Raw genomic sequence first — 40,488 nt, forward strand, 5'->3', positions numbered from 1 at the left:
GTAAAATCACTTAATCAGGAAATTGGCGGCGGATTGCAGCATAATTCTGTCGCCAATTTACAAATCATGAACGGCAATAATATTGGTAAAATCCTGCAATTAAAAAACTCTATGACACGGCTTGGCCATAATGGTAACGGCGTTATTGTAATCTCAAAGAGAAAAGACGGCTATTTCGTGTCAGTACTGGAAAACAGCGGCACGATTACCGTAAATAATGAACCTTTAAACGATAAGTCGCTAAAATTAAACACGAATGATGTGCTGGTTGTCGACAACACATCCCTGCAATTCTTTTTGAATTAAACCCATGCAACCATTAGAAAGCAACGATAGCCGTCATTTCCACCGCATTCTTTACACGGCGACAGCCACTTTAAGCTGCGAAGAAAAGACTTGGAACTGTGAAATTACCGATCTGTCCTTAAAAGGCTGTTTATTAGGTTTTGAGTTCCCTTGGGAAGAAGACCCGGAAAAACTCTACACCCTTTCATTACATCTGTCCGAGCAAGCCCAAATTAAAATGGAGCTGGCCCCAATGCATGTTGTTGGCAATAAAGTAGGCTTTAAATGCGCGCACATCGATATAGACAGCATTTCCGAGCTACGCCGATTGGTTGAACTTAATCTTGGCAGCAGCGCCTTGCTGGAGCGGGATTTGTTGGCGTTAACCAGCTAATATCATCAGTTTAAAAGATTAAAGAGTCCATCCGGCGCCTTGCCTTCACATCTCAGAAAGAGTATCCAATGCCTCGGAGAGCGTAGAGACTCCGTGAATTTCCAAGCCCTCAATAGGTTTTTTAGGCGCATTCGCTTTAGGAATAACCGCCTTTTTGAAACCGTGTTTTGCTGCATCATTAAGCCGCGCATGACCGTTGGCTACCGGCCTGATTTCGCCGCTCAAGCCGATTTCGCCGAAAAAGAAAGCATCGTGCGGAATCACTTTATCCCTCAAGCTGGAAACGACTCCCACCACAATGGCTAAATCGGAACTGGTTTCCGTCACCTTTATACCGCCGACCACATTGGCATAAATCTCATCATTTGCGGTAAAAATACCGCCGTGCCGCGATAATACGGCAAGCAGCATCGCCAGACGATTTTGATCGAAGCCCACCGCCAAACGTCGCGGATTGCCGTACTGACATTCGGTCACCAGTGCCTGGATTTCCACCAGCAGCGGCCGAGTCCCCTCCCACAGCACGGTAACTACACTACCAGAAGAAGGTTTGTCCGGCCTGTTTAAAAACATCGCTGAAGGATTTTTTACCTCTTTTAGCCCGGTACTGTCCATCGCGAAAAAACCCAACTCGCCGACGCTGCCAAAGCGGTTCTTATCCGCTCTTAACACCCTGAATCGGGCATCATCGGTAGCCCCCAACATCACTTGCGTATCGACAATATGGCTTAAGGTCATAGGCCCCGCCAGCGATTGATCCTTGGTGACATGCCCCACCATAAAAATCGACACATCATGTTTTTTGGCGTATTGGGTCAAATAGCTGGCCGACTCCCTGACTTGCGAAACCGATCCCGGCGCCGATTCCGTATCCTGGGTATGCATAACCTGAATCGAGTCGATCACCAGAATTTGTGGTTTGATTTCATCCAATACATCACAGATTTGTTGCACCGAGGTTTCGGCCAACATCATGATTTTGTCCGCAGGCAGCTTGAGCCGATGCGCCCTTTCGGCAATCTGTTGCAACGACTCCTCACCGGAAACATACAGCACGCTGACCCCGCGCGCGGCAATATTGGCAATAGCTTGCAGCAACAACGTACTCTTGCCCGCTCCAGGCGCTCCACCAATTAACACCACACTACCGCAGACAATTCCGCCGCCCAGAACGCGGTCGAATTCGGAAATTCCGCTAAAAATCCTCTCCGCCTGGGAAAGATTAACATCCGATAATAATTTGACCTCGGACCGGCTTCCTGCATAACCTGCCGAACTTTTGTTACGCTCTGCCCCGCCCAGCCTGACTTCTTTGATAGTATTCCATTCGCCGCAACTGGTACATTGGCCGCCCCAGCGAGGAAAATCCGCTCCGCATTGCTCGCAGACAAATGCAATCTTACTTTTCTTACTCATACACTCTAAAAAATATCATTAACTGTTGTTAAATCATCCGGGATTATGCGCTTTTCCGGCATCAACAACCGCTGGTATTTAGCTGCGTCGGGGCGGCCCTGCAAATACGATGCGCTGGAGTCGATGATAAATCGTGCACCCATCGCAGTGCGCCCCAGCAACATACGAAAACGCATGCTGTCCCGATTGGTCAGCGTCATTTCAGCTTTTATCACCGACTGCCCCAGAACCAGCTGGGTTTCTATCACATAACGGCGTTGCTTGTGACCGCCGGAATCCGTCACTACTCGACGGTCTTTAACCGCGGCATGGCATTCAATCGCCACATCGCAACGTTTTTGTAATGGATGAATTGCAAACATCACCCAGCGTTGCCCGCCTTTTCGATAAGGCTCGATAGCGAACGCATGTAACGCAGATGATCGCGCCCCGGTATCGATTTTTGCCTTAATCTTCTCAAGATTAAGTTCAGGCAATCCTACCCACTCGCGCCAGCCCAACATCGGTTTGTGTATCATCTGTATAAAGCCTTAATCTAAAAGTTATACTTTAGGCGATCACCGGTCGCCCCTACAATGCAGGTAAAATGTACATCATTATGCTTGAATACAGTAACCGGATAAAATATTTATCAAAAAGGATAAACGATGCCTGAATCACTGAGTTACGCTTCCGAAAAATCGGGCTTACCGCCCGGCTCGCTGGTGCATGTCGGCGAAGTGCATGAACACGAACATAAAATCACCGTCATTGATTACAACAAATCGTCGCTAACCCAACACACCATCCAAACTATTGACGAACTGCTGCCCTACCAGACCACCGACACCATCACTTGGGTGATTATCGATGGCTTGAAAGACGTTTCAATTATTGATGCGATCGGGCAACATTTTAATATTCATGCGCTGATACTCGAAGATATTCTTAACACTCATCAGCGCCCGAAATTCGAGGAATTTGATGATTATTTGTATATTGTGATAAAAGCGATTTCCATAACCGCTGGTGAATTTAATGTGGAATATGAACAGGTCAGTTTATTACTGTTGGATAAATTCGTTTTCACCTTCAAAGAAAAACCGGATGGGATATTCGATCCAATCTTCAACCGGCTTAACAACGGTAAAAGCCACCTCAGGAATCTTGGCACGGACTACCTGACCTATATCATCATGGATACCATAGTCGATGAGTATTTTACTCTACAAGATACCTTCGATGAACTGATTGAAAATGTTGAAGATGAATTGCTATCCGATCCATCGGCGCAAACCTTGAACATTATCCAGAAAATCAAACGTGAATTGATTTTTTTGCGCCGAAGCGTATCTCCTATGCGGGAATTGCTCGCCTCCATTCAGCGTAGCGAATCTCCACTGCTCAATGAAAAAACCAAACGCTACTTCGGCGATATTTACGACCACGTCATTCGCGTGACTGAAGCTATGGAATCATATCGGGATTTAATCGCCGGTATGCTGGACATTTATTTATCCAGCGTCAGCAACAAAATGAACGAAACCATGAAAATATTGACCGTGTTTGCGTCCATTTTTATTCCATTAACCTTTATCGCCGGCGTCTACGGCATGAATTTCGAGTACATGCCGGAACTGAAATTGAAATGGGGCTATCCGGCATTATGGGTGGTATTTATCGGCGTATCGGTATTTCTGCTGAGATTTTTCAAGAAAAAGAACTGGCTTTAATCAGATCAATAAGGCTTATTCTGCAAATCATACTTCTCTTAAAATTTACTGCTTCAGTAAATTAAAGTAAATGCTTAAAGCTAAATGATTTTTGGATGAAATGGAATTTAAGTATCTTGCTGATCAAAAAAATACATACTATTAACTAAAATTGTAAGCTTTTTCTTATATTTCAATTGAAATTATAGTACAGCTGGTTAGAATTGATGTTTTAAACAGTATTTCATTGACGATTAAATAATGATAATCGATAGCATAACTTTTCTTCCCAAATACGATGCCACATTCGAACAAAATGCAGAATATCTCCGGCAAATACTCCCTCTCATGTCAAATAATAAAATTGCCGCCGATCCTCTTAACTTTGCAATTTTTTATGAATACATTATTGGTAGAAATATTCATTTAAACAACGAACTGGATGAACTGCTTGGAAAGCAGACTGTTTTTACGTCTGAATTAAGTATTAAACTCTTTAAAAAACATATTTGCGATAATTCGATCAATTCCCTGGAAAAAATAAACCATACCCTGTTACAGCTAATTAATAAAACAGGTGAAGCCATAGACGCTACGGGTGAAAAAGCCAGTGCGGCAACAATACATTTCCAGAACCAGAGCAAGAAACTGGAAAGTAACCAAGGCCTATCTGAAATCAAAACAGTTTTAGCCGAAATTATCGCGGAAACTCAATATCTAGCCGAAACCAGCAAGACGCTACAAGTACAGCTTGATGAAAGTAAAAGAGAAATGCAGTTTTTGCGCCAAGAGCTTGCTCAGGCACGCGAAACGGCAAAAACAGACGCTCTGACAGGTCTATTTAATCGCCGGGCTTTTGATCAAAAACTTACTGAATATATTGAAACTCATAAACAAAACAATTTTGAACTTTGCTTACTTATTCTAGACCTTGACCATTTCAAACAAGTCAATGATATGTTTGGCCACCAAGCTGGGGATAGCGTACTTCGTTATACCGCAAATCTGATTAAACAACATATTGCCGGACATCATTTTGCGGCACGCTATGGCGGTGAAGAAATGGCCGTTATCATGCCCAACACATCGTTTAACAAAGCTATGGAGATTGCCGAAGAAATAAGAAGCTCATTAGCCCGGTATCCTTTAAAACGTAAGGACAACAAAAAATCGATAGGAAAGGTAACGCTTTCCATCGGTGTCTCAGGCTATAAAATAAATGATTCGATAGAAAGCTTGATCGAGCGCGCAGACGAAGCAATGTACCGAGCTAAAAGTAATGGCAGGAACCAGATAATGGCTGAGAATTTTGGCTAAGTTCAGTTGATATTTCATCGCCATAAAATCCGGCCTGAAGGATGAAAGAATAAAAGCTGCCAGAAGCCCGTATGCACATAAACCCTGTAGTAATGTTCTGCGAGAGTAACTGAACGAAAGAGTTGGTGATTTAAGCTCGGTTTCTTGCGGTTGAATTGCAACGTCGAACTCGGGCTTGGCGAATAGAAAAGGCCCAAAGATGGGCGGCAACCAGCGCACGCCAAGGTGAAAACGGCATCAGCCATTGCTGAGCTTGTTGTTCAGTCATTTTGTCGGCATTGCCCAGCAGCGCTTGCAAGCCGTGCCGCACCGCAACATCCCCATGCAACGATCCATCCAACCAACCGAAGCCGCGCAGCAAGGCATAATTAACGGTCCACGGACCGATGCCGCGTATCTGTAACAATTGCCGGCGAATTTCCTCTATATTCGATGTGCCAATTACGTTTTCCAAAGAGAGCTCCTCGATTTCGATCATCCGGCTTACCACCAGCAAAGTTTGTGCTTTGGTTTGCGAAAATCCGGCTTGACGCAAATCGCTTTCGCTTAACAGGGCAAGCTGTTTTGCATCCGGGTAGCAAGCCAATCCGCTGGAGTGCATTACCCCTGCTGCCTGAATCAATTTACGGCGTATTGAAATTGCGGCGCTAACACTGATTTGCTGACCAGTGATTGCCCAGCTCAAGGCTTCGAAAACAGTCGCTGACGTTGGCACACGCAACCCCGGTTGCTGAGCGATCAACATGCCGAGTTGCGGATGTTGCCGGTAACTTTGCTCGAAGTCTTCTACCTGTTGAGTCAAACCCAACATGCGCCTTACCAAGTTAAACAACGCATCGGCATCGTTTGTAGTCGCTAAACCGTCGATAGCCAGTTCGACATCAGCGCTATTGTTATTGAAACGGATCGTCAGACAGGCGGCCTGATGATTCCAGAGCAAGCCTTTGCGCAAGCTATGACCATCTACAGACTCGGCGACAGCCAAAACATCGCGATTATGAAAAGCCAGAATATCGTCGGCACGGTAATGTTTCGGCAGTTCCAGCGAACAAGTCAGAACAGTATTATTTGATACGGTGTCCATCATGAACGATTTTCCCTACGCAGCAATTCCGATTTACGCTCGACGCCCCAGCGGTAACCGGACAAACTGCCGTCTGTTCTGACAACCCGATGGCAGGGTATCGCGACGGCCAAAATGTTGGTCGCGCAAGCGCCGGCCACGGCTCGGACAGCTTTAGGCGCACCGATGCGCTGCGCAATCTCGGAATAGCTGATAGTTGTACCGGCTGGAATTTCACGCAAGGCTTGCCACACCCGTTGCTGAAAAGCCGTGCCACGCACATCCAGCGGTAAATCCAGCCCCAAAGCCGGCGCCTCGATAAAGCCCACCACCTTGGCGAACATTTGCTCGAAATCATGGTCGGCGCCGATCAGTTCGGCTTGTGGGAACTTGTCTTGTAAATCTCGCACTAAACTTTCCGGATTATCGCCCAAGGCGATTGCACAAACGCCGCGTTCGCTGATCGCCACCAGAATCGAACCCAGCGAGCATTCGCCTAGCGCGAAACGGATTTGACTGGCAGAGTAGCTGGATAGCGTCATACCTACCTGTCCGGATTGCTCATAGAAACGGCTTTTTGAGTTGGAATCCGCATCGTAAATTACCTCACTGTTCGCCACGCACACGTTTAGCCTGTTGGGTGTCAGTCCGCAGCTTAGGCAATTCAAAGCTTTTAGTAAAGCTGATTAATTCAGTCTGACTGCACCTCAGGACGTCCATGAATTCGACAGCGTTTCAGCTTGCTTCATGACAAGCTCAATCGCTTCTGCGGCCTTATCCGGCGGATACTTGTATCGCTGCAAAGTCCGCCGAACCAGTATCTTGAGCTGAGCACGGACACTGTCGCGCACCTGCCAATCGACTGTCGTGGATTTACGCAGCTTTTCGGTGATTTCTACGGCTATTTTCTTTAAAGTTTCATCACCCAATTCACGCACAGCGCTTTCGTTATTCGCCAGCGCGTCATAAAAGGCCACTTCATCCGGCGTTAAGCCCAACGCGGCTTCATGCGCCAAAGCCGCCTGAAAATCCTTAGCCATTTGAATCAACTCTTCTATGACCTGCGCCGTTTCGATAGCGCGGTTGTTGTATTTGCGTAGCGTTTCTTGCAAGCGCTCGGCGTATTTTTTCTCCTGCACCACGTTATTGCGCGTTTTGGCTTTAATGCTATCGTTCAGCAGTTTTTCCAACAACTCAACGGCCAAATTACGTTGCGGCATGCGCCGGATATCCTCCAAAAACTCCTCTGAAAGCAAGCCGATATTGGGATTATCCAGGCCGCACAGCGCAAACACGTCAGCTACACCTTCGGCAATGACCGCGTTGTCCAGGATTTGCTTAAGCGCGGAATTTTTCTCTTCCTGGGTGCGCTTTCTATCAACGGTCGTGAACTTGGATATAGCCGCCTTGATCGCCGCATAAAACGCGATTTCCTTGCGCAGCTCTTTGGCTTCATCGAGCGTGCTGCACAGCGAATAAGCTTTAGTAGCAGCCAACACCAGATCGAGAAAGCGCTTCTTGCCGTCTTTCAAGCTAAGCACATAGTTGGCCGCCGGCACCAACAGCTTATGCGCCTGGGTTTCATAGCCGCTCATATCCAAACCTTCGGCTTGCGGCGTCTTGGCAAACAGGCCGCGAATCGCATCCATTTTTTCCGCCAAAACGGCATAAGCTTCTTCGGCACGCAAGGCCGGTTCGCCCTTCCCTTTGGCATCGGTATAGATTTTCAGCGCCTGTTTTAATTCATTGGCAATGCCGATGTAATCGACTACCAATCCGCCCGGTTTGTTCTTAAACACCCTGTTGACCCGAGCAATCGCCTGCATCAGGTTATGGCCTTTCATCGGCTTGTCGACATACATGGTATGACAGCACGGCGCATCAAAGCCGGTCAGCCACATATCGCGCACAATCACCAACTTCATCGGGTCGTTCGCATCCTTAAAGCGCTTTTCCAAACGCTTCTTGGTCTGCTTGTTGTAGATATGCGGCTGCAATAATGGCCTATCCGACGCCGAGCCGGTCATCACCACCTTGATGACGCCTTTTTCCGGATCGGGATCATGCCACTCGGGGCGCAGCGCAACAATTTCATTGTACAAATGCGCACAAATATCGCGGCTCATGCCCACGATCATCGCTTTGCCGTCCATGCTCTCGGTGCGGGTTTCAAAATGCGCGACCAAATCGGCAGCGACTTGTTTCAGCCTCGGCGTCGCGCCGACCAGTTTTTCCAAACGGCTCCATTCGCCCTTGGTTTTTTCGCGCGTGCCGACATCTTCGTCGTCTTCGACCAGTTCCTCGACTTGCTCGGATAGTTCGTTAATTTCGGCGTGATTCAAGTCGAGCTTCGCCAAACGGGACTCATAATAAATGGGCACGGTTGCGCCATCGTCCACCGCATCCTGAATGTCATAGACGGACACGTATTCGCCGAATACCGCGCGGGTATCCTTGTCTTCCTGCGCAATCGGCGTGCCGGTAAAGCCGATAAACGACGCATTCTTCAACGCATCGCGCATATGCTTGGCGTAACCGTATTTATACGCGCCCTCCTTGGTCAGCACGGCTTTCAAACCGTACTGGCTGCGATGCGCTTCATCGGACATCACGACAATATTATGGCGGCCATTCAGCAAGGGATGCACCGCTTCATCATCCAGCAACGCAAACTTTTGCACGGTGGTAAAAATAATGCCGCCCGATTCGCGCTCTGCCAGCAGGCGGCGCAGCTCGTCACGGTCATTGGCTTGCACCGGCGTTTGTTTTAACAGTTCCTGCGCATTGCAAAACGTCGCATACAGTTGCCCATCCAAATCGTTGCGGTCGGTTACGACCACCAGCGTGGGGTTATTCATTTCCGGTTGCTGCAATAATTTACCCGCGTAACAGCACATCGATATGCTTTTGCCTGAGCCTTGCGTATGCCAAACCACCCCGGCTTTTTTGCTGCCGGGTATTACTTCGTCGCCATAAGTAGCGCGTTTTTCAGTGATGCCTTGAATGTCCTGCGCGGCAATCACAGTGGCTTTGACCGCTTCGCGCACCGCATGAAACTGATGATAACCGGCGATTTTCTTGATGATGGTTTCACCGTCGCTTTCAAACAGGATAAAAAAGCGCAGGTAATCCAGGAATAACTCGCGCTCGAAAAAGCCGCGCACCAATGTCTCCAACTGCCACTCCAGCAGCGGCTTGTCATCTTCGTGCTTGATGGTGCGCCAGGGCAAGAAGCGCTCTTGATTGGCGGTCAGCGAACCCACGCGGGCGGTGTAGCCGTCACTGACCACCAACGCTTCATTGAACACAAACAAATCAGTGATTTCGTCTTTGTAAGTTTGCAGTTGGTTAAACGCATCCCAAATATCGGCGTTTTCATCGCTTGGGCTTTTAAGCTCCAGCACCGCGAACGGAATGCCGTTGATAAAGCAGATTACATCCGGCCTGCGCGGCTGTTTGCTGCCGGTTACGGTAAATTGGTTAACCGCTACAAAACGGTTTTGCTTCACGTTATCGAAATCCAGCAAAAACGCATGATCGTAAACTATATCCTCCCTCTCCCCGTGGGAGAGGGTCGGGGTGAGGGCTTTGTACTCAACCGAAATCCCTTGCAACAAAAAACGATGGAAACCGCGGTTATTGGTCAGTAAATCCAGGCTTTCCGGTTTGCTGAGCTTCGCCAATACCTGCTCGAAACAACCGACCGGCAAATGCGGATTGATTCGGGCAAAAGCCGCTTCCAAGTCGGCTTCCAGTAGGATTTTACGGTAGTCGCTACGCATCGGGTTATCGCTATCCGGGGCAATGTCCGGGCCGTAAACGACCTCCCAGCCATTATCCCTGAACCATTCCAGACAGAGGTTTTCCAATTGCTCTTCGTTCATTGTTTATATTCCGTTTTGTTTAATTCTCTGTGTAGCCACGCATTAGACGATGTACAGACCTTCCTGGTTTTAAAAACCTGGAAGGTCAACCAGAAACACCTCGTTCCCACGCTCCCGCGTGGGAATGCATACGGCCCTAAAGCCCGGCAATGATTTGTTAAACGCGATGAAAAATATTCTGAGTTTGCAAAGCATGTGCGGCAGACTTAGCCTCGGTCTGCATTCCCACGCGGGAGCGTGGGAACGAGGCGTGCTCTCCATGCGAATGCACGCCCATCTCACCATAACTTACAAACGTCCAGCAAGCCGTCCTCTCCTGCATAATTTCTGGCGCTGGAATAGCGCCAATGCTCAGGCTTGTCCACATATCCGCGTTTTACAGGATTTTGGTGGATATAATCGACTTTCTGACGCATCATCGGATCCGACTGAATCAGCTCAGGGTGAACACCCTCCTGCCAAAACTGATAGCCTCGGTCGATTTTATGGGCTTTTTTATAAAAAGCGAGCTGGTCAAGAATCGTCTTAACATTATTTTCACCAAGAAAAACAATCAATTGCTTGGCTGTATAGGATTTAAACCGCGCCATATCTCTGTCCAACTGAGGACTCTGTGCCACGAGATGCAAATGATTTTCAAGAATCACGTAAGCATACACTTTTAAGCCCTCTGCACTCAGGTGACGCAATGAATCGAGCACAATATTGACCGTATCCGGACGGGTAAACACGGGTATCCAATGCAGCACAGTTACCGTCATAAAATGCGGCAAACTTGGATCGGTAAATTCATAGCGGCTTCTACCCATGTATTATTCCCTTTTATGCTTTCGCCTTAAAAGCTCTGTTACTGTGTTGAATGCAGGGGCTGACTTGACGCTGGGTATGCATTCCCACGCAGAGCGTGGGAACGAGGTGCACAACTTGGGGGCTATCTTGAGGGGTGTCATGGGGGCTATTTGTCTCCTGAATACCCGCGATACATCGTTTTACTCATCCGCCTGCCCTCCGGCATTTACAATGTGCCAATAGCCGCCCTTGTCAGCGCCAACCCGTGTTAACAGACCTGCTTGCTGTAACTTCTGTAGGTGATATTTCACGCCATCCGAAGTAATGTCTCCCAGCGCTTCGGCAATATCCCGCCTCGACGCTTGGGGATTGTCTTGTATGAACTCCAGAATGGCCTGCTGCTTGGCGGCAGTTTTCTGGGTAGTTTTCCGGGCGTTGGCCTGTTCCACCCTCTCAATCCGCAACAAAGTCTGGTCGTAAGGTTCGAAAGTGTCCGTCAGCTTGACCTTAAAGCCAACATTTTCCCAGGCATCACGGATTTTCGGCAGGCTTGAACCTGCGCGTTCGCCCAAGCCCAACATTAAAAACATCTGCTGCAATGTGCGGTTGCGGCAATCGCTTAAAGCCAGCTCTGCCGGAACCTTCAACACGCAGGGGTTGCGGAACTCAGATCGCATCCGAGACATAAACAACATCCCTGCTATTATCCATGAACCAATCAGGACAGAGCTTTTCCAATTGTTTTTTGTTCATCACTCTATACCTTCCGTTTTGTTAGTTTCCACTCTCAGAATATTGTTGATAATGAAATCCCGGGCTGATTCCGGATACCCCAACTTTCTAAGTAAAACTCGAGTTTTCGCCTTGATCTCTGCTTGCAATGATTCACGTTCTTGCCAATCTACCAATTTGCCCCTGACCAATACTTTCGACAGTTCTTCGGCGATTAATGCTATACGGCCAGGTTCGACACCTTGGCTTTCGGATGGTTGTTTCAATAAGTCAGTAACAGATTGAACCGACAAAGAGTCAAGCATTGGAACAGAGGTTTCAATAATCTCGTTGTCTTTTGGTTGGTCTTCTACATGCTGCATCTGTCTTTGCGTATTTCTATACCGCTCAATTTCCGTCATAAAGATATTACAATAATCGGCAGCACCAATGAGATCAGGAAATAAACTGGCATGGTGCACGTTCATGCGACGTAAGTGCTTTAAGCACTCTTGCTGCTGTTCATTTTTGATATAAATTTTACAGATATATTTGGCGAAAATAGCGGCCTCTTCACCTTCAGTCGCATTTTCTAGCTCATCATCAGGAAACGCTTCATCGCCCAACACTTCTGCCAACTTATTCTCAATAGTCGCGTCAAAAGGCGAAAAGGTAAACAAACCCGCTTGGCTGACCAATCGACCATGGTCATCTTTTTTCGGCTCAAAAACGCGGATGTCTGGACACAACTTGTTATCAGCGACAAAACTCTTATTCAGTATATATAAGGCACGGTAAGGATTGTCTTTTTCATCTTCCTGATCCTCTTTACAGAAGGCAAAAAACAAGGCCACATAAGGTGAGTAAGTCCAATCCAGAAGCGGTGTCATCAATCCATGGTGCTGCCCAATTGACCAGAGCTCGTCATCTTCCTTTTCGTTTTCATCATCCAACAACGAATGGTCTTTAATACGTCCCCGGATGGCCTTGCGAAACATTGCTAATTGTTCACTAGCGAGCTTTTCTGTAACAATACCGGAAGACGTTAAACGCCCTAGAGTTGGTGTCATACTCCAGTCGTAGCGGCGATGACCGCGAAATATCAATTGGGTATCTACTTGATTAAAAAATGGGCTTTCTAACAAATCCGCATAATCGCGCCAATGCTCTATCCGGGTAACAGGGATACGGCCACTAAACTCATCGGCAGTAATGTCGAAACTACTTTCTGGCGATGTGCTATTCCAAAGCGGTATTTTTTGCCAATAAGAAATATCAATCATACTGTCATCTCATCTACAACCTCAACCACTTGGCTTAGGTCCATTTCACCGGAAAGGAGTTTAGGGAGGAGAGTATCGCGGAGTTCACTGAGACCAATATTTTGATTCAACCTATTTTCGATTTCTCGAAATATTGGCTGAACCCTTTTATCAAACTCTTTCAGCAACTCCACACTAGGCTTAACAATTTCTGCTCCTGAGAAAGTACTGGTATTCATATTTAACGTTGCACTTCCACCACTAGCCAGGTCATGAAACATTTTTTCTAGCGTAAGCATGTAAAAATACAGATAGGATGTATAAAATCGAAATTTGGGAATTATGCTGTTAATTTGCTGATTCGTCTGGCTTTCTTTAGTTGTAATAACTACCTTACCAACCGTGGCTATACAACTAACACAAATACTACCGCGAGGAAGCATTTTTTTAATTTGTGAAGCTGCACCGATTTCACTCAAATGCTCAGTTGGTGATACGACAAACATTGAGCTATGCATGTCAGGTATTTTTATAAAAGGTATATCTTGTCCAAACATCTCTGATTGCGTTTTAGATGGTGTTTTACCACAAACAATTTGACCAAAAGTTTTTAGCAGCTCAACACCCCACCCCACCGGTATCTCGCCCAACTCCGAATCCTGCATGGCTAAAGGGAATAAGGCGGTGGTTTGGGCAAGCTCAGCGTAGGCGTCGGGTTGTTCGGTTTGCAGTTGAGTTAACGTTGCTTCGTCTTTACCGGAAATCGCACACATGGCAGCGCGTTCGGCTTCCTCAGCGGTTCCGCCTACTTCTAACACCGCCATTTTAGCTTTGACCGGCTCAAAATCGACAAACCAGCTTTTAAAGATCGCTTGGGCAATGGCTTCTAAGGTTTGGTTGGTTTGGGTGTTGACGTCAATTTTGAGATCAAGAATTTCTAAATTATCAGCGATAGACTTTTGCACTGAAATAGGCGGCTTACAAACCTCTAAAGATTCGATCATTCCTTTAGTTAATGCATTACGCGTTGCGCCGATACTTGCAATGGACAGCAACAAGTTTTGCATCGTAGGCGAAACCAATAAATAACGCAGGTATCTTGAGTCAAACTTTTCTGGATTAGGACGTATTATTGCAACGTGCTGATTAACTCTTGCGGGTAAGTATTCATTTTTGGCTAAACAAACACGAGCTACAGAATCGCCGGTTATATTGAGCAAAATGTCATTTTCTTCAACTACGACATTTTTTAATTTATCGGCAGACTCTTGTGTTATATAGACTAAACCATTCGGTTTAAATCCATCATTATGAACATTCTGACTACGAATAAGGCAAATCTCGCCTTTTTCGAGGTAGACGTTAGCTCCTCCATTAGGTGTTGAACCACTACCGACTTTTGTACAGAAATCACCAAGTCGCACCACAGGCCAATCAGCATCCATAACCCAACCCTACCAAATTTTGCGCTAGTTCCCAAGCTCCAGCTTGGGAATTCAGTGCAGGAAGCTCCAGCTTCCCGTCTCTCCTCGTTCCCACGCGCTGCGTGGGAATGCCGTGCCGGACGCGCTGCGTCCCGTATACGCAAAATGTTGGGCATGACTCGCGGCGCAGCGCGCCTTGACTGCATTCCCACGCAGCGCGTGGGAACGAGATGAACTGACCTTTACTGCTTAACATTCGGCAGACTACATCGATGCTCATGCCGTGACCTCCCAATAGCCGCCCTTTGCCGGGCCGATACGCTTGATTCGTCCATCGACTTGCAAGCTTTTTAAATTCCGTTCAATGGTGCGCGTACTCACCTCTGCGAGCTTTGACAGTTCATCAATGGTGATATTGGGGTTGGCCTGGATAAATCGCACTATTTTCTCCGACATTCTCTCCGACATTCTCTCCGACATTCTCTCCGACATTCTCTCCGACATTCTCTCCGACATTCTCTCCGACATTCTCTCCGACATTCTCTCCGACATTTTCTCCGACATGTCTTCCGAACCTGCTACGGGTTCGGTATTGCTGATTGTAGAGCGATAAAACTCCCAATCGACAAAGTCGCCGCGTTCCTGAATCTTCGGCTCCGGATTGCCCGCTTCCCGGCACATCGCTTTAATCCGGCCAATGCCGCTGCCCCATTGTTCAATATAGCCCAGCTCTTTGAATACTCTGGCCAAGACACGGTTGCGGATTTTAGATCGGCCTTGTTGCAGGTCTGCCTGAGTCAGGCTATTGGGTAGGCCGCCGGGAGAGACGATATTCAGCATGTCGTCATAAATCCCCACTTTAATATCGCGGCCGAAATTGGTGTAATCCCGATGCAGTACGGCATTGACCAGTGCTTCGCGAATCGCGGGTACCGGTATTTCGTAGGTTTCGGTGCGTTGCAGGCCAAGAATTTCGGCTTTAAGGTGCAGGTGGTTTTTAATAAAAACTTCGGTTTGCTCAAGCTGATAAAAAAGGTCGCCTCGGTACTCTTTTTTATCGAGGAACACGACCATAGTGTTGCCCTTAAAACGGCTGCACTTGGTTTCTACATGTTCGTACTGGCCCAGTAAAATCAACAAACCATGAGTGGGGAAATCTTGGCCTTGTTCGCGCTGGATCAGGCGCAAATTCAGTAATTTGTCTTCGTCTAAGACTTTACCGGCCTGGCTAAATCGTGCTTTTAGTGGCGCGAGATCCAAGGCTGCCAATGGCTGGTTGTAATTGATCTGCTCATCGAAGCTGATGTTAAGCCGTTGTCGTTCCAGTTCCTGGATGTATTCCAAAGAAGCCTGTCTATTGGTTGCGCCTAAACGGATAAAGGTGCCTTGCTCGCGTCCTTTAGGTTTTAGGTAATAAGGCAGCAACCCACCGCGCGACACTTCGACGACCAACAGTTCTATCCCTGTCACATTTTCAATGTAAATTTCGGGCAACAGATTAGGGCTACAGAGTTCATGGACGATTGAAGCTATTTTGTCTTGCAACTCAAAGATGTCCGCATTCTGTAAGCCGACCAGTTGGCGATTGTCATCGACGCCGATGACCAGCCTACCGCCTGCGGTATTGGCAAAAGCAATCAGCGTTTTAGCCAGCTGATCGCCTTTGGGCAAAGTTGTTTTGAATTCCAGAGTTTTGCTTTCGCCTTGTAAAATTTCAGCCAGCAACGGGTGCTTAAAGCTCATACCCTAATCCTGCCAGATTCTTTTTAATCTCCGCTTCCAGACGGCTGCTTTCGGCAAACTGCGTTTTGAGCTGTGCGGTTAAGCGCGCCATTTTTTCGGCAAACGGTTCACCGTCGTCTTCTTGTTCGGCGGCTCCGACATAACGGCCTGGGGTCAGCACAGAGTCGTGCTTTTGGATGTCTTTCTGTTCGGCCGAAAAGCAGAACCCGGCTTGATCTTGGTAATTTTCACCGCGCTGCCAGGCATGAAAAGTCTCGGCAATGTTAGCGATGTCGGATTTGGTAAAGTCGCGCAGCACGCGATCTTTCATATAGCCCAGGTTGCGGGCGTCGATAAATAAAGTTTTACCTCGACGATCTGTTTTTCCGTTGCCTCCGGATTTATCCTTGGTCAGGAACCAGATACAAGCCGGGATTTGGGTGTTGGTGAACAGTTGCCCAGGCAATGCGACCATACATTCGATTAAGTCGGCTTCGATCAGGGCTTTGCGGATTTCGCCTTCGTTGTTGGTGTTGGAGCTCATCGAACCGTTCGCCAGCAATAATGCCATGCTGCCGGTAGGCGTGAGGTGATGCAGCATGTGTTGCATCCAGCCGAAGTTGGCGTTGCCTTGCGGCGGCGTGCCGTATTTCCAGCGCACATCACCTTCCAATTTGGCGTGCCACCAGTCTTTGATGTTGAACGGAGGATTAGCCATCACAAAGTCGGCGCGAAGATCGGGGTGCTGGTCGTCCAGGAAGGTGTCGGCGTTCTTTTTGCCGAAGTTAAAATCGATGCCGCGAATCGCCATGTTCATCGCCGCCAGCTTCCAGGTGGTCGGGTTGCTTTCCTGGCCGTACACCGAGATATGCTTTTTCTGCTCGGCCGGGTTGTAGTGCTTTTCTTGAGCGTGTTCTTCAATGAACTTTTCGCTGGAGACAAAGAAGCCGCCGGAACCCATGGCCGGATCGTACACTCGGCCTTTGTACGGTTCGAGCATTTCGACGATCAAGGTGACGATGCTTTTGGGGGTGTAATACTGACCGCCCTGTTTGCCTTCGGCCAATGCGAACTGACCCAGGAAATATTCATAAACATGGCCGAGAATATCCTTGCTGTGCAATTCCAATTGTTGGCCGTGGTATTCCGGGTTACGGAAGCTGGTATCGGAAAAGCTGTTAATCAGTCCAATCAGTTTGTCGTTGTCCAGTTGGTATTGGCTGATGCGGTTCAGGATGCCTTTGAGTTTGCTGTTGGCTTTTTCGATTTCATCCAGCGCGTTATCGACCAGCCATGAGATCGAACGCAACTTTACGTCCTCATTTTGCTCGTTTTGCCAAATAACCGACCCTATCGGCAAAGCTGCCGTGCTTTTTAATGTGCTCCAGCGGGCCGTTTTGGGCACCCAGAAAATGTTCTTTTCCTGGTAGTACTCCAATAGTTCAAGCTCGTCGGCGATGGCTAGTTGGTAGTCTTCGTCGGAATCGTAATCCTCGCGCGGCATGAAGTAGATGTTGTTATCGCTGTCTTTTTGGAACAGCACTTTCAACTCGTTTTGGCGTTCTTCAAAAGCGTCGGAGACGTATTTCAGGAAGATAAGACCAAGCACGATATGTTTATAGTTGGCTGCATCCAGGCTGCTGCGCAGTTTATCGGCCGCTTTCCAGAGCTTGTCTTCAAGCTCCTTCAAAAATTGCTGTTCTGAGGTATTCATGATTTTTCTTTTAGTAGGATACGCATGCGTATCCTTTTGCATTTATTTGATATTTATAAAAATACGCACGGCGTACCCTACAGTGAATTGCTAAAGCCAAACAGGCTGACTGTTCCAGAGTATACTTGTTATTTAACGCAAAACGTAGCTCTGTAGATACCGGTACCTCGTGCTATGCGTATTCCGATCTACGCTATTTGCCATGCACGCATATTTTAAGTAAATTCCCACCAAGACTCTTTTCGTCACCTCTGGAGTAGGCGCTATTGGACAGTTTGCAGGATCCACAAGAACATCTCCAAGTCATCGGAACTATCGTTGAAGTGCATGGTCCAGTGGTGATTATCGACTGCACCGAGTTACCGCCTTTGCGTCAGGCTTTGTGTACTCGTTTTGATCATGCCGTCTATCTTTTCGAGGTTCACCAGCATCTCGATGAGCGGCACGTCCGGGCGATAACTCTGCACGGCACGGCCGGATTAAGCCGGGGCATGAGCGTATACGATACCGGCGCGCCATTGCATGTGCCTGTATCGGAGCAATGTTTGGGGCGGTTATTGAACATATTCGGCGAGCCACTGGATGGACAGCCTTCTTTGCCTAAAACCGAATTCCGCAATATTCACGCTAAACCGCTGCCGTTATCCGAAGCCATCGGTATCAGCGGGATTTTGGAAACCGGCATTAAAGTCATCGACTTACTCTGCCCTTTTGTTAAAGGCGGCAAAACCGGGTTATTCGGTGGCGCGGGAGTCGGAAAAACCGTGCTGGTCATGGAATTTATCCATGCCGTTTCCGCTATCCACAAAGGCGTTTCGGTCTTTGGCGGCGTCGGCGAGCGTATCCGTGAAGCCCACGAATTATGGAGGGAAATGCAACAGGCGGGGGTCATGGACGACACGCTGATGGTGTTCGGGCAAATGGATGAATCGCCCGGCGTGCGTTTTCGCGTCGCGCTGTCGGCGCTGACTTATGCCGAATACCTTCGCGATACTCTGCATAAAGAAGTGCTGTTTGTGGTCGACAATGTGTTTCGTTTTGTCCAGGCCGGCAGTGAAATCTCCAGCCTGCTGGGCCGCATGCCCGCTACCGTGGGTTACCAGCCGACCTTAACCACGGAAGTCGCCGAATTGCAGGACCGCATTCTTTCGACGCGACAAGGCGCCATCACTTCGGTGCAGGCGGTCTATGTTCCGGCCGACGATATGACCGACCCGGCGGTCAGCGCCATTCTCAGCCATCTGGACACCACGGTTATTCTGTCCAGAGACCAAGCCAGCAAAGGCATTTATCCTGCGGTCGATCCGCTGCGCTCCAGCAGCAAACTGATGGACAAACATACTTTGGGCGAGCGCCATTATACGGTTGCCAAAGGTGTGCGCGAACATCTGGCGCGTTATCACGAACTGGAAGATATTATCGCAATGCTGGGCATGGAAGAGCTGGGCGAGGTTGACCGGAAAATTGTTATGCGCGCCCGCAAATTGCAACGCTATTTGACTCAGCCGTTTGCGGTTTTAGCCGAACATACCAAACAAACCGGCGTTTCAGTGCCGCTGGAGCAAACCTTGACCGATTGCGAAGCTTTTTTGGCCGGGCATTATGATGAGCTATCCGAGGAGCAATGCTATATGCGTGGCTCGATGCAGGAGAGTCTATGAGTTTAAAAATAGCGATTTGTCCGCGAAATACATCAGTGCATTGTATTGAGCAGGCCGTAGGGCGTGCCGCGCGCGCCAAAGGACTTAACCAACAATTTCATGCCTGGGAGAAGGCGCGCACGGCGCGCCCTACGGCTGTTCCGCTCTTCGAATATTTTTGTGCTTTTCGCGGACCAATAGGTTTTCTAAGATGAACACATTCGTACTAAACCTGTTCGATGCCAGCCATGAACAACGTTTCACCGGTGTCACTTCCTTTGTCGGCGAAGATGCTTCGGGCTCCTTCGGAATTCGAGCCAATCATGCCCGGTTTATGACCACCCTGGTTTTCGGTCTGGCGCGTTTTCGCCAGGCGACAGAAGACTGGCAATATCTGGCTCTGCCGGGCGCGGTTGTTTATTTCGTCAATAATGAATTGACTATCAGCACCCGGCATTTTTTAATCGACACCGACCTTGAACGGATCAGTACATTATTGGAACAGCAATTGATAGCCGAGGAAGAAAATCTGCATGCAACTAGGGAGAGTCTGCACAAGATGGAACAGGCCATGCTAAAACGCATGCTGACACTTAAACGTAAATCCGGTTGGCAGTTATGAACAATGAACAACAGCTCAAAAAGAAAATTGAAAACCAGGTCAAACGCATCAAAAAAGCGGAGCATGGCGATCGTTCGAATCTGCCATCCATCGGCACGCTGGGGCTGGTCATGATTTTACCGATTATCGGCGGCGTTTATTTAGGCCACTGGTTGGATGATATGGTAGAAGGTTACTCGACGCACTGGACGCTCGGTCTATTATTTGCCGGGATAGTGGTTGGAATTTTCAATGTATATTTTCTGATTAAAGACTAACGCAAAAATAACTACGTATATAACCAGAAGTTGGTAAAGCCACGCGTTGTACTCATCCTTATACACAACACGTATCTGCGGGGTGTCGTCATTCCGACAGTCCCTTACCTAGCGTTAAGCGAGAAACAGCCCGATAGGCAGACCTTCCAGGTTTTAAAAACCTGGAAGGTCTAACTGGCAACGTTCTGAACAGGCGGGATGTTTCAAACGGAGCAATATGTCCCGTCCGGCTTGATTCGAAAGTTACCGGTCCCTTCGGCTACGCCAAGGACAGGCATAGCACTGGATAACTATTTCCGGGATGGCGACTTTTGGGCAGAGTTGTATATAACAATAAGTGCGCTACGTGGGAACGAGACAAAATAAGCGGTTACACGGATTTATTTATACCTATCTAGCGTTCAAAATAATGTTCCACTAACAACATCTCATTGTTAAATGCGAGCATTAAGTAATGCGACTAACTTCTATTATTAGAATAGTATCGTTAATTCTGTTGCTGTCTTTAACAGTCTCTGATGTCATTGCAAGCGTCTCCATTACCGGGCTTAACGACGAGGCTAAAAAAAACGTCCAGCTGATGCTGTCGCTTTCGGAAGAAAAATGCGACGCACCGGAATGGAAAATACGCGGCTTGTTTAGCAAAGCCGATGAAGAGATAAATCAAGCTTTGCGGGCTTTGGGTTATTACCACCCCACTGTCAACAAATCACTCGCTTTCAATGCTAAATGCTGGCAAGCGGACTTTACTATTAACGCCGGCCCGCCGGTCATTATTGATGACGTCGATATCGCATTGACCGGCGACGCCCAGGACGATTCCGAATTTCAAAAATTACGCAATGAACTGCTAACCGAAAGCGGCAAACCTCTGCGTCACGACCGATACGAAAAAATGAAAGGCCGGATTGAATCGCTGGCAATGGATAGAGGCTATTTAAAAGGCGTCTTTTCAGAAAAAAAACTGTTAATCAATAAAGCAAACAACACGGCGCACATTCATCTGATATTCGATGCCGGTAAGCGTATGGTGTTCGGCGATGTTACCGTTGAGCAAAATATTTTGAATCCTGAGTTTGTCCGCAAATTCATTTCAATAAAAAGCGGTGACTTTTATTCGACCGAGCAGTTGGCCAAGACTCACAATGCACTGTCAAAAAGCGGCTATTTCGACAGAGTAGAGATACGCCCCGACACTGAAAACGTCCAGCAACAAGTCCCGGTCACTCTTAGTCTGCATCCTAAAAAAAGGCACCATTACGAGTTCGGTGTAGGTTTCGATACCGACATAGGCCCTCTATTGGGTGGCGCTTACGATAACTATCGTTTGAATCGTCGCGGCCATTTTCTTAATGCCAATCTTAATCTCGCTCAGGTGCTATCGACGGCTGATATTGAATACAACGTGCCGTTGGCTAATCCGATCAGCGATTTTTTCAGTTTCGGCGGCGGATTCAAGCGGGAAGACACCACCAACTATAAGTCCCTATCAACAAAAGTTTCTGCGCGGTTAAAACATGACTACGATAACGGCTGGAAGCAAACGCTTTTTATCGACTCTATCTACGAAGATTTCACCATCGGTTCCACATCGAATCGCGTACTTTTATTAGTCCCCGGCGGCAGCTGGCTGCGTTCCGTTTCCGATAACACACTCCGCCCTACCCGAGGCCACCGCCTGGAACTTAATCTGGCCGGAAGCTATAAAAACCCAATTTCCGATGTCAGTTTTGCGCAAGGCTCCGTAGCCGCCGTATGGGTGCATCCATTACCGTGGAACGGCAAATTTATCGCTCGAACAATACAGGGCGCAACGCTGGCCGATCAATTCGACAAGCTGCCGACATCGTACCGGTTTTATGCCGGGGGCATGAACAGCGTACGCGGTTATGAATATAAGGAACTGGGGCCCAAAGATAATCTGGGTAACGTTGTCGGCGGCAAGTTCTTAAGCGTGTTCAGCGCGGAATACGAGCAGCTCGTATACGGTAACTGGGGAGCCGCTGCATTTGTCGACAGCGGGAACGCTTTTAATCCGGAAAGTATCAAAATCAAAACCGGTGTGGGTTTAGGCGTCAGGTGGTACTCGCCGATAGGGCCGGTCAGGCTGGATTTTGCATTACCTTTGAACGAATCGAATTCTTCATTTCAAATCCATTTTGCGGCAGGCGCAAGGATATGATGTTGGAAAAGACAGTTTGTCCACGAAAAGCACGAAAATATTTAAAGAAATGCCGATCTGATAAGTTTTGTTTTGGATACGTAGGGCGTGCCGTGCGCGCCATAAACCCTAAGGCGTGCACGGCACGCCCTACAGCAGATGTACTTAAGTCGGGTAAATGGCCGAACCATTGCATATTCCTGACTTTCGTGCTTTTCGTGGACTCATTGCCGTTTTTAAAATGATGAAGCGCATTCTTCTGATTATTTTGATTCTGCTGTTGATGATCCCTATCGGCTTGCTCGGGCTGATGAACAGCACAACCGGCAGCCGCTGGCTGTTGCAAACGGTTTTTTCAAATCTACCGGCGCAGACTTCGGTCAAAGCCATTAAAGGCCGGTTGCTTGAACGTATTGAGCTTTCCGATTTACATTATCAAAGCGACACGGAAACGGTTGCCGTTAAAAACGTGGTGTTCGCATGGCACCCCTCCCAACTGTTCTCGGGTACTTTAAAAATTATTGATATAACGCTCAATGGCTTAAGCATTAGCCTAGCCGAAACACCTCCCAAGGAAAAAAGCACTTTCGATTTTAATGCGGAATTACGGCTGCCGGTGCAGATCGTGATTGAAAACTTGCTGTTGACCGATCTCAAGTTTCAACAAGGCGATCAAATACAACAATTGGAGAAACTGCATTTGTCAGCATTTACCGAGCATGACCGGCTTAACCTCGTCTCGTTAGAGATTAATGCCAAACCTGTTGCCGCAACAGCAAAAGGGCAAATGGGCTTGGGCAAGGGCTTTCCGTTAACTGCGACGGCCGATTGGCAGGTTGCAACAGCGGACTATGGCTTATGGCAAGCGACAACGACGGTCGACGGCGACATTTATCAACTGTCTTTCGATAATCAGTTGTCGTCGCCTTTCAAATCAACCTTAAAAGGCCATCTGGAAAATTTACAGGATACGCCACGTATAACCGCGCGCGGCGAGTGGCAAAAACTTAATTGGCCGATTACCGGCGCCGAGCCGCAGATAACCAGCGAGCAAGGATCGCTTGAGCTGAGCGGTTTGCTCAGCGATTATCAGCTCACGCTAAACACGCAGTTAATCCAGCCGTATTTGCCGGAGGCCCACTTAGCGTTTAAAGGCCAAGGCAGCATGGAAGCCTTGTCTATTGAGCTACTGGAACTCAAATCGGCGGCAGGCGCATTCCAACTGGTCGGCGATGTCTCATGGAAAGATGTTACGGTTTTCGACCTCGCCGCTACAGGGCAAAACTTTAATCCCGCTATCCTGTTACCCGAGCTTTCCGGCAGCCTGACTTTTAACAGCCGCATTAAAGGCAAGCTGGCTGGAAAAGCATTAGAACTGGACGCCGATATTGACCGGCTGTCAGGCAAGCTGCGTGGTTATCCGGTTAGCGCAAACGGCAAGTTGGCTTTGGCTGGCGAGCAACTGAAAATCGATAAGCTACAGATTGTTTCGGGAACCAATAAAATAACCGCTAACGGTACGCTGGGACAGGAGCAAGCCGCTCTTATCGTTGCTATCAACGCCCCCGCATTGGAATCGTTATGGCCGAATCTGGGCGGCAGCTTGAAAGGAGACGGGAATTTGCAAGGCTCATGGAAAAAACCGGAGGTAAAATTCCAGGCTAACGGGAAAAGTTTGCACTTTGCCGGATATAGCGCCGAGCAGTTAGCCATCAATATCGACTATCACGGCGACGCAAAACTTAACTCAAAAATACAATTGTCCGTCAACGACATCAAAGCCGGCGCCCTTCACATTACAAAACTGCTGCTTGACGGTTTGGGTACGCTTGAGCAGCATCGCTTTAAAGCCGATATCAACTCTTCTTATGGCGATCTATCGAGCGTGCTTACAGGCAGTCTCAAAGCCGATATATGGCAAGGCGATTTATCCAGGCTGGATTTGAATACACGCGATGCCGGCCGTTGGCAACTTGCGAACAATGTGACTGTCCTGGTAACGCAAAGTCCTGCCGGCGTAAATGTATCTTTAGATAAAGCTTGCTTGATCCAGCAGACTGCCAATCTTTGCGTACAAGGAAATTATCCGGCTAGCGGCGACTTTCAGTTTAAAGCTAATGCCACTGCCTTACCGACAAGCTTGATGCAAGTTTACTTACCCGCACAAACGCAGTTAAAAGGTAAGCTCAATGCCGATGCAGATATAAAACAGCAAAAGGGTTTGCTGAGCGGCAATTTCCGGATAACCATGCCTGCAAACGCAAAGATTCTATTACAGACTCAGCAAGGGGCAACCGAGTTTACATTAGGTTCATGGGTAGTATCGGGAAAGCTGCAAGAAGAAATAATATCAGGCGATTTTGATCTGGCCTTGTCAAACCAGGATTATTTGCGCGGCCAGCTACAACTGGATACCGGCAAGAGCCAGGCCCTATCCGGCCGGATAACCGCATCGGTAGTTAACTTTGCCCCGTTAAATGCTTTTGTTCCCCAGTTATCGAACCTTAAAGGCAATCTTAAAGCGGATTTAGCGATAGAAGGCAGTGCCGGCAAACCCGTTGCTAACGGGGCGATTAATTTCAGCGGCGGATCTGTGGACGTGACTGATTTAAGACTCGAGATTCGCGATATTAAACTTCAGGCACTTGCATCCGCCAACCGTATTCAGCTAAACGGCTCCGCAAAATCGGGACAAGGACTTGTTAAGCTCGATGGCGCTACAAGCCTACAAGGAACTGCCGAGTTAAGATTGAGCGGAACCGATTTTGAAATCGCCAAATTGCCGGAAGCCCAAATAGCCGTTTCGCCGGAATTAAAAGCTGTATTTGCTGGGAAGCGAGGGAAAGTGACCGGCAAATTAACGATCCCCAAAGCCACGTTGCAGCTTCCGCAACTGCCGCAAAATGCGGTAAAAGTCAGCAGCGATGAGGTTATTCTCGGCGAAAAAAAAGCTGAGGAAAGCAAAGCGGCAGCGGCCAATATCGATACGGATATAGATATTGAACTCGGCAAACAGATCAGTTTTTCAGGAAAAGGCCTGGAAACCAACTTGTCAGGCAAATTAAAGTTCATCAAAACCGGAGAAAAAATGGCCATGTATGGCAACGTCGATATGAACAAGGCTTCTTATAAAAGCTATGGACAAGATCTTACCGTGCGTAAAGGGCGCTTCATGTTTAACGGCCCGGTCGATAAGCCGTGGCTGGATGTAGAAGCCGTGCGCGTTTCAAAAGACCGGCGGACTACCGCTATTCTCAGTGTGACCGGCCCGCTTGATGCGCCCAAAACACAAATTTCTTCAGAGCCTGCTTTGCCGGAATCGGAGGCACTGGCTTATTTGGTCACTGGCGGACCGTTAAACCAGGTCAGTAAATCGGAAGGCGATTTAGTCGCCGGTGCCGCATTATCTTACGGTGCAGGCAAACTCTCGTGGATTGCCGACAGATTGGGGGTAAGCGAATTTGAAATTAAACAAGGAGAAGGACTGGAGGATACATTGGCTAGCGTAGGCCGATATCTTACCCCGGATTTTTATATAGGCACGCAAGTAGGCTTGTTTAATAATCAAGCCGTGTTAGTGTTAAAACGTAAACTGACCAAAACTATTAATGTTGAAACGCAAACGGGCACATCGCAAAGAGTAAAAATTAACTATGAGCATGATAAAGATTAACAAAACAGTTTGGTAGGTGTTTGCTGCAACGTCTCGCCTGCTCAGAACGTTGCCGGTTAGACCTTCCAGGTTTTAAAAACCTGGAAGGTCTCCATATCGGCATGTTTCTGAGCACGGCCCGTGGGAACGAGGGGGATGCGGTGTACCGCAGATACTTGTGTATAACGATGAGCGCAGCGCATGGGAATGAGACAAAAAATGATTAAAGAATATAAAATTGTAACTATTCAGCGCAAAGAGAATGGCACGCGGATACACTGATTAAACTTTGCTTCGGATTTTGAAAATCCGTTCAATCAGTGCTATCCATGTTCTACTAATCATAGTTACTATATGTTGAAATTAAGAGGCGCTTCGATGGAAAATGAATTTACCTTTGCCTTAGGTCCTCTGGTAATAGGCACATCAATTATCACCACTTGGGGCATCATGCTGGCTGTTGCCGCAATAGCTTGGATTTCAACCCGGCGTCTGGATATGCTGCGGCCCGGCACGATGCAGACGACCGCTGAAGGCATTGTGGCAACTATAGACGAGGCGATTACTGCCGTCGCGCCGGAACACGGGCAGCAAATCATGCCTTTTATTGCGTCCCTTTGGCTGTTTCTGATCATTGCCAATCTGCTCGGCCTAATACCGGGTTTGCACTCCCCTACCCGCGATCTTTCAGTGACATCGGCACTGGCGGTAGTGGTATTTTTCTCGGTGCACTGGTTCGGCATAAAAACTCAGGGCTTAAAAAACTATTTGCATCATTACCTGAGCCCCAGCCCGATTTTGCTGCCTTTTCATATTATCAGCGAGCTTACCCGAACTTTGGCTCTGGCTGTCCGTTTATTCGGCAATATGCTAAGCCTGGAAATAGCAGCGATGCTGGTATTGCTGGTGGCAGGATTTCTCGCGCCGATTCCTGTGTTAATGCTGCATATCATCGAAGCGTTGGTGCAGGCGTATATCTTCGGCATGCTGGCGCTGATCTATGTGGCCGGCGCTATAAAATCCCAACAGTTTAATTCACAGGAGTAACTTATGTCCGACATTGCCTCGATTGTCCTTGGTTCCAGCATCGCCGCCATTATCGGCATCGCACTGGGAGTAATGCTGCCTGCCTTGGCCATGGGTAAAGCTATCGGCAGCGCTCTGGACGCGTTATCGCGGCAACCGGAATCGGAACAGTCGATCATGCGCACCTTGTTTATCGGCTTGGCCATGATCGAATCGCTGGCTATCTATTGCCTGGTTATTATTTTGATCGTGCTGTTCCGGAATCCGTTGCTTGAATATATCGTTAAATGATTGAATAAAAAATTCACCAATAAGACACACTGTAACTACTCAGCCATTAAACACAATGGAACACAGATGACGCAGATTAATATGATGGACGCGGATAATTCAAAAAAATCTTATTCGATCTTAACTATCGGCGTCATCTGCGTTCCATTTTTTCAACTGCTAAGTAAATACCTAGCCCGACAATAAAGCATATGGAATTCAACCTATCCACCTTTGTTCTTGAAATTATCAATTTCCTAATTCTAATCTGGATTTTGCAACGGCTTTTTTACAAGCCTTTGATGGAAGTAATCGCCAAGCGTAAGCTGTTTATCGACCAGTCGCTTAGCGACGCAAAAAACCTGCAACAGCAGGCAGAACAACAATTCAACCTTTATGAAAATCGGCAAAAACTGTGGGAACAAGAAAAACAGACCGCTATCACAGCTCTGCACCGGCAACTCGAAGCCGAAAGAAAAGAACACCTGGACAAGCTGAATGCCGATCTTGAGCAAGAGCGGCAAAAAGCGAAAGTGCTGCTGTCAAAACAACAGCGAGAGTTACAACAACAAACCGAAAAACAGGCTTTGCGAAACGCCGCAAAATTTGCCGGAATGCTGTTGCAGCAATCCGCCGGCTCTGAGCTGGAAGCTCGCTTATTCGCGATGCTTATCAGCAATCTGACTACTTTGCCTGAAGCTTGCAAACAGTCTTTGACCACGCTGGGAACTAAAAAGTCTGTGCCTATCAAAATAACCAGCGCCTATCCATTAACCGCTGAAATGCGTCATCAGCTGGAACAAAAACTGGGGGAGTTGATCAATAATCAAATCAACTTTCAATACCATCAGGATGAAGCGTTGATAGCAGGTCTGCGCATGGATATCGGTGCTTGGGTGCTGAACGCCAACCTGCAACACGAACTGATCGGTTTTGCCGAGTTTGGCTATGAACCAGAGTAATATCGTGCTTATTGATCCCACGCGCCAGGATAAGAATGTTGTCGTCGCTGCTCCGACTGCACGGGACAGCTTACTGGATAAACAAGCCGAATGGCTGGCTAACTATCAACCGGAACTGCGTATTACCGAACAAGGCACGGTGGTTGCCATCGGCGACGGCATCAGCTGGATTAAGGGCCTTCCGTCGGCCGCTATTGAAGACATCCTGATTTTTAACGACGGCAGCCGGGGCATGGTCTTCGACCTTAACCCCGACCGGATCGGTGCAATTTTGCTGTATGAAACCGAAGCACTGACGGCAGGCACTACGGTTCATCTTTCCCGGTACTCGCTCAGCATACCGGTCGGCGACGAGTTTTTGGGTAGGATTATCGATCCACTCGGAACGCCGTTGGACGGATATCCTCCACCGCCCCAGTCAGGGCGCGAAAATATGGAAAAAGGCTCCCCTGCGATTATCGCCCGTGATTTTGTCCATAAACCTCTGTATACCGGCATAAAAATTATCGACACGCTGATTCCGATAGGCAAAGGACAGCGGCAACTGATAGTCGGCGATGAAGGGCTGGGCAGGACCTCAATCGCCATCGACACCGTTATTAATCAAAAAAACAAAAATGTACTGTGCATCTATGTGTTGATCGGCCAGAAACGCTCTGCTGTCGTCAGCACCATAGAAACATTGAAAGCACACGGCGCATTGGACTACACCGTGTGCGTGGTCGCCGAAGCCAGCGCCCTGCCCGGTTTACAATATATCGCTCCGTTTGCCGGTTGCGCGCTGGCCGAATACTGGATGGCGCAGGGCCAAGATACGCTGATTATTTACGATGACTTATCCACCCATGCCCGAACCTACCGGGAGCTGTCTTTGTTGCTGCGCCGCCCGCCCGGACGCGAAGCCTATCCGGGCGATATTTTCTTTGTCCACTCCCGGCTGCTGGAACGCTCGACTTGCTTGAATGCCGAAAACGGCGGCGGCAGCATGACCGCTTTGCCGATCATCGAAACCAAACAAGGGGAAATTGCCGCGTACATTCCGACCAACCTGATCTCGATTACCGATGGGCAAATTTATCTGGATAATGACCTGTTTGTGTCAGGCTTTCGGCCGGCCATCGATATTACCCGCTCGGTATCCCGGATAGGCGGTAAAGCTCAAGACATGAGCATCCGTGATCAAGCGGGACAAATGAAACTGGATTACCTGCAATTTCTGGAACTGGAAACGTTCACCCGTTTCGGCCAGCGCCTGGAAGCTTCAATGGAAGCGAGGATCAAACGAGGCCGGTTGCTGCGGGAAATATTAAAACAGGACCGGCTGGCTCCGCACAGCAATCTGTTTCAATTGGCTTGGCTGATCGCGTTTAATGCAGGGCTATTCAACCAGGCAGCTCTTGAAGACATTCCCAGAATGCTCGCAAGCATTGATGAGGAGCTTAAAAACACGACACTGACTTTGGAAAGCAGCCCTGAACAATGGCAGCTAGCCGTTGCAAAATGGCTTAATACCAACCCCTCACAGCCGTCATGAGCCTAAGCCGCGAACTGCAACTGCATATCACCCAACTGAAAGATATACGCAGCATTTTAAATTCGATGAAAAATTTGGCTTTCATAGAAATCCATAAACTACAGCGCTTTAAAACCATGCAAAGCCAGGTTGTGGCTAATATTGAACGTGCGGCGTTGGATTTTCTGGATTTTTATCCCGGCTTGGCAGCAGTTGAGAACAACGCCGCGCATATTTGTGTTTTGCTGGGAGCGGAACGCGGGTTTTGCGGCGACTTTAACGAAAGCCTGATTAATGCTATCTCAAGCCAAGCTTATACCGGTATTATTGCTGTCGGCAGCCGGCTTGCTAACCGGCTGGAAGGTATTAGCCCTGAAATAATCGCTACACTTGAAGGCGCCAATATCGCCGAAGAAGTGCCCGAAATCATTAACCGACTGCTTGACGCCATCAACGCATTGCCGGAGGTTGCGGCTATTGATAAAACTGCATCTATATTACAGCTGACCGTTGTTTATCACCATGACTCAACCAATCAAATCGACCATCGGCAAGTGCTGCCTCCTTTTCCTCAGCAAAACAAAAGAACATTTCATTATGGTAACCCTCCGGTACTGAACTTGGAACCCGGCGTTTTTTTTACAGACTTGGTAGATCATTATTTATTTGCGGTGCTGCATGAAATTTTTTACACCTCGCTGTTGGCCGAAAATCATCGCCGTCAGCAACATCTGGAAGGAGCTGTAAATCACTTGGATGATGAAACCGTAAAGCTGCAACGAAAATCGCAGATTTATCGCCAGGAAGAAATTACCGAAGAAATTGAAGTCATATTGTTAAATGCAGAGAACCTTTAATTCGTTCAAATATCGCTTCTGCATCGCCCTTTATAAACGCCTTGTTAAAAAAACGTTGTCATCAGAGTGAAAAAAACCGATAATAGTATCGTATCGCTATCTTTTTTCAGTCAACTTTTTCCACGAGCGTGCAACAATGAACATGAAAAGCATATTAACTTACTTGGCCGTATTAACCTTGTCGTTTAATGTTTTCGCTGTTGAAGTTCAGGAAGAGCCGAAAATTACTGCGCAGGACAAAATAGAGCTGAATCGAGAAAATTCACCGGACTCTCGTTTAGCTACCCATATCGTTAGCAGCCATACGATTCCTCAAGCTTCAGCCGAGAAACCCAGTGAATTTATAACTTCACTGAGCGTGTACTTAATCATCATCATTGTTTATACAATTTACGGAATTAAAGCCAACTCAAAAAATGTAGGAAACTGAATATTTCTACATGTAGTCGATACAACCAAAACATAGCTGTTTAAAGGGGTTGACCTTCATCGCTTATCAAGCGATGAAGGTTTTTTTAAGACTCTCAACTTCATCGTTCTCCCTGCGTGGGTGACACAGAGTACGAAAAAGATAAAACGTTATGCATTAATGAGCTCTTATTTTAGCCTCATGCTCCTGCTCACGCGGAGCGACCTTAGCCAGCTCTGTTATCTCTTCGGCCAGAATATCCAGCATATCGTCTGCCGTCACAATGCCTACCAGTCCTTTTTCCTGGTTAACCACCGGGATGCGGCGAATGCCCTTGCTGCGCATCAGCCGAATTGTTTCAAACACACCTTCTTTATCTTGTACGCTGATCAGTTGCGGACCCATGATGTCACCCACGCTAAACTTAGTGAGATCCAAGGATTGGGCAATAATTTCGATGACCATATCGCGGTCTGTAACAATGCCGACCGGCACTCTCTTTCCATCAAGCTCATCAACGACTACCAGATCGCCGACATGGTACTCGCGCATCAATTGCGCTGCTTCCGTTAGACTCATTTCTCTGGTCGCGAACACGACGTCGCGATTGCAAAATTCATTAATAGGCATGGTTATATCCTCCGCTTAAGTTAAGATAGAACTTCGGTTTTTTCGGACTGATCCCCCTCTAGCCGCTATGCTTTATACGCATAATGTTATGGCTTTGGAATAGTCCATTGAGCGATGCTGGTAAACGCATCTATAATCAAGTCGACTGACAGTGTGGCGAGGATTATTCCCATAATACGCTCCAGTATCGCCGCGCCGTTCTTCCCAATGATACGCAGAAGATGCTCTGCGAGAAGCATCAACGCGTAAGTAACTGCAAGGACACCAAGCGTTATACCTGCTGTTATCGCTTGCGTAGTAATGGAATAAAGGTAATTGTCAGTGAGTAAAATCACGACCATAATGGCTTCCGGCCCCACAATGGAAGGTATTGCCAGCGGAAACACCGCGATATCATGCCCGGCCTCAGATTGACTAAAGGTGGTTACCGCTCGGCCGAAAATCATCTGGAGACCGAAAAGAAACAAAATGATGCCGCCGGCAATTTGCAACGAAATAAGTTGAATGTGCATGGCAGTAAGAATGATTTGCCCGATAAGAATTGCGCCAAGCAAAATAATAGCCGAATAAGCAATCGCCATTGTTGCCGTTTTTCTACGTTCTCTTGGCGAAAACCCGGAAGTCAGCGCCGCAAAAAGCGTAACGGTCCCAATCGGTTCAATGGTTACCCAAATCATCAGCGCGTCGTGGATTATCTTATTAAGCACATGCTCTCCTTTATCGCCACAACTTCAACTTTTTAAATTTGAAAACCTTCCTGTTCAGTTACGAGCTTTATCCTAGATAGTTACCAGCGCGTTCTATTCTAAACAAAATTCGCGCTATCATAATCAGCAATTGTACTTATCGGAGTAGGTTTTATTATGGAATTACTATGGGTTGGCGCTGCTTTTCTGGCAGGCTTGATAACCAGCCGATTATATTTACCTCCCTTGGTAGGCTATTTGATGGCGGGGTATGTTTTGAACGTTGCCGGCGTTGAAGCAAACGACACACTTAAGCATTTAGCGGATATCGGGATTGAATTGCTATTGTTCACGGTCGGCCTGAAATTGAAACCCTCATCGCTGTTACGACGCGAAGTGCTTAGCGTCGGCAGTTTGCACTTACTTATCGTCACCTTGGTTTCAGCGCTGGTTTTCTTTGGCTTTAACGGGCATGTTACCGGCGGCTTGGTGATAGGGGTGAGCTTGGCTTTTTCCAGCACAGTTCTCGCGATTAAAGTATTGGAAGATAGCGGCGAACTTTCTACATTGTATGGACGGGATGTCCTAAGCATATTGATTTTGCAAGATATTGTTGCGATCGGCCTGCTGGCTGTCGCCAATAACAAGCAACCGTCGCCTTGGGCGCTTTGTCTGTTACTGCTGCCTTTTCTTCGGCCTTTGGCCTATCGGTTGCTTAGTGCCAGCCGCGACGATGAATTGAAATTGTTATTGGGCGTAGCCCTGGCATTGGCTGGCGGTGTGTTGGCGCAAAAGGTCGGCATTTCCAGCGATATTGGCGCATTGCTAATGGGGGTTATGTTGGCCGGACATGTCGACATAAACGATCTTTCTAATAAGCTATGGGGGTTAAAGGAAACCTTTTTAGCCGCATTTTTCCTTCAAATCGGTTTAGCCGATTTGCCGGGGTATGACGAAATTGTGCAGGTGTTGGAGCTATTGTCCCTATTGCCATTGCAAGGCATACTTTTTTTTGCGTTGTTTCTGCTGGTCGGTTTACGCGCCCGCACGGCATTTGTTTCTTCACTGGCGTTGATGACCTACAGTGAGTTTGCATTGATTACATCGAATACCGTCGTCGAAGCAAACCTGCTTCCACCCACTTGGGAATCTACAATCGGCCTGGCGGTAGCGCTTTCATTGGCCATTGCGGCGCCATTAAATCGGTTTTCACACCGTTTGTTTTCTTTGCTGGAAACGAAATTGGTTCGTTTTGAACGAAAAATCGAACATCTGGACAGACTACCCAGCAGTATCGGGAGCGCGGAATGGCTGGTAGTCGGCATGGGGCGCACCGGTATGTCTGCGTATCTCGCTTTTAATCAACAAGAGACTCGCGTTTTGGGTTTGGATGCAGATCCTACCGTGCTGGAAAACTTACTTGCTGAAGGAAGAAGAGTGATTTACGGAGATGCCGAAGATTCTGCGCTATGGGGGAAACTACCCTTGGAAAAAGTCAAAGGGATTATCCTTACCATGCCGGAATTCGAGGTAAGATCATCGTCGATCAAGCAATTAAAAAACCTGCAATTCGCCGGTTCCATCGGAACGATTTGTTTTCATAGCCATGAAGAAGACGAACTTTATCGATTGGGAGCTACTTTTATCATTCATCCCTTTATCGAAGCAGGTAAACAATTAACTGAGCAGATGTTGAGATCAACACATAAGACGGTTTTTAACCATTAGCCAGTTAGTCCACGAAAAGCACGAAAGCCAAAAGTAGGCGCCTCTAGGCGACACGAAAGAAATCAATATGTTCTATTGATTTAGTCATTCACCCTTTGGGTGACTACCTGCAATTGGGTATCTATTTGAATTTTTTCGTGCTTTTTGTGCTTTTCGTGGATCAAATGATTTTTCTAGGATTAAGCCTGAAAACAGCGCTGAAAATCCGCAGCCTGACTTACGTGTTGTCACCGCTTCCCCGGCTATTTTTAGGCCGGGAAAACCACAATCGATAGACAAGCACCCCGTATATCGCAACGTTGATCAGTATGACAAAGCCCGCCAGTCCAAGTTGAACGTCTCTTGTGAGCCCGGCGGGATAAATGATGGGCAGGAGATAATGTTCAATAAAACTACCGGAGTAACCGGCATCGCCGGCCATTTTGCGAAATCCGACTTCCAGCCCTGTCAAAGGACACAGGCCTGCTGTCAATTCAATGAATGTTCCCCAACAGGCAGCCGGTATGTGAGCCAGCGCAACCCACGGAGAACGTAACGCAAAGAGCCCTCCGAAAACAACGAAGCCGATAAACAGGAAATGGATAATAAGAACGGCGTCTGCCAAAAATCGATAAATCATATAGGATTAGCACTCCTCATAGATTACAGTCTATAAGCCCCTATTTACGCGTTGCGGCTTACGGCATTGCCCGTTAAAATGAAATTCAGAGCAAAAAATCCAGGTTTTTCCATAACACAACAAACGAGGCTCAAGGTGGCGCTTTTCGACGGCATAAAACAACAACTCCGCTCGGTAATTGAATGGACCGATCCGCGCCCCGATGCACTCTTCAGCCAATGGACGGATAATGGCGATGAGATTAAAAACGCTTCTAAACTGATCGTAGGGCCGGGACAAGGCTGCATTTTTGTCTATCAGGGCAAAGTCAAAACCGTAATTACCCAGCCATGCATGGTCGATTTGGAAACCGATAATATTCCATTTTGGACGACCATTAGCAACTTTATGCAGTTTTTTGAGAGCGAGCATAAGGTCGGGATTTATTTTTTTAAAACCAGCAAGATATTAGACCAAAAATGGGGCACGACTTCGCCGGTTAAATACGAAGACCCTAAATATAAATTTCCGGTAGGACTGCTTGCTTTCGGCAATTACAGTTACCGCATTTTTAACCCGCAAGACTTTTTCGCCAATGTGGTCGGTAGCCATAGCGATTTTTTTACCGATGATTTTAGAAGCGTCATGTCTGCGAGAATGATTCACCCTATCTCGGATTTTCTGGCTGTAAACCGTTTTAGTTATTCCGACATAGATGCCAATCGCAATGAAATAGCCGAAGGCTTGAATGGGCAATTAGCAGCAGAATTCACCAAACTGGGTTTTGAAATCACCGATTTTCGGATTGAAGGCACCAGCTTTGATGAGGACACGCTAAGACGCATTAACCGCATTGCCGATTTATCCGCAGAAGCCCAGGCCGCACAAGCCGTCGGCCTCGATTATGCGAGCGTCCAACAGCTGGAAGCGATGCGCGAAGCGGCCAGGAACGAAGGCGGCGCTGCCGGTATCGGCGTCGGCATCGGTGCAGGTATGGGCTTAGGGCAAAATATGGCGCAAGTCTTTCAAAACAATCAGCAAGCCCCCAATGGCATTGAGGCGAAACTTGAAAAGTTGAAAAAAATGTACGAAGAACAGCTGATTACCGCTGAGGAATATGCAGCCAAAAAGCAGCAACTTCTGAACAGCTTTTAATCATGGCAAATTGCAAGAGCTGTTCCGCACCGCTGGAGCCTGACACCAACCGCTGCCGATATTGCGGTGTGCGCAATGATGTCGACTTACAAGCAAAACATGATTTCAGCATCGAAAACCTGCGTTCCGAACGCATTTGCCCGCAATGCAATATCCCGTTGCAAACCATCGGCCTTAAAATCAACGGTCATTTGTATATCGAGCGTTGCAGCGAATGTTTCGGTTTATTTTTCGACCCCGGCGAAATTGAAATTTTACTGGATAATGCCGTTTCCGGTGAGGAAACCGTCAATCTCAAACATATCCAGAATATAAACGATGACCGTTACCAAGCTAAAAAGGTCAAGTATATTAAATGCCCTGTGTGCCGGATACTGATGAACAGAGTCAACTTCGGTTACCGTAGCGGTGTGGTTATCGACCAATGCAAGAAACACGGCATTTGGTTGAATAACGGTGAAATCACTCATTTAATGGAATGGAAAAAAGCCGGTGGGCAATTATTGGCCCAACAACAGCAGCAAGAACAACCTAAAATAACTAATGTAAATCATGATCTTAGCCGGAACCAAAGCCATTATTCTATTGAAAACTATGCCGATCCTTATTTATTGGAAGCTGTGTCTTCATTGGTGTGGAAGTTGTTTGACTAAGGAATAATACACTTGGAAAAGCTTGGGCAAACAAAAAATCACAAGCCAAATCATTTACCTTTTTCCTTATCGTTTACTACGGTATAAACAACATAACCTACAAAAATAACAGTTAAAATATAAATTATTACCGACATATCTATTTATCACCTTAAAATAAATTGTTTATGATTTTGTCTAAAGACACGGTTTAACCGGCTTTCTAAACGACCCGTACCAGTTTTATTGAGAATATACCACAAGTGATCAGAAGCTATTGTCCGGCATCGAAAACAAACGGCGGCAACGGACAATGTAGGGTTGCGCATATTGCTCTTAGCAGTTCCGCTTCGTCAGAGCTGACTTTACCATCATGAGATATCGTCAACACCAATGCGGAAACCAGGGCTTGTTTGTCCAGCATCTGTAGTTCATCGAGCCGATTCAACGCATTATCCGCGGCAGACATCCAATCCTGGGGTGGCAGATAATCAGGCCATTGCCCGGTATCTATCAGCATTTTTATACGCTGTTCATGGCGCCCCAAACATTCCATGCCTTTTTGATAAGCTGCACCGGCTTCAGTATGGCCTTGTTTTGCCATCACGGAAAACAATGTGCCGACGGCTTTCGATAACTGTGTCAGGCGGAGGTTGCCATGTCGGCGTTGCGGATGAGCGGCGTCATTTAAATGCGTTTTTAAAACGCAGGATAAGGCGAACTCAAACATATCGACAACGCCATCGGCTTCGATCAACCGTTGCACTAGGTCGGCTATGCGTTCAAGCTGCTCCTGAGGCCGGTTTTTAATCAGCGGAAAGGCGATTTGCAACAAAGGCAGGCGAAACGCTGTGTCCAGTTTTTTTATTTCCAATTGCAGCGTTTCGGCGGCCATTACCGTCGTACCGCCTAATTGTCCGGCAATCAGTTCTAATTGCACTCGACGCACGGCTTCGTTTGTATCGAGCAATAATGACAAAATTAACGGCAAGGCATCAGTATCGGAATGGGCGGCCCGATAAAGATTTTCAGGTATCGACTGGCGCAGGGTTGAAGCAAGTTGTATATGTTCTTCAGCAGGCATACCTACCGTTTCGCTAACCGTGTCCGGCGTTACGGCAAAGTGTCGCGGCGCGAAACCGGCTATTGATGAACTTTCCTGAACGGCTTCCGAGCCGTTCTGCATTTGCCCAAGCATTCGCTCGGCAAACCGGTCTATTTCAGACTCGTCGAAATTCGGCTCCAATGCTTTGATACGCTGAACCAAAGGCGGATGTGTTGCCAGCAGTGAACCGAATGATGCTCCGGTGGCAAACAGCATGTGGCTGACTTCTTCGGCATCCGCTGCCTGTAACTCAGAACCTTGCTGAACGGCGGCTATTTTTTTTAACGCGCCTGCGATGCCTTGGGTCTGACGGGTAAATTGCACGGCTGAAGCATCGGCCAGAAACTCACGTTGCCGTGATACTGCCGCTTTGATCAATTGCCCGAAAAAAACGCCGATATAGCCGATCAAAAACAGTCCTAAGCCAGCCAGATAAATAGCGGCTGTACCGTCACGGCGGGAATCATCGGAACGCATAGTGCCGTAACGGGCGCTGTTCAACACGGCCCTGCCGATCAGGCCGATAACTAAAATGCCGAACAAAAGTCCCATCAGCCGCGTGCTTAAACGCATATCGCCGTTAAGGATATGACTGAATTCATGGCCAATTACGCCTTGCAATTCATCTCTGCTAAGCGTTTCCAGCATACCGCGAGTAACGGTCACTGCCGCGTCGCCGGTGGTAAATCCTGCTGCAAAGGCGTTAATGCCGGGCTCCTGTTCCAGTACGTAAACTTCCGGCATCGGAATACTTGAAGCAATCGCCATTTCTTCAACGACATTATATAAACGGCGGCGTAGCGGATCTGCGCTCTCTGCGGTAATCAGCGTTCCTCCAAGGCTGCGGGCAACCTTTCCGCCGCCCGAGCTCAATGACGCAATTTTGTAAAGGCTGGACAGGCTGATAAAACCGACAGTGCTCAATGAAATGATCGACACCAATGGCAGGTTATTCATGATCCAGTTAAAATCCGGCAGTGTCGCAGTTCCGGCATTATCACCCATATTAATGATTAGCGCCGTTATCACCAGGTTGACTGCTACGACGATCGCAATCACGGCTAGCATGAACATCAGGATCAGGGAACGGGTCTTCCGGCGGGCATCATCTTGGCTTTGAAAGAAGTTCATTTGCTGCACCAAGCGGTTTTAAGTAAAAGAGACTTTCGGCGTCTGACGTTTTTCCGGCGCTTCTATGTCCAGATGTTCGGCAGGAGTAAAATTAAACATGCCGGCCAGGATATTGTTGGGGAAATTCTCACGGCCGTTGTTATAGGTCATGACCGCATCATTAAAAGCCTGACGCGCAAAAGCCACTTTATTTTCAGTAGACGAGAGCTCTTCCTGAAACTGCATCATATTCTGATTGGCTTTGAGATCGGGATAAGCCTCGGCCAAAGCAAACATTTTGCCCAGACTGCCCTGAAGCGCAGCCTCGGCACTTGCCAGCTGCCGGATCGCTTCGGGATCGGAAGGATTTGCCTCGGCGGCCTTAAGTCCGGTCACCGCTGCATTCCTTGCATTAATCACCGCATCCAGCGTCTCTCTTTCATGTTTCATATAGCCTTTTACCGCTTCAACCAGATTGGGTATCAGGTCGTAACGCCGGGTCAATTGAACGTCTATCTGGGAAAAGGCATTTTTAACGCCGTTGCGTAAGTTAACGAGCCGGTTGTAAATGCTGATAAAAAACAACGCAACTATGACGATGAAACCGATTAACGCGAGTAATATAGGCATGACAATATCTCCACAAAATAACAAGATGTGACTTAATCATACAAGAGCGATTACACTCTGTCCCTTGTTATTACAACCAAATTTATGAATTATGCCTATAGATAACCGTCTGAAAATTATGTTGGCGATAATTGTTGCCGCGATTATTGTAATGGTTAGCATCGATCCGATTGCCCAGGATCCGGCTTACCATAACTTCGCCGACCAGCGTCGCATTTTCAGCATCGCCAACTTTTACAATGTGCTGTCCAATTTACCGTTTGTCATTATCGGCATTATGGGAATCAGGCTGGTCGCGTTACATAAAGCAGCCGGCGGATTGGCTGAATTACAGGCGATGTATTTAACGTTTTTCATCGGTGTGTTGCTGACCGGCTTCGGTTCTGCGTACTACCACTATCAGCCCGACAATCAAACCCTGGTTTGGGATCGCCTGCCGATGACGATAGCTTTCATGGCCTTGTTCAGCGCTATTATTGGAGAATATATTTCGACTCGGCTGGCGTGGAAATTATTTGTTCCATTGCTGATATTAGGCATTGCTTCAGTGGTTTACTGGCATCTGACGGAACTGAACGGTCACGGAGATCTGCGCGCCTACGCGTTGGTGCAATTTTTACCGGTTTTGTTGATACCGCTGATTCTGTGGCTGTTTGACTCAAAATTAAATAATGATAAGTATATTTGGGGCCTTATTGGCGCTTATGCAATATCGAAACTGATGGAGTTGTTCGATGCCCAGCTATACAGCATTGTCGGCTTGCTCAGCGGACACTCGCTAAAACATTTGGCCGCTGCATTCGGAACGTTGATTTTTTATTGGGCATTGCAAAAGCGGCATTAATCTACGAAGAGCTACAGGCATAAAAAAAGGTGTGCCGAAACCGGCACACCTTTTTTTATGCGGTCTTTCGAAAAATTAAGCTTTTACAGAGTCTGCAATTTCGTTAAATGCTTCAACTCTGATTTTACTGGTCTTAATCAAGTCTACCCCCGCATCAACCACCATTTTGCAAAGCCCTGGTGTTTTGTAAACTATTAAACCTAAGTAACCAACAGCCGGAATGGCGATAAAGGCTGCAATAAAACCATTTAGACCGACAACACCCATCAGTTTTATCAGCAATACAACGGCATCCAAAGGCAGTAAAACCATAGCTCCGAAATAGACGA

Annotated in this window: 36 protein-coding genes and 1 pseudogene; 20 read left to right on the top strand and 17 right to left on the bottom strand. The window is 47.5% G+C overall.

What is annotated here, in order from left to right; all coding sequences use genetic code 11:
• Positions 1-306: pseudogene (locus EPO18_RS02225) on the top strand (FHA domain-containing protein); the annotation flags it as partial.
• Between the two features lie 4 nt (positions 307-310).
• On the top strand, positions 311-679 hold the full coding sequence (locus EPO18_RS02230) for a PilZ domain-containing protein (protein ID WP_292429919.1): 369 nt from the start codon (positions 311-313) through the stop codon (positions 677-679).
• A gap of 45 nt (positions 680-724) precedes the next feature.
• Here the strand turns inward: EPO18_RS02230 and radA are convergent, their stop codons facing one another.
• Both radA and EPO18_RS02240 read right to left on the bottom strand, forming a co-directional pair.
• Positions 725-2,095: a DNA repair protein RadA gene (gene radA, locus EPO18_RS02235; protein WP_292429921.1), complete on the bottom strand. Its 1,371-nt coding sequence runs from the start codon at positions 2,093-2,095 to the stop codon at positions 725-727.
• A gap of 5 nt (positions 2,096-2,100) precedes the next feature.
• Complete coding sequence (locus EPO18_RS02240) at positions 2,101-2,613, bottom strand: ATP-dependent zinc protease family protein (RefSeq protein WP_292429924.1); 513 nt, start codon at positions 2,611-2,613, stop codon at positions 2,101-2,103.
• 129 nt (positions 2,614-2,742) lie between these two features.
• Here EPO18_RS02240 and corA point away from each other — a divergent pair, with 129 nt between their 5' ends.
• Both corA and EPO18_RS02250 read left to right on the top strand, forming a co-directional pair.
• A complete protein-coding gene (gene corA / locus EPO18_RS02245; protein ID WP_292429926.1) occupies positions 2,743-3,807 on the top strand; it encodes a magnesium/cobalt transporter CorA in 1,065 nt (354 codons plus the stop codon).
• Between the two features lie 240 nt (positions 3,808-4,047).
• Positions 4,048-5,103 carry a GGDEF domain-containing protein gene (locus EPO18_RS02250; RefSeq protein WP_292429928.1) on the top strand — a complete coding sequence of 352 codons (1,056 nt, stop codon included), beginning with the start codon at positions 4,048-4,050 and terminating at the stop codon, positions 5,101-5,103.
• 130 nt (positions 5,104-5,233) lie between these two features.
• On the opposite strand, the gene EPO18_RS02255 is transcribed toward EPO18_RS02250, so the two are convergent.
• The 9 genes from EPO18_RS02255 to EPO18_RS02295 form a co-directional block, all read right to left on the bottom strand.
• Entirely contained in the window at positions 5,234-6,190 is a 957-nt protein-coding gene (locus EPO18_RS02255) for a DNA-3-methyladenine glycosylase family protein (RefSeq protein WP_292429931.1), read from the bottom strand.
• Positions 6,187-6,786, bottom strand: coding sequence for a methylated-DNA--[protein]-cysteine S-methyltransferase (locus EPO18_RS02260; protein WP_292429934.1), 600 nt, complete (start codon positions 6,784-6,786; stop codon positions 6,187-6,189). The genes EPO18_RS02255 and EPO18_RS02260 overlap by 4 nt, the downstream gene beginning before the upstream one ends.
• 87 nt (positions 6,787-6,873) lie before the next feature.
• On the bottom strand, positions 6,874-10,050 hold the full coding sequence (locus tag EPO18_RS02265) for a type I restriction endonuclease subunit R (RefSeq protein WP_292429938.1): 3,177 nt from the start codon (positions 10,048-10,050) through the stop codon (positions 6,874-6,876).
• A 278-nt stretch (positions 10,051-10,328) separates the two neighbouring features.
• The gene (locus tag EPO18_RS02270) at positions 10,329-10,859 is read right to left on the bottom strand and encodes an REP-associated tyrosine transposase (RefSeq protein WP_292429939.1); all 531 of its coding nucleotides are present in this window, start codon (positions 10,857-10,859) and stop codon (positions 10,329-10,331) included.
• Between the two features lie 180 nt (positions 10,860-11,039).
• Positions 11,040-11,525 carry a winged helix-turn-helix transcriptional regulator gene (locus EPO18_RS02275; protein ID WP_292429941.1) on the bottom strand — a complete coding sequence of 162 codons (486 nt, stop codon included), beginning with the start codon at positions 11,523-11,525 and terminating at the stop codon, positions 11,040-11,042.
• Positions 11,526-11,591: 66 nt separating this feature from the next.
• The gene (locus tag EPO18_RS02280; RefSeq protein WP_292429943.1) at positions 11,592-12,833 is read right to left on the bottom strand and encodes an FRG domain-containing protein; all 1,242 of its coding nucleotides are present in this window, start codon (positions 12,831-12,833) and stop codon (positions 11,592-11,594) included.
• Entirely contained in the window at positions 12,830-14,257 is a 1,428-nt protein-coding gene (locus tag EPO18_RS02285; protein ID WP_292429946.1) for a restriction endonuclease subunit S, read from the bottom strand. Before EPO18_RS02285 ends, EPO18_RS02280 begins: the two co-directional genes overlap by 4 nt.
• Positions 14,258-14,512: 255 nt before the next feature.
• Positions 14,513-15,979, bottom strand: a complete 1,467-nt coding sequence (locus EPO18_RS02290) for an ATP-binding protein (RefSeq protein ID WP_292429949.1) — start codon at positions 15,977-15,979, stop codon at positions 14,513-14,515.
• Positions 15,969-17,672, bottom strand: a complete 1,704-nt coding sequence (locus EPO18_RS02295; RefSeq protein WP_292429951.1) for a class I SAM-dependent DNA methyltransferase — start codon at positions 17,670-17,672, stop codon at positions 15,969-15,971. Before EPO18_RS02295 ends, EPO18_RS02290 begins: the two co-directional genes overlap by 11 nt.
• Positions 17,673-17,938: 266 nt before the next feature.
• Here EPO18_RS02295 and atpD point away from each other — a divergent pair, with 266 nt between their 5' ends.
• The 12 genes from atpD to EPO18_RS02355 all read left to right on the top strand — a co-directional run bounded on the left by atpD (position 17,939) and on the right by EPO18_RS02355 (position 31,062).
• Positions 17,939-19,333: a F0F1 ATP synthase subunit beta gene (atpD, locus tag EPO18_RS02300; RefSeq protein WP_292429954.1), complete on the top strand. Its 1,395-nt coding sequence runs from the start codon at positions 17,939-17,941 to the stop codon at positions 19,331-19,333.
• On the top strand, positions 19,330-19,527 hold the full coding sequence (locus tag EPO18_RS02305) for a hypothetical protein (RefSeq protein WP_292429956.1): 198 nt from the start codon (positions 19,330-19,332) through the stop codon (positions 19,525-19,527). The genes atpD and EPO18_RS02305 overlap by 4 nt, the downstream gene beginning before the upstream one ends.
• The gene (locus EPO18_RS02310; protein WP_292429959.1) at positions 19,524-19,934 is read left to right on the top strand and encodes a F0F1 ATP synthase subunit delta/epsilon; all 411 of its coding nucleotides are present in this window, start codon (positions 19,524-19,526) and stop codon (positions 19,932-19,934) included. The genes EPO18_RS02305 and EPO18_RS02310 overlap by 4 nt, the downstream gene beginning before the upstream one ends.
• Positions 19,931-20,191, top strand: coding sequence for an AtpZ/AtpI family protein (locus tag EPO18_RS02315; RefSeq protein WP_292429961.1), 261 nt, complete (start codon positions 19,931-19,933; stop codon positions 20,189-20,191). The genes EPO18_RS02310 and EPO18_RS02315 overlap by 4 nt, the downstream gene beginning before the upstream one ends.
• Positions 20,192-20,645: 454 nt before the next feature.
• Positions 20,646-22,373, top strand: a complete 1,728-nt coding sequence (locus EPO18_RS02320) for an autotransporter assembly complex protein TamA (RefSeq protein ID WP_292429964.1) — start codon at positions 20,646-20,648, stop codon at positions 22,371-22,373.
• 157 nt (positions 22,374-22,530) lie between these two features.
• A complete protein-coding gene (locus tag EPO18_RS02325; RefSeq protein WP_292429966.1) occupies positions 22,531-26,025 on the top strand; it encodes a translocation/assembly module TamB domain-containing protein in 3,495 nt (1,164 codons plus the stop codon).
• A gap of 357 nt (positions 26,026-26,382) precedes the next feature.
• Positions 26,383-27,051 (top strand): F0F1 ATP synthase subunit A, encoded by a 669-nt coding sequence (locus tag EPO18_RS02330; RefSeq protein WP_292429969.1) that lies wholly within the window; start codon positions 26,383-26,385, stop codon positions 27,049-27,051.
• 3 nt (positions 27,052-27,054) lie between these two features.
• Positions 27,055-27,321, top strand: a complete 267-nt coding sequence (locus EPO18_RS02335; RefSeq protein WP_292429971.1) for an ATP synthase subunit c family protein — start codon at positions 27,055-27,057, stop codon at positions 27,319-27,321.
• A gap of 191 nt (positions 27,322-27,512) precedes the next feature.
• Positions 27,513-28,262 carry a F0F1 ATP synthase subunit delta gene (locus EPO18_RS02340; protein ID WP_292429973.1) on the top strand — a complete coding sequence of 250 codons (750 nt, stop codon included), beginning with the start codon at positions 27,513-27,515 and terminating at the stop codon, positions 28,260-28,262.
• Complete coding sequence (locus EPO18_RS02345; RefSeq protein ID WP_292429976.1) at positions 28,249-29,796, top strand: F0F1 ATP synthase subunit alpha; 1,548 nt, start codon at positions 28,249-28,251, stop codon at positions 29,794-29,796. Before EPO18_RS02340 ends, EPO18_RS02345 begins: the two co-directional genes overlap by 14 nt.
• On the top strand, positions 29,793-30,632 hold the full coding sequence (locus EPO18_RS02350; RefSeq protein WP_292429979.1) for a F0F1 ATP synthase subunit gamma: 840 nt from the start codon (positions 29,793-29,795) through the stop codon (positions 30,630-30,632). The genes EPO18_RS02345 and EPO18_RS02350 overlap by 4 nt, the downstream gene beginning before the upstream one ends.
• A 142-nt stretch (positions 30,633-30,774) precedes the next feature.
• The gene (locus tag EPO18_RS02355; protein ID WP_292429982.1) at positions 30,775-31,062 is read left to right on the top strand and encodes a hypothetical protein; all 288 of its coding nucleotides are present in this window, start codon (positions 30,775-30,777) and stop codon (positions 31,060-31,062) included.
• Between the two features lie 156 nt (positions 31,063-31,218).
• On the opposite strand, the gene EPO18_RS02360 is transcribed toward EPO18_RS02355, so the two are convergent.
• Positions 31,219-31,671, bottom strand: a complete 453-nt coding sequence (locus EPO18_RS02360; protein WP_292429985.1) for a CBS domain-containing protein — start codon at positions 31,669-31,671, stop codon at positions 31,219-31,221.
• 86 nt (positions 31,672-31,757) lie between these two features.
• Entirely contained in the window at positions 31,758-32,378 is a 621-nt protein-coding gene (locus EPO18_RS02365) for a MarC family protein (protein ID WP_292429987.1), read from the bottom strand.
• A gap of 156 nt (positions 32,379-32,534) precedes the next feature.
• On the opposite strand from EPO18_RS02365, the gene EPO18_RS02370 reads away from it, so the two are divergent.
• A complete protein-coding gene (locus EPO18_RS02370) occupies positions 32,535-34,085 on the top strand; it encodes a cation:proton antiporter domain-containing protein (protein WP_292429989.1) in 1,551 nt (516 codons plus the stop codon).
• A 217-nt stretch (positions 34,086-34,302) separates the two neighbouring features.
• Here EPO18_RS02370 and EPO18_RS02375 read toward each other — a convergent pair whose 3' ends face one another.
• On the bottom strand, positions 34,303-34,704 hold the full coding sequence (locus EPO18_RS02375; RefSeq protein WP_292429992.1) for a DUF2784 domain-containing protein: 402 nt from the start codon (positions 34,702-34,704) through the stop codon (positions 34,303-34,305).
• 135 nt (positions 34,705-34,839) lie between these two features.
• Here EPO18_RS02375 and EPO18_RS02380 point away from each other — a divergent pair, with 135 nt between their 5' ends.
• Complete coding sequence (locus tag EPO18_RS02380; protein WP_292429994.1) at positions 34,840-35,838, top strand: SPFH domain-containing protein; 999 nt, start codon at positions 34,840-34,842, stop codon at positions 35,836-35,838.
• 2 nt (positions 35,839-35,840) lie between these two features.
• Positions 35,841-36,491 carry a TFIIB-type zinc ribbon-containing protein gene (locus EPO18_RS02385; RefSeq protein ID WP_292429995.1) on the top strand — a complete coding sequence of 217 codons (651 nt, stop codon included), beginning with the start codon at positions 35,841-35,843 and terminating at the stop codon, positions 36,489-36,491.
• A 253-nt stretch (positions 36,492-36,744) separates the two neighbouring features.
• Here the strand turns inward: EPO18_RS02385 and EPO18_RS02390 are convergent, their stop codons facing one another.
• On the bottom strand, positions 36,745-38,706 hold the full coding sequence (locus tag EPO18_RS02390; protein ID WP_292429997.1) for a M48 family metallopeptidase: 1,962 nt from the start codon (positions 38,704-38,706) through the stop codon (positions 36,745-36,747).
• A gap of 18 nt (positions 38,707-38,724) precedes the next feature.
• Positions 38,725-39,315, bottom strand: a complete 591-nt coding sequence (locus EPO18_RS02395) for a LemA family protein (protein WP_292430000.1) — start codon at positions 39,313-39,315, stop codon at positions 38,725-38,727.
• A gap of 91 nt (positions 39,316-39,406) precedes the next feature.
• On the opposite strand from EPO18_RS02395, the gene EPO18_RS02400 reads away from it, so the two are divergent.
• The gene (locus EPO18_RS02400) at positions 39,407-40,159 is read left to right on the top strand and encodes a ceramidase domain-containing protein (protein WP_292430003.1); all 753 of its coding nucleotides are present in this window, start codon (positions 39,407-39,409) and stop codon (positions 40,157-40,159) included.
• A gap of 75 nt (positions 40,160-40,234) precedes the next feature.
• Here EPO18_RS02400 and EPO18_RS02405 read toward each other — a convergent pair.
• On the bottom strand, positions 40,235-40,488 hold a 254-nt coding region (locus EPO18_RS02405), incomplete at its 5' end, for a hypothetical protein (protein WP_292430006.1).

The sequence above is a fragment of the Methylobacter sp. genome (assembly GCF_004322395.1).
Classification (GTDB): Bacteria; Pseudomonadota; Gammaproteobacteria; order Methylococcales; family Methylomonadaceae; genus Methylobacter_A.

Bases quoted from the DNA above. Each gene is read 5' to 3' on its own strand.
- EPO18_RS02250 (WP_292429928.1), top strand. From the start codon at position 4,048: ATGATAATCGATAGCATAACTTTTCTTCCCAAATACGATGCCACATTC.
- EPO18_RS02375 (WP_292429992.1), bottom strand. From the start codon at position 34,704: ATGATTTATCGATTTTTGGCAGACGCCGTTCTTATTATCCATTTCCTG.
- EPO18_RS02255 (WP_292429931.1), bottom strand. From the start codon at position 6,190: ATGATGGACACCGTATCAAATAATACTGTTCTGACTTGTTCGCTGGAA.
- EPO18_RS02275 (WP_292429941.1), bottom strand. From the start codon at position 11,525: ATGTCTCGGATGCGATCTGAGTTCCGCAACCCCTGCGTGTTGAAGGTT.
- EPO18_RS02385 (WP_292429995.1), top strand. From the start codon at position 35,841: ATGGCAAATTGCAAGAGCTGTTCCGCACCGCTGGAGCCTGACACCAAC.
- EPO18_RS02400 (WP_292430003.1), top strand. From the start codon at position 39,407: ATGCCTATAGATAACCGTCTGAAAATTATGTTGGCGATAATTGTTGCC.
- corA (WP_292429926.1), top strand. From the start codon at position 2,743: ATGCCTGAATCACTGAGTTACGCTTCCGAAAAATCGGGCTTACCGCCC.
- EPO18_RS02270 (WP_292429939.1), bottom strand. From the start codon at position 10,859: ATGGGTAGAAGCCGCTATGAATTTACCGATCCAAGTTTGCCGCATTTT.
- EPO18_RS02280 (WP_292429943.1), bottom strand. From the start codon at position 12,833: ATGATTGATATTTCTTATTGGCAAAAAATACCGCTTTGGAATAGCACA.
- EPO18_RS02315 (WP_292429961.1), top strand. From the start codon at position 19,931: ATGAACAATGAACAACAGCTCAAAAAGAAAATTGAAAACCAGGTCAAA.
- EPO18_RS02350 (WP_292429979.1), top strand. From the start codon at position 29,793: ATGAGCCTAAGCCGCGAACTGCAACTGCATATCACCCAACTGAAAGAT.
- EPO18_RS02335 (WP_292429971.1), top strand. From the start codon at position 27,055: ATGTCCGACATTGCCTCGATTGTCCTTGGTTCCAGCATCGCCGCCATT.
- EPO18_RS02290 (WP_292429949.1), bottom strand. From the start codon at position 15,979: ATGAGCTTTAAGCACCCGTTGCTGGCTGAAATTTTACAAGGCGAAAGC.
- EPO18_RS02240 (WP_292429924.1), bottom strand. From the start codon at position 2,613: ATGATACACAAACCGATGTTGGGCTGGCGCGAGTGGGTAGGATTGCCT.
- EPO18_RS02390 (WP_292429997.1), bottom strand. From the start codon at position 38,706: ATGAACTTCTTTCAAAGCCAAGATGATGCCCGCCGGAAGACCCGTTCC.
- radA (WP_292429921.1), bottom strand. From the start codon at position 2,095: ATGAGTAAGAAAAGTAAGATTGCATTTGTCTGCGAGCAATGCGGAGCG.
- EPO18_RS02340 (WP_292429973.1), top strand. From the start codon at position 27,513: ATGGAATTCAACCTATCCACCTTTGTTCTTGAAATTATCAATTTCCTA.
- EPO18_RS02295 (WP_292429951.1), bottom strand. From the start codon at position 17,672: ATGAATACCTCAGAACAGCAATTTTTGAAGGAGCTTGAAGACAAGCTC.
- EPO18_RS02305 (WP_292429956.1), top strand. From the start codon at position 19,330: ATGAGTTTAAAAATAGCGATTTGTCCGCGAAATACATCAGTGCATTGT.
- EPO18_RS02360 (WP_292429985.1), bottom strand. From the start codon at position 31,671: ATGCCTATTAATGAATTTTGCAATCGCGACGTCGTGTTCGCGACCAGA.
- EPO18_RS02370 (WP_292429989.1), top strand. From the start codon at position 32,535: ATGGAATTACTATGGGTTGGCGCTGCTTTTCTGGCAGGCTTGATAACC.
- EPO18_RS02330 (WP_292429969.1), top strand. From the start codon at position 26,383: ATGGAAAATGAATTTACCTTTGCCTTAGGTCCTCTGGTAATAGGCACA.
- EPO18_RS02285 (WP_292429946.1), bottom strand. From the start codon at position 14,257: ATGGATGCTGATTGGCCTGTGGTGCGACTTGGTGATTTCTGTACAAAA.
- EPO18_RS02325 (WP_292429966.1), top strand. From the start codon at position 22,531: ATGGCCGAACCATTGCATATTCCTGACTTTCGTGCTTTTCGTGGACTC.
- EPO18_RS02320 (WP_292429964.1), top strand. From the start codon at position 20,646: ATGCGACTAACTTCTATTATTAGAATAGTATCGTTAATTCTGTTGCTG.
- EPO18_RS02230 (WP_292429919.1), top strand. From the start codon at position 311: ATGCAACCATTAGAAAGCAACGATAGCCGTCATTTCCACCGCATTCTT.
- EPO18_RS02395 (WP_292430000.1), bottom strand. From the start codon at position 39,315: ATGCCTATATTACTCGCGTTAATCGGTTTCATCGTCATAGTTGCGTTG.
- EPO18_RS02265 (WP_292429938.1), bottom strand. From the start codon at position 10,050: ATGAACGAAGAGCAATTGGAAAACCTCTGTCTGGAATGGTTCAGGGAT.
- EPO18_RS02345 (WP_292429976.1), top strand. From the start codon at position 28,249: ATGAACCAGAGTAATATCGTGCTTATTGATCCCACGCGCCAGGATAAG.
- EPO18_RS02355 (WP_292429982.1), top strand. From the start codon at position 30,775: ATGAAAAGCATATTAACTTACTTGGCCGTATTAACCTTGTCGTTTAAT.
- EPO18_RS02310 (WP_292429959.1), top strand. From the start codon at position 19,524: ATGAACACATTCGTACTAAACCTGTTCGATGCCAGCCATGAACAACGT.